49 protein-coding genes and 1 other RNA gene (1 of these 50 cut by a window edge) are annotated in these 56,713 nt (G+C 69.6%); 21 read left to right on the forward strand and 29 right to left on the reverse strand.

All coding sequences use genetic code 11. The features are described from left to right. Nucleotides 1-1,520: DNA polymerase III subunit gamma/tau (gene dnaX / locus CKO43_RS02755; protein ID WP_200377767.1), on the reverse strand; the 1,520-nt coding region annotated here is incomplete at its 3' end. Between the two features lie 41 nt (nt 1,521-1,561). On the opposite strand from dnaX, the gene CKO43_RS02760 reads away from it, so the two are divergent. The 6 genes from CKO43_RS02760 to CKO43_RS02785 all read left to right on the forward strand — a co-directional run bounded on the left by CKO43_RS02760 (nt 1,562) and on the right by CKO43_RS02785 (nt 7,318). Continuing rightward, nucleotides 1,562-2,677: an AIR synthase-related protein gene (locus CKO43_RS02760; RefSeq protein WP_200377768.1), complete on the forward strand. Its 1,116-nt coding sequence runs from the start codon at nt 1,562-1,564 to the stop codon at nt 2,675-2,677. Between the two features lie 51 nt (nt 2,678-2,728). Next, an RNA gene (gene ffs / locus CKO43_RS02765) (signal recognition particle sRNA small type) lies at nt 2,729-2,826 on the forward strand. 228 nt (nt 2,827-3,054) lie between these two features. Beyond that, complete coding sequence (locus CKO43_RS02770; RefSeq protein WP_242477795.1) at nt 3,055-3,573, forward strand: porin family protein; 519 nt, start codon at nt 3,055-3,057, stop codon at nt 3,571-3,573. 140 nt (nt 3,574-3,713) lie between these two features. Next, a complete protein-coding gene (locus CKO43_RS02775) occupies nt 3,714-4,442 on the forward strand; it encodes a LytR/AlgR family response regulator transcription factor (RefSeq protein ID WP_200377769.1) in 729 nt (242 codons plus the stop codon). After that, nucleotides 4,439-5,725 carry a GHKL domain-containing protein gene (locus CKO43_RS02780; protein WP_200377770.1) on the forward strand — a complete coding sequence of 429 codons (1,287 nt, stop codon included), beginning with the start codon at nt 4,439-4,441 and terminating at the stop codon, nt 5,723-5,725. Before CKO43_RS02775 ends, CKO43_RS02780 begins: the two co-directional genes overlap by 4 nt. A gap of 270 nt (nt 5,726-5,995) precedes the next feature. Then, entirely contained in the window at nt 5,996-7,318 is a 1,323-nt protein-coding gene (locus tag CKO43_RS02785) for a metallophosphoesterase (protein ID WP_207184837.1), read from the forward strand. A gap of 49 nt (nt 7,319-7,367) precedes the next feature. Here the strand turns inward: CKO43_RS02785 and CKO43_RS02790 are convergent, their stop codons facing one another. After that, entirely contained in the window at nt 7,368-9,743 is a 2,376-nt protein-coding gene (locus CKO43_RS02790) for a protein kinase domain-containing protein (protein ID WP_200226518.1), read from the reverse strand. Beyond that, nucleotides 9,740-11,485, reverse strand: a complete 1,746-nt coding sequence (locus tag CKO43_RS02795; RefSeq protein ID WP_207184838.1) for an HDOD domain-containing protein — start codon at nt 11,483-11,485, stop codon at nt 9,740-9,742. Before CKO43_RS02795 ends, CKO43_RS02790 begins: the two co-directional genes overlap by 4 nt. A 231-nt stretch (nt 11,486-11,716) precedes the next feature. Here CKO43_RS02795 and trxA point away from each other — a divergent pair, with 231 nt between their 5' ends. The 4 genes from trxA (at nt 11,717) to CKO43_RS02815 (ending at nt 15,726) form a co-directional block, all read left to right on the forward strand. Further along, the gene (gene trxA, locus CKO43_RS02800) at nt 11,717-12,046 is read left to right on the forward strand and encodes a thioredoxin TrxA (protein WP_200226517.1); all 330 of its coding nucleotides are present in this window, start codon (nt 11,717-11,719) and stop codon (nt 12,044-12,046) included. A 204-nt stretch (nt 12,047-12,250) separates the two neighbouring features. Further along, nucleotides 12,251-13,516 carry a transcription termination factor Rho gene (gene rho, locus CKO43_RS02805; RefSeq protein ID WP_200226516.1) on the forward strand — a complete coding sequence of 422 codons (1,266 nt, stop codon included), beginning with the start codon at nt 12,251-12,253 and terminating at the stop codon, nt 13,514-13,516. A 152-nt stretch (nt 13,517-13,668) separates the two neighbouring features. Continuing rightward, entirely contained in the window at nt 13,669-13,929 is a 261-nt protein-coding gene (locus tag CKO43_RS02810; protein ID WP_200226515.1) for a type B 50S ribosomal protein L31, read from the forward strand. Between the two features lie 99 nt (nt 13,930-14,028). Then, the gene (locus CKO43_RS02815; RefSeq protein ID WP_200377771.1) at nt 14,029-15,726 is read left to right on the forward strand and encodes a hypothetical protein; all 1,698 of its coding nucleotides are present in this window, start codon (nt 14,029-14,031) and stop codon (nt 15,724-15,726) included. On the opposite strand, the gene phoR is transcribed toward CKO43_RS02815, so the two are convergent. From phoR to pstS, 7 genes are all read right to left on the reverse strand, one after another. Further along, nucleotides 15,684-17,027, reverse strand: a complete 1,344-nt coding sequence (phoR, locus tag CKO43_RS02820) for a phosphate regulon sensor histidine kinase PhoR (RefSeq protein WP_200226513.1) — start codon at nt 17,025-17,027, stop codon at nt 15,684-15,686. The two genes, CKO43_RS02815 and phoR, sit on opposite strands and share 43 nt — an antisense overlap. Nucleotides 17,028-17,040: 13 nt before the next feature. After that, nucleotides 17,041-17,754 (reverse strand): phosphate regulon transcriptional regulator PhoB, encoded by a 714-nt coding sequence (gene phoB, locus CKO43_RS02825; protein ID WP_200226512.1) that lies wholly within the window; start codon nt 17,752-17,754, stop codon nt 17,041-17,043. Nucleotides 17,755-17,773: 19 nt separating this feature from the next. After that, a complete protein-coding gene (phoU, locus tag CKO43_RS02830) occupies nt 17,774-18,481 on the reverse strand; it encodes a phosphate signaling complex protein PhoU (protein ID WP_200226511.1) in 708 nt (235 codons plus the stop codon). A gap of 24 nt (nt 18,482-18,505) precedes the next feature. Further along, a complete protein-coding gene (gene pstB, locus CKO43_RS02835; RefSeq protein WP_200226510.1) occupies nt 18,506-19,291 on the reverse strand; it encodes a phosphate ABC transporter ATP-binding protein PstB in 786 nt (261 codons plus the stop codon). 14 nt (nt 19,292-19,305) lie between these two features. Then, nucleotides 19,306-20,175 (reverse strand): phosphate ABC transporter permease PstA, encoded by an 870-nt coding sequence (gene pstA / locus CKO43_RS02840; protein WP_200226509.1) that lies wholly within the window; start codon nt 20,173-20,175, stop codon nt 19,306-19,308. Further along, nucleotides 20,172-21,149, reverse strand: a complete 978-nt coding sequence (gene pstC, locus CKO43_RS02845; protein WP_200226508.1) for a phosphate ABC transporter permease PstC — start codon at nt 21,147-21,149, stop codon at nt 20,172-20,174. The genes pstA and pstC overlap by 4 nt, the downstream gene beginning before the upstream one ends. 88 nt (nt 21,150-21,237) lie before the next feature. Then, nucleotides 21,238-22,278, reverse strand: coding sequence for a phosphate ABC transporter substrate-binding protein PstS (pstS, locus tag CKO43_RS02850; protein WP_200226506.1), 1,041 nt, complete (start codon nt 22,276-22,278; stop codon nt 21,238-21,240). Between the two features lie 196 nt (nt 22,279-22,474). Between pstS and CKO43_RS02855 the strand changes: the two genes are divergently transcribed. Further along, complete coding sequence (locus tag CKO43_RS02855) at nt 22,475-22,966, forward strand: fasciclin domain-containing protein (RefSeq protein WP_200226505.1); 492 nt, start codon at nt 22,475-22,477, stop codon at nt 22,964-22,966. A gap of 97 nt (nt 22,967-23,063) precedes the next feature. Here the strand turns inward: CKO43_RS02855 and glmM are convergent, their stop codons facing one another. The 4 genes from glmM to CKO43_RS02875 form a co-directional block, all read right to left on the reverse strand. Then, entirely contained in the window at nt 23,064-24,398 is a 1,335-nt protein-coding gene (gene glmM / locus CKO43_RS02860; RefSeq protein ID WP_200226504.1) for a phosphoglucosamine mutase, read from the reverse strand. A gap of 63 nt (nt 24,399-24,461) precedes the next feature. Then, nucleotides 24,462-25,310 carry a dihydropteroate synthase gene (gene folP / locus CKO43_RS02865; RefSeq protein ID WP_200377772.1) on the reverse strand — a complete coding sequence of 283 codons (849 nt, stop codon included), beginning with the start codon at nt 25,308-25,310 and terminating at the stop codon, nt 24,462-24,464. Nucleotides 25,311-25,377: 67 nt separating this feature from the next. Further along, nucleotides 25,378-27,285 (reverse strand): ATP-dependent zinc metalloprotease FtsH, encoded by a 1,908-nt coding sequence (gene ftsH, locus CKO43_RS02870; RefSeq protein ID WP_200377773.1) that lies wholly within the window; start codon nt 27,283-27,285, stop codon nt 25,378-25,380. Between the two features lie 139 nt (nt 27,286-27,424). After that, nucleotides 27,425-28,102 carry an RlmE family RNA methyltransferase gene (locus CKO43_RS02875; protein WP_200226499.1) on the reverse strand — a complete coding sequence of 226 codons (678 nt, stop codon included), beginning with the start codon at nt 28,100-28,102 and terminating at the stop codon, nt 27,425-27,427. A gap of 21 nt (nt 28,103-28,123) precedes the next feature. Here CKO43_RS02875 and CKO43_RS02880 point away from each other — a divergent pair, with 21 nt between their 5' ends. Next, entirely contained in the window at nt 28,124-28,597 is a 474-nt protein-coding gene (locus tag CKO43_RS02880; protein ID WP_200226497.1) for a YhbY family RNA-binding protein, read from the forward strand. Nucleotides 28,598-28,643: 46 nt separating this feature from the next. Here the strand turns inward: CKO43_RS02880 and CKO43_RS02885 are convergent, their stop codons facing one another. The 4 genes from CKO43_RS02885 to carA form a co-directional block, all read right to left on the reverse strand. Next, the gene (locus CKO43_RS02885) at nt 28,644-29,078 is read right to left on the reverse strand and encodes a DUF4149 domain-containing protein (RefSeq protein WP_200226495.1); all 435 of its coding nucleotides are present in this window, start codon (nt 29,076-29,078) and stop codon (nt 28,644-28,646) included. Nucleotides 29,079-29,080: 2 nt separating this feature from the next. Then, nucleotides 29,081-29,557, reverse strand: a complete 477-nt coding sequence (gene greA / locus CKO43_RS02890) for a transcription elongation factor GreA (RefSeq protein WP_200226493.1) — start codon at nt 29,555-29,557, stop codon at nt 29,081-29,083. 84 nt (nt 29,558-29,641) lie between these two features. Then, nucleotides 29,642-32,887, reverse strand: coding sequence for a carbamoyl-phosphate synthase large subunit (gene carB / locus CKO43_RS02895; RefSeq protein ID WP_200377774.1), 3,246 nt, complete (start codon nt 32,885-32,887; stop codon nt 29,642-29,644). A 3-nt stretch (nt 32,888-32,890) separates the two neighbouring features. Next, complete coding sequence (gene carA / locus CKO43_RS02900) at nt 32,891-34,045, reverse strand: glutamine-hydrolyzing carbamoyl-phosphate synthase small subunit (protein WP_200377775.1); 1,155 nt, start codon at nt 34,043-34,045, stop codon at nt 32,891-32,893. A gap of 306 nt (nt 34,046-34,351) precedes the next feature. Here carA and CKO43_RS02905 point away from each other — a divergent pair, with 306 nt between their 5' ends. Then, entirely contained in the window at nt 34,352-35,047 is a 696-nt protein-coding gene (locus tag CKO43_RS02905) for a Bax inhibitor-1/YccA family protein (RefSeq protein WP_200226486.1), read from the forward strand. 78 nt (nt 35,048-35,125) lie between these two features. Here the strand turns inward: CKO43_RS02905 and rlmD are convergent, their stop codons facing one another. Genes rlmD through surE form a run of 5 tightly spaced genes read right to left on the reverse strand, consistent with a single transcriptional unit; the run spans nt 35,126 to nt 40,117 of the window. After that, entirely contained in the window at nt 35,126-36,553 is a 1,428-nt protein-coding gene (gene rlmD, locus CKO43_RS02910; RefSeq protein ID WP_200377776.1) for a 23S rRNA (uracil(1939)-C(5))-methyltransferase RlmD, read from the reverse strand. A gap of 45 nt (nt 36,554-36,598) precedes the next feature. Further along, the gene (gene rpoS / locus CKO43_RS02915; RefSeq protein WP_200226482.1) at nt 36,599-37,570 is read right to left on the reverse strand and encodes an RNA polymerase sigma factor RpoS; all 972 of its coding nucleotides are present in this window, start codon (nt 37,568-37,570) and stop codon (nt 36,599-36,601) included. 20 nt (nt 37,571-37,590) lie between these two features. Then, nucleotides 37,591-38,541 carry a peptidoglycan DD-metalloendopeptidase family protein gene (locus CKO43_RS02920; protein WP_200377777.1) on the reverse strand — a complete coding sequence of 317 codons (951 nt, stop codon included), beginning with the start codon at nt 38,539-38,541 and terminating at the stop codon, nt 37,591-37,593. Continuing rightward, nucleotides 38,538-39,353, reverse strand: coding sequence for a protein-L-isoaspartate(D-aspartate) O-methyltransferase (locus CKO43_RS02925; protein WP_200377778.1), 816 nt, complete (start codon nt 39,351-39,353; stop codon nt 38,538-38,540). The genes CKO43_RS02920 and CKO43_RS02925 overlap by 4 nt, the downstream gene beginning before the upstream one ends. Next, on the reverse strand, nt 39,350-40,117 hold the full coding sequence (surE, locus tag CKO43_RS02930; RefSeq protein WP_200377779.1) for a 5'/3'-nucleotidase SurE: 768 nt from the start codon (nt 40,115-40,117) through the stop codon (nt 39,350-39,352). The genes CKO43_RS02925 and surE overlap by 4 nt, the downstream gene beginning before the upstream one ends. A gap of 109 nt (nt 40,118-40,226) precedes the next feature. Here surE and CKO43_RS02935 point away from each other — a divergent pair, with 109 nt between their 5' ends. The 3 genes from CKO43_RS02935 (at nt 40,227) to CKO43_RS02945 (ending at nt 44,294) form a co-directional block, all read left to right on the forward strand. Continuing rightward, entirely contained in the window at nt 40,227-41,207 is a 981-nt protein-coding gene (locus tag CKO43_RS02935; RefSeq protein ID WP_200377780.1) for an NADPH:quinone oxidoreductase family protein, read from the forward strand. A 74-nt stretch (nt 41,208-41,281) separates the two neighbouring features. Beyond that, the gene (locus tag CKO43_RS02940; protein ID WP_200226471.1) at nt 41,282-42,019 is read left to right on the forward strand and encodes a LuxR C-terminal-related transcriptional regulator; all 738 of its coding nucleotides are present in this window, start codon (nt 41,282-41,284) and stop codon (nt 42,017-42,019) included. A 37-nt stretch (nt 42,020-42,056) separates the two neighbouring features. Then, complete coding sequence (locus CKO43_RS02945) at nt 42,057-44,294, forward strand: sensor histidine kinase (RefSeq protein ID WP_200377781.1); 2,238 nt, start codon at nt 42,057-42,059, stop codon at nt 44,292-44,294. Between the two features lie 60 nt (nt 44,295-44,354). Here the strand turns inward: CKO43_RS02945 and CKO43_RS02950 are convergent, their stop codons facing one another. From CKO43_RS02950 to chlG, 4 genes are read right to left on the reverse strand one after another with little or no spacing between them, the layout of a single operon-like run. Next, nucleotides 44,355-44,600 (reverse strand): hypothetical protein, encoded by a 246-nt coding sequence (locus CKO43_RS02950; RefSeq protein ID WP_200226469.1) that lies wholly within the window; start codon nt 44,598-44,600, stop codon nt 44,355-44,357. 9 nt (nt 44,601-44,609) lie between these two features. Then, nucleotides 44,610-45,812, reverse strand: coding sequence for a geranylgeranyl diphosphate reductase (locus CKO43_RS02955; RefSeq protein WP_200377782.1), 1,203 nt, complete (start codon nt 45,810-45,812; stop codon nt 44,610-44,612). A 1-nt stretch (nt 45,813) separates the two neighbouring features. Continuing rightward, complete coding sequence (locus CKO43_RS02960) at nt 45,814-47,133, reverse strand: MFS transporter (protein ID WP_200226464.1); 1,320 nt, start codon at nt 47,131-47,133, stop codon at nt 45,814-45,816. Continuing rightward, complete coding sequence (gene chlG, locus CKO43_RS02965) at nt 47,130-48,014, reverse strand: chlorophyll synthase ChlG (protein WP_200226462.1); 885 nt, start codon at nt 48,012-48,014, stop codon at nt 47,130-47,132. The genes CKO43_RS02960 and chlG overlap by 4 nt, the downstream gene beginning before the upstream one ends. 153 nt (nt 48,015-48,167) lie before the next feature. Between chlG and CKO43_RS02970 the strand changes: the two genes are divergently transcribed. After that, nucleotides 48,168-49,637, forward strand: a complete 1,470-nt coding sequence (locus CKO43_RS02970) for a phytoene desaturase (protein ID WP_346728201.1) — start codon at nt 48,168-48,170, stop codon at nt 49,635-49,637. A gap of 42 nt (nt 49,638-49,679) precedes the next feature. Here CKO43_RS02970 and ppsR read toward each other — a convergent pair whose 3' ends face one another. Next, nucleotides 49,680-51,095 carry a transcriptional regulator PpsR gene (ppsR, locus tag CKO43_RS02975; protein WP_346014387.1) on the reverse strand — a complete coding sequence of 472 codons (1,416 nt, stop codon included), beginning with the start codon at nt 51,093-51,095 and terminating at the stop codon, nt 49,680-49,682. 139 nt (nt 51,096-51,234) lie between these two features. Next, nucleotides 51,235-52,074 (reverse strand): cobalamin-dependent protein, encoded by an 840-nt coding sequence (locus tag CKO43_RS02980; RefSeq protein WP_200377784.1) that lies wholly within the window; start codon nt 52,072-52,074, stop codon nt 51,235-51,237. A 237-nt stretch (nt 52,075-52,311) separates the two neighbouring features. On the opposite strand from CKO43_RS02980, the gene bchF reads away from it, so the two are divergent. The 4 genes in view from bchF to CKO43_RS03000 are tightly spaced (at most 1 nt apart) and all read left to right on the forward strand, a layout consistent with a single transcriptional unit that may run on beyond the window. Next, nucleotides 52,312-52,821 carry a 2-vinyl bacteriochlorophyllide hydratase gene (gene bchF, locus CKO43_RS02985; protein ID WP_200226453.1) on the forward strand — a complete coding sequence of 170 codons (510 nt, stop codon included), beginning with the start codon at nt 52,312-52,314 and terminating at the stop codon, nt 52,819-52,821. Then, complete coding sequence (locus CKO43_RS02990; RefSeq protein WP_200226451.1) at nt 52,818-54,101, forward strand: ferredoxin:protochlorophyllide reductase (ATP-dependent) subunit N; 1,284 nt, start codon at nt 52,818-52,820, stop codon at nt 54,099-54,101. Before bchF ends, CKO43_RS02990 begins: the two co-directional genes overlap by 4 nt. 1 nt (nt 54,102) lies before the next feature. After that, a complete protein-coding gene (gene bchB, locus CKO43_RS02995) occupies nt 54,103-55,722 on the forward strand; it encodes a ferredoxin:protochlorophyllide reductase (ATP-dependent) subunit B (RefSeq protein ID WP_200377785.1) in 1,620 nt (539 codons plus the stop codon). Further along, nucleotides 55,694-56,713, forward strand: partial view of a magnesium chelatase subunit H gene (locus CKO43_RS03000; RefSeq protein WP_200377786.1) — the beginning only. 2,691 nt of this gene lie beyond the right edge of the window; only the first 1,020 of its 3,711 coding nucleotides appear in the window; the start codon lies at nt 55,694-55,696; its stop codon lies off the right edge, out of view. The genes bchB and CKO43_RS03000 overlap by 29 nt, the downstream gene beginning before the upstream one ends.

Below are 56,713 nucleotides of genomic sequence, written 5' to 3' on the forward strand. Positions count from 1 at the left end.
GGATCGCGCTCGACCGGCGCCGCCGCGCGCGGCGCGGCAGGCACCGAGGCGGCGAACTCGGCCTCCGGCGGCGGTTCGTCGTCCATCCACGGCGGCGGGCCGTCGTCCCAGGGAGCCGGGGCGGGCGTCGCAGGGGCAGGCGTCGCCGGCGCGGGTTCGGCGGCCGGTGCGGCAGCAGGCGTCGGCCGTGCAGCCGGACGTTCGGCAACCGGGGCCGATGGCGGGCGGACGGCAGGCTGGGGCGGCCGGGCTGCTTTCGGCGTTTCCACCGGCGCCGGGCGCGGCGCGGCGGCGGCGGACGCTGCCGGGGCAGCAACCGGCACCGCCTTCGGCGTCACCGGCAAGCTCATCGCCGGCGGCGAAGGCGCCCGCAGCGGAGCCGAACGCGGCGCCTCGCGCGCCGGGCCACCACGCGGCCCGCCTTCGGGCGGGAAGGCCAGCAGGCGCAGCAGCACCATCGTCAGCGCGCCGTACTCGTCGCTCATCAGCGAGAGCTCGGCGCGGCCCTGCAGCACGATGCTGTAGAGCAGCTGGGTCTCGTCGGCCGGCAGCACGCCGGCGATCGTGCGCGCGTCCTCGGTGTCCGGGTCCTGGGTGTCGAGCGCCCCCGGCACCGCCTGCTCGACGGCCATCTGCTGCAGCAGCATCGCCATCTCCTCGAGCGTGGCGCTCGCCGACAGGCCCGCCGCACGCAGCGCGTCGACGCTGGCCAGCACCGAGGCGCCGTCGCGCTGCGCCAGCGCCTCGATCAGGCGGCGTGCATGGCCGCGGTCGACGGTGCCCAGCATGCCGCGCACCACGGCTTCGTCGACGCGGCCGCCGCCGTAGGCGATGGCCTGGTCGGTGAGCGAGAGCGCGTCGCGCATCGAGCCGCGCGCGGCGCGCGACAACAGCCGCAGCGAGGGCTCGTCGTGCGCCACGTGTTCGGCCGCGAGCACGTGCTGCAGGTGTTCGTACACCGTCTGCGGCGCCATCGGCCGCAGGTTGAACTGCAGGCAGCGCGACAGCACCGTCGGCAGCATCTTGTCGGGGTCGGTCGTCGCGAGCACGAACTTCAGGTACTCGGGCGGCTCCTCCAGCGTCTTCAGCAGCGCGTTGAAGGCGTCCTTGGTGAGCTGGTGCGCCTCGTCGATCATGAAGACCTTGAAGCGGCCGATGCCGGGCTTGTAGGCGGCGCGCTCGATCAGGTCGCGGATCTCGTCGATGCTGCGGTTGCTGGCGGCGTCGAGCTCGATGTAGTCGATGTAGCGGTCGCCGTCGATCTCGGTGCAGGCGCTGCAGACGCCGCAGGGATGCGCGGTGATGCCGCCCTGGCCGTCGGGCCCGGTGCAGTTCAGGCTCTTGGCGAGGATGCGCGAGACCGTGGTCTTGCCGATGCCGCGTGTGCCGGTGAACAGGTAGGCGTGGTGCAGGCGCTGCTGCTCGAGCGCGTTGCTCAGCGCGCGCACGACGTGCTCCTGGCCGACCATCTGGTCGAAGCTGCGGGGGCGGTACTTGCGCGCGAGGACGACGTAGCTCATGTGCGGGGCATTCTACGGGCGGGGGGCGATAATCCCGGCCCATGCAAGCACCCGCCTCCACCCCGCTGAGCTATGAACAGTCGGGCGTCGTCTACGACCTCATCGACCCCCTGAAGGTGGCCGCGCAGCGCGCCGCCGCCGCCACCGCCGGGCATCTGGCCGGACATGGCTTCACCGAAGTGAAGGCCTCGCGCGGGGAATCCGCCTACGTCGTCGACGTCGGCCCGTTCTACCTCGCCAGCATCGTCGAATGCCTGGGCAGCAAGGCCCTCGTCGCCGACGAGATGCAGCGCCTGACCGGGCGCAGCTTCTACGCCTCGATCGCCCAGGACACGATCGCGATGGCGGTCAACGACCTGATCACCGTCGGCGCCACGCCGCTGGTGGTGCAGGCCTACTGGGCCGCCGGTGGCAGCGACTGGTTCGCCGACGCCGAACGCGCCCAGGCCCTGGTGGCGGGCTGGAAGGCGGCCTGCGACACCTGCCGCGTCGCCTGGGGCGGCGGCGAGACGCCGGCGCTGGCCGGCATCGTCGAGAGCGGCCGCATCGACCTCGCAGCGTCGTGCACCGGCATCGTCAGCCCGAAGACGCGGCTGTCGCTGGGCGACGAACTGGAGCCGGGCAACGCCATCGTGCTGCTGGCTTCCAGCGGCATCCACGCCAACGGCCTGAGCCTGGCGCGCAAGCTGGTCGAGCGCCTGCCGCAGGGCTACCTCACCGAGGTCGAACCGGGCCTGACTTACGGCGAGGCGCTGCTGGCGCCGACGACGCTGTATTCGCCGGTGACCGAAGCGCTGGCCGCCGCCGGCGTGCGCGTGCGCTACGCCGCCAACATCACCGGCCACGGCTGGCGCAAGCTGCTGCGCCACCCGGGCACCTTCACCTACCGCATCGTCGCGGTGCCACCGGTGACGCCGGTGCTGGGCTTCATCCAGCAGCACGCCGGCCAGGACGACGCCGAGGCCTACGGCACGCTGAACATGGGCGCGGGTTTCGCGCTCTACGTCGCCGCCGAGGACGCCGAGCGCACCGTCGAGATCGCCCGCGCCCAGGGCGTCGAGGCCCTCGTCGCCGGCCGCGTCGAAGCCGGCCCCAAGCGCCTGATCGTCGAGCCGCTGGGCATCGAATGGGGCGACGACGCGCTGCAGCTGCGCTGAGCGCCCCGGCCGGCGCCGGGGACACCCGGCGCTGCGGCTAGAATCGTCGGCGACGGGCCTCCCCGCATGGGAGCGCGCCCAACCGGGTCAGGTGGGGAACCAAGCAGCCCTAAGCGTTGCAACCAGTGCCGGGGGTAAGGCTCGTCACCCTCCCGTCTTCATCTCTTGCTCCTGCACGCGCCGCCCGGCGCCTTCGTGCTGCGTCGGCGGAGACTCGAACCCTTTCTGATCCCGCGCAAACGGCCAACGGCGTTGCGTTGCAAATCGCCCATGGCGCATTGACGCTGGCTGTTTCGCTATGTAGCTTTGCTCTCCTGCTCGGCATTCCTAGACCGCGCAGATAGCAAAACCACAGGGAAACAATGAAGAAGATCGCAATGATCGCCGCCGCCGTTCTGGCCTGCGGCGCCGCGCAAGCCCAAACGAATGCGTCGCCCATTTACGGCGAAATCGGCTACTCGCTGCTGACTGCCGACGTCGCCGGCACGGACTTCGACCTCGGCGCCGTTCGCGCCATCCTCGGCTACGACGTGCATCCGAACGTCGCCATCGAAGCGATGTTCGCCGTTGGCACCAGCGACGACTCGCTGAGCTCGGGCGGCGACACGTTCAAGATCAAGCTGCAGCACAGCTATGGCCTGTACCTCAAGCCGAAGGTCGAAGTCGCCGACGGCCTGGAGCTGTTCGGGCGTATCGGCTATGTGGAGAGCAAGCTGAAGGCGACGCTGGTCGGCTACGGCAGCGCCACCAACAGCGACAACGACGTCTCGTTCGGCGTCGGCGCCAAGTACGCCTTCTCGAAGAGCATGTACGGCGTCATCGATTACATGCGCTATTACAACAAGGACGACATCAAGGTCGACGGCTTCACGCTGGGCTTCGGCTACAGGTTCTGAAGCATCGCCACGTCCCCGACGTGAAAAGGCCCGCCCTGGCGGGCCTTTTTGTTTCCAGCGCCGCAAGGCGTCTCGGTCGGGCACCGGCGCAATAATCCGCGGCATCACCCTTGCCTCCTGATGCACGACGCAACCCACCGATGATTCGCATCGCCATTTGCGACGACTTGCCGGATGAACTCCAGAGACTCGCCTCGCTGACCGCCCAGTACCTGAGCAAGCAAGGGGTCGACGCCGAGGTCACGGCATTCGCCGACGCCGATGCGCTGCTCGGCGCGACCCGGACGAGGAACTTCCACCTCTACCTGCTGGACATCGTCATGCCGATGATCAGCGGCCTGGAACTCGGCCAGGAGATCCGCCGCGTCGACCGCGAGGCGCAGATCGTCTACACGACGAGCGAACCGCAGTTCGCGCTGCGCGCCTATGCCGTGAACCCGCTGGGCTATCTCGTCAAACCGATAGCCGAGGCGCAGTTCTTCGAAACCCTGGCACTGGCCGTCGCCAAGGCCGACGTCGACGACGACAGGACCTTCGCGGTCAAGACCGCCGACGGCCTGCGCGTGCTCCGGCTGGCCGACATCGCCTGCTGCGAGTACCACAACCATGCCGCCGTCTTCGGCCTCAAGGGCGGCGAGAAGGTGGCGAGCCGGAGCTTCCGCGAGAGTTTTTCCGAGTACTGCGCGCCGGCCTTCAACGACCGCCGCTTCGTGCAGTGCCACGCCGCCTTCGTCGTCAACATACGGCACGTCGAGCGTTTCTCGAAGGACAGCTTCACGCTGCCCGGCGGCAAGCTCGTGCCGATCGCCGAGAAACGCTACCCGGCGGTGCGCGACGCCTACCTGGACTATCTGGCGGGCCGCCCGTGAGCGAGCATTTCCCCGACCTGCTGCGGGCACTCGTCACCGACCTGATGCTGATACTGCTGCTGTGCACGATGGCGATGCCGAAGTATCGCGCCAAGATAATCTATGTCGCAGCGACCGCGGTGATCCTCGTCGCCAACCTCGGCGCGAACTACTATTTCTATCGTGCCGGCGACTACACCGCGGTCTTCTACGTCGACCTGGCGATGCTGCTCGTGATCGGCATCGCGCTGAAACCGCTGTTCGCCGACGGCATCATGCAGTGGTGTTTCAGCTACATCACGATGATCAACATCTATGCCGCCATCGTCTTCCTCAGTTATTACTTCCGGGCAGCATTTCCCGATCCGGCATACGGCAACACCTTTCTCCGCCTGATTCTTTTCGCGGCGGTCATCCTGGCATTCCGCCGCTGGGTTTCGAAGCTGTACCGCCAGGTCCTGGACTACTGGCACATCTACATCCTGCCGGCGTCCGCGCTGCTGCTGTGTTTCCTCGGGCACTTCTTCGGCGGTGACATCCAGCAGATGCTGACGGCCAACGACTCGCCGCTGCTCTATCTGACGCTGCTCGGCCTGTCGATCTACGTCGCCATCGTCCACTCGTTGCAGACGCTCACCCGGCAGTATCGGCTGCGCGAGCAGAACCTCGCCGTCGAGGCCCAGCGCGAGTACCTGCAACTCGCGACGACGGGGATGGCGGCGCGGCTGCAGCTGATGGAAGCGGCGTCGACGCAGAACAGCCGCGCGGCCCACGACCGCCGGCACTTCAACCGCGTCCTGTCGGGGCTGCTGGAACGCGGGCAGACCGCCGAGGCGGAGGCCCTGCTGCAGCGCGACGACCGGGCCGGCCCCGAGCTCGCCCAGGTGTTCTGCGAGAACCCGGTGGTGAATGCCGCGGTGGCGCACTACGCCGGCCTCGCCGAGCAGGCAGGCATCCGCACGCGGATCGAACTGGACATCCCGGCCGAACTGAAGGTCGACGCGCTGGAACTGTCCATGGTGGTAGCCAACCTGCTGGAGAACGCCGTGCACGCCTGCACGCGCCTGTCCCGGGAGAGCCAGCCCGCCATCCGCTTCATCTGCCGCAACGCCGGGCGGCTGCTGCTGGAGATGGAGAACAGCTGCGGCGCCGACGCGAAGCTCGACGCGGTCGGCCAGCCGGCCGCGCGCGCCCAGGGCCGCGGCATCGGCAGCAGGAGCGTCGCAGCGTTCGCCCGGAAGTACGACGCGGAATTGCTGTACCGGATCGAAGCCGGCTCCTTCCGGGTGCGCCTGCTGGTCTAGCGGGCGCACCCGGGATTTGCCCCAGCGCAAATCGCGCAGACCTCCGGCAAAGATAGCCGTAGAACCCGAGAAATATTACCGGAGAGACACTCCCAGGGCCTGCCGAGGCGGCTTGCGAAATACCGCCAGCGATTCTCACCGGCGCCTCCCGCGAAACGCTTTCACGTGCAAAAGTGCGCCGCTTGAGTGCAACAAAGAAATCGTTGAAACCGAGCGCTACGATTTGGACCAGAAATTTACAAGACAACATCCGGTTGTCGGAGGTCCAAAATGTCTGTCTCGCGCAGAAACTTCATCAAGACGCTGGGCGCTGGTGCCGGCACGTGTATTACGACGCTGAACCTTGCCGGCTGCTGGGACAGCGGCTCGGACCCGACGTCCGACGCCGCGCCGCTGTGGGCCGCCGGCGCCACCCGCAACAAGATCGTCGTCATCAGCGACCTGCACCTCGGCATCGAAGACCGTTATACCGAGAACCTGAACAACCGGCCGCTGCTGATCAAGTTCCTGCAAAGCCTGCAGAACACCACCGACGTGCGCGAACTGGTGATCGCGGGCGATTTCCTGGACGAGTGGTTCCTGCCCGTCGATTACCCCGCCCACAGCGACCAGACCCGGTTCTACAAGGACGTGATCGCGAACAACCAGAGCGTGATCCGGGAGCTGAACTACGTGATCGCCAGCGGCATCAAGCTGGTCTACGTGCCGGGCAACCACGACCTGACGCTGGAAGCGAAGGTGCTGCAGGACGCGATTCCCCTGCTCGTCCAGGTGCGCGATGTCAAAGGGCTGGGCGCCTACTACACCGGCGACCGCAACGAGATCGTCATCGAGCACGGCCACCGCTACGACTTGTTCTCGGCGCCGGACACGGTGTCGAACGCCGCGCTGTGCGGCAACGACGACACGATCCTGCCCGCCGGCTACTTCTACGCGCGTTATGCCGCGACCTGGGTGCTCGAAGGCCGCCCGAGCGTGCCCAAGAACCTGCCGACGGTCACGACCATCCCCGACCCGTCCGACGTCGACCAGTACGGCGCCTACCTCTATCACTCGGTGCTGAGGGGCATCTCGATGCGGATGACGCCCTACGAGAGCGTGGACGCGAAGATCTTCGACATGCGCATCTGCGGGTTCAACGACCGCTACAGCTACCTGGATTTCTATCCGGCGCAGCAGGCGGACGGGACCATCACCGCGCCAATGCTCTTCCGCAACATCCAGCGCACCTGGGCCGAGCGCCAGGCGCTCAATCAGGTCAAGGTTCCGACCAGCTTCATCACGGCGATCGCCGGTGCCAGCGACTTCGAGGTCTTCTTCACCCAGGCCAAAGCGCAGTACCTGGAGAACCCCGCCGAGAACGTCGACGTGGTCGTCTTCGGCCACACCCACGTGCCGTCCTATCGGGCGCTGGCCAACGGCAAGGTCTACCTCAACTCCGGCACCTGGATCGACGACAACGTCGACTATCCGGACGCCGAGCGCACCTTTGCCGTCGTCACCACCGGCGCCAGCGCCAAGACCGCCGTCTTCAGCTTCGTGGCGGAAGGCACGGTGACCGACATCAGCGACAGCCTCGGTCGCGACGCCTAGCCGAAGGCCGCCAGGCGCGGTGCCGCAGCCGCGGGCCGCGCCGGCCGCTTCAGCCGCGCTGGCGGAACGCCATCACCGCCTGGTTGCGCAGCGTGCGCAGCAGCGACAGCTCCTTCTCGCCCAGCGCCGGGTTGCCGGCCAGCTGCTTGTCGGCGTAGATCAGCGCGAAGGTCGAGTTCTTGAGCGTCATCGGCAGCAGCAGGAACGACGGCGCGGCCACCTGCTCACGGTACCAGGCCGGCAGCCGCGCCGCGATGTTGGGCGCGGCGGCGTCGGCGATCAGCGTGTCCATGCCCTTGGCGCAGACGGCGGCGAACAGGTCGGGCGTCGCGCCGGGCCGCAGCGGCACACGGAAGGCGCGACTCACGGCCTCGACACCCTCGCCCAGGCCGAAGCGCCCGGTCAGCATCTCGGTCTTGGGGTCGCGCAGGCAGAAAACGACGCGGCGGAACTCGAGCGCACGGTACATGGTCTCGAGCACCATGCGCAGCACCTCGTTCAGGCGGAAGTCGTCGGCGACCATCGTGTTCGTGATGTCCTGGATGCCGGCGGCCAGCATGTCGGCCATCGCCCGCGGTTCGGCGGCGATGCGGCCGTTGGTGTCGACGGCGAGCGCGACGGTCTGGGCCTCCAGCTGCAGACCGCCCAGCGTGTCGGCCGCCGGCGCCTGCGCCTGCGCCTGGAGCAGGCGGCGCACGCGGGCGCCGCGTGCGGTCTGCAGGCCCATCGCCGGCACCAGCTCGGCCAGGCGCCCACGCGCCGTCTCGGCGGCCTTGACGATGTCGCGCGGCGCCACCGCCAGCGCCGCGGCGTAGCGGGCGCCGAGTTCGGCCAGGCGTTCGGCCAGCGCCTCGGGCTCGAGGAACAGCATCGCGTCGGCCATCTCGTTGCTCAAGCGCCCGAGCCAGCGCTGGCGTTCGACGCCGCGCTCGACGCTGCGCGCCGGGGCCTCGCCGACCGGCGCTCGCATCGTGCGCAGCAGCGTCTCGGGCAGGCCCCAGGAGCGCGCGATGCCGACACCGAGCTCCTCGAAGCCGATGCCCAGCACCCGCACCGACGCCGCCTCGTGCGCCGACGGCGACGCGTCGGGGCCGGCGAGCAGCGCCCGGATCTGCTCGGCCTCTTCGGGAAAGTAGTACTCGGTCAGCAGCCGGCCGAGGTTCTGGAACATCGAGCCGAGGAAGGTCTCCTCGCCCTCGCGTGCATTCGACGTCAGTTCGTCGGCCAGCGTGCCCGCCATCAGCGCGCGCAGGAACTCCTCCTTGAGCTGGCCGGCGTGCGCCTTGTCGCGCATGTGCTCGAGCAGCACCAGCGACATCGCCAGGTCGCGAACGGTGGCAAAGCCAACCAGCGCGACCGCACGCGACACCGTGTTGACGCTGCCGCCGGCGGCGCTGAAGTGCGCGGTGTTGACGACACGCAGCAGCTTGTTGGTGAGCGCGACGTCCTTCAGGATCTCCGAGGACAGCCGCGCCAGGCTCTCGGTCTCGGAGGCGGCGACCCGCTGGATGCGCACGACCGACTCCGACAGCGTCGGGAAGTCGCCCTTGTGGCGCATGCGCCGCAGCAGGAAGTCGAGCGTGCCGTGGCCGGCGGCCGCGGCGGGTTCGGCCTCGACCTCGGGGTCGAGCCAGCGCGTCAGCGCGGCGTGCAGTTCGGGCGCGCCCGCCGGGCGCAGCGCGGCGTCGCGTTCGAGCGCGCGCCGCACGATGCCGCGCAGCGTGTCCTCGACCGCCGCCGCCTCGGGGATGTCCAGGTCCTCGCGCTGCACGCGCTCGATCGCGCGGCGCGGGTCGCGCTCGGGCAGCAGCCGGGTGCCGCCCAGCATCTCGCCGAGCACGATGCCGGCGGAGAACACGTCCATCGCCGGCGTCGGCCGTTCGCCGCGCGCGGCCTCGGGCGACAGATAACCGGGCGTGCCGACGATGACGCCGCCGGCGTTGCCGGCATCGACGCGCGCGGCGATGCCGAAGTCCATCACGCGCGCTCGGCCGTCCTCGCCGAGCAGCACGTTCGAGGGCTTGAGGTCGCGGTGCACGATGCCCTGGGCGTGCGCGGCCGCGAGAGCGTCGAGGATGCCCAGCATCAGCGTCACCGCCTCGCGCGCCGGCAGCGCGCCGCGGGTGCGCAGGGTCTCGGCCAGCGTGCGGCCGGGCACGTACTCGAAGACGAAATACGGCTGCTGCCCATGGCGGTCGGCCTCGAACACCGGCACGACGTTGGGGTGCGTCAGGCGGCTGACGGCACGCGCCTCGTCCAGCCAGGCGTCGATGGCGGCGCCGTCGGTGCCGTCGTTGAGCAGCTTGAGCGCGACCTCACGGTCCAGCCGCGGGTCGTGCGCCAGCCAGACGCTGGCCTGGGCGCCGCGGCCGAGCTCGCGCCGCAGTTCGAAGCGGCCGACGTGGCCGCCGGGGGCGAGTTTCACGAAGCGGCTCCGGCGGTATTGCGGCTGGCGTCACCACGCGGCGCGGCCGCACGCCCGGCCGGGCGCTGCGACTCGTCGATGGCCTCCTGCAGCGACTTGGCCGAGAGCCCGAGCGCACGCCCGTAGCGCTGGGCGACGCGCTGCAGCACCGGCAGCGGCAGCGGGGCGCCGGCGTCGAGCAGGTCGACGACCTCGTTGCCGGCGCTGGCCACCTGGCGCAGCAGTTCGTTGTCGCCGTCGGCATGGCGCACCGGGGTTTCCAGCGGCACGCGCCGGATCATGTGCAACACCGTGTCGTCCAGCCCCCAGTGGCGTGCGACCGCGTGGCCCAGCGACTCGACGTCGATGCCGAGCACCGCGAACGACGCCGCCTGCTCGTTCATGCCCGGGTCGTCGCGCTCGGCGCCAGGGGCGGGCTGCATCAGGCGGCGGACCTGCTGCGCCTCCTCGGGAAAGTGGTAGTGCAGCACCAGGCGGCCCAGGTTCTGCAGCATCGCGATCAGCATCACGACCTCGGCGTCGTAACCCGCTGGCCGCAACGCCGCGGCGACGCGGCCGGCGCGTTTGACGCGCGCGATGAGCTGCAGCAGGTCGGTCGCGGCGTCGTCCGCCAGCGGACCGGGCCAGGGGCGCAGCGCGGTCGCGGCACGGCGTACGCCGTCGATGCCCAGCATCGCGATCGCCCGGCGCAGCGTCAGCACCGGCCCGCTGCCCGAGACCTGCACGCCGCGCACATGAGCGGTGTTGACGGCGCGCAGCAGCTCGAACGCGAGCGCCAGATCCTGCAGCGCGACCTCGGCGATCTCGTTGGTGCGCTGGCGCTCCATCGCGCCCAGCCGGTTCAGACGGCCGGCCGCGCCGGGCTGGGCCGGCAGCACGCCGGCCGCACGCAGGCGGTCGGACAGCAGCGCGAGCGCGCCGCCGCCGCCGGACTCGGCCTCGATCCAGCCTTCGAGTGCACGCGACAGCGTGCGCGCGGTGCGGTAGCGCTGGCGCTCCTGGCGGTCGGTGGCGCGGTTGACGATCGCGCGCAGCGGCTCCGGAATCAGGTTGGCCGTCGACCAGGGCAGGCGCACGAAATCGCGGCCCAGCGGCGGCAGGCGCTCGATGACGCGGCCGGTGTCGGCCTCGTCCAGCGCCGCCTGGCCCGACAGCGCCTGGTGCAGCAGCAGGCCGGCGGCGAGCACGTCGCGCTGCGCGGCGGCGCGCTGCGTGGCGAGCGTCGGCGCCTCGGCATCGAACGCGGACGCGACCTCCAGCCCGGCCAGGCGCACGCGGCCGTGGTCGTCGACGAGCGCCACGAAGCCCTGCGGGTCCTGGTGCGCGACCCCGGACTGGTGCGCGAACGCCAGGCCGCAGAGCAACTGCACCAAGACCGAGGCGCACTCGGAAGGCGGCAGCCCCTGGCTGCCCAGGCGTTCGGAGAGCGGCGCCGAGTCGGCGAGTTCGTAGGCGACGTAGGGCCAGCCGTCCTGCACGCCGATGTCGACCGCGACCGCGAGGTTGGGATGCTGCAGACGCGACGCACGCTGCACCGTCTCGGTCCAGCGTTCGAGCGCGAGCAGGCCGGCCGGCTGCGTGCGCGGCAGCACCAGCAGCAGGTCGCGCCCTTCGCGCGGCGCGACGAGCCAGGCCATCGAGCGTTCGCTCTTGCCGGCCAGCCGCAGCAATTGATAGGTGCCGAAGTAGCGCACCGCGCCAGCGCGCGGCAACGCCTCCGTGACCGGGACGGGGTTGGTCATGTGGCCGATTGGAACCTGAGGAAGGGTGTGACGAAATCCGGATCTGCCGCTGGAATCGGGCACAGTTCCCATTCGCGACAGCCGGCCTGTCGGCTATCGCGGCCATAGCCCGGCCCCGGGGCGGCAAAACAGGTGTTTGTGCCAGAATCCGGCGCCCGCCCACGCACATTTCGGTCCAGTGCCACGCCTGCGTCCGCTCGCGTGGCCCCGCGCGGCGCCCGGAGATCCCCCATGAGCAGCGAACTGATCAAGCACGTCACCGACGCGTCGTTTCCCAGCGACGTTCTCGAATCCGACAAGCCCGTCCTCGTCGATTACTGGGCCGAATGGTGCGGCCCTTGCAAGATGATCGCCCCGATTCTGGACGAACTCGCGCCGGCCTATGACGGACGGCTTCAGATCGCGAAGATGAACGTCGACGAAAACCGCGAAGTGCCGGCCAAGTTCGGCATCCGCGGCATCCCGACGCTGATGATTTTCAAGGGTGGCGCGCTCGCGGCGACCAAGGTCGGCGCTCTTTCCAAGGCGCAACTGTCGGCCTTCATCGACAGCCATCTATAATGCGGCCGATCGGCGCCTGAGCCACACGCTCGAAGGCGCCGACGGCACGCCCCCCGCCCCGCTGCTGGTCGGAAGGCCGGCCAGGGGGCCGGCCTTCCGACCAGCAGCGGCACGCGGGCCAGGCTCCCCCCCTTCAGCCTCTCGACGCCTCGGCGCCCTGCCCCGTATCCGGGCACGCGCCACGCGTGACCAGGGTCTCGACCCATGCATCTGTCCGAACTGAAAGCGCAGCACGTCTCCGAGCTCATCAAGATGGGCGAGGCGCTGGAAATCGAGAACGTCAGCCGCCTGCGCAAGCAGGAACTGATGTTCGCGATCATGAAAAAGCGCGCCAAGGCCGGTGAACAGGTCTTCGGCGACGGCGTGCTCGAAGTCCTGCCCGACGGCTTCGGCTTCCTGCGTTCGATCGAAGCCAGCTACATGGCCTCGACCGACGACATCTACCTGTCGCCGAGCCAGATCCGCCGCTTCAACCTGCACACCGGCGACATGGTCGAAGGCGAAGTGCGGGTGCCCAAAGACGGCGAGCGCTACTTCGCCCTCGTGAAGGTCGACCGTGTCAACGGCGTGACCCCGGAGGAGAGCAAGCACAAGATCATGTTCGAGAACTTGACGCCGCTCTTCCCGAAAGAGCAGTTCAAGCTCGAGCGTGACGGCCTCAAGGCCGAAGAGAACATCACCGGCCGCATCGTCGACCTGATCGCCCCGATCGGCAAAGGCCAGCGCGCGCTGCTCGTCGCCCAGCCGAAGACCGGCAAGACGGTGATGATGCAGCACCTGGCGCACGCGATGGTCGCCAACCATCCCGAGGTCCACCTGATCGTGCTGCTCGTCGACGAGCGGCCCGAAGAAGTGACCGAGATGCTGCGCACCGTGCGCGGCGAGGTCATCAGCTCGACCTTCGACGAACCCGCCGCGCGCCACGTGCAGGTCGCCGAGATGGTGATCGAGCGCGCCAAGCGCCTGGTGGAGCTGAAGAAGGACGTCGTGATCCTGCTGGACTCGATCACGCGCCTGGCCCGCGCCTACAACAACGTCCTGCCCTCGTCGGGCAAGGTGCTGACCGGCGGTGTCGACGCCAACGCGCTGCAGCGCCCGAAGCGCTTCTTCGGCGCCGCGCGCAACGTCGAGGAAGGCGGCTCGCTGACGATCATCGGCACCGCGCTGATCGACACCGGCAGCCGCATGGACGAGGTGATCTACGAAGAGTTCAAGGGCACCGGCAACTGCGAGATCCACCTGGATCGCCGCATGGCCGAAAAGCGTGTCTACCCGTCGATCCTGATCAACAAGTCGGGCACCCGCCGCGAAGAGCTGCTGCTGAAGCCGGAGATCCTGCAAAAGACCTGGATCCTGCGCAAGCTGCTCTATCCGATGGACGAGATCGAGGCAATGGAGTTCATCCTCGACAAGATGAAGGCGACGAAGAACAACCTCGACTTCTTCGACATGATGCGGCGCGGCGGCTGAAGCCCCGTCCATCACGCCTTGCGCGCTTCGTGCGCGCACCCGGGGCCCTGCGGGGCCCCGTTTCACGCTAGAATCAACGGTTTTTCCGCCACCGGGCAAGTGCGCTGGACGTTTTTCCGGCGTGGCTGCCACAGCTGCACCCAAGAGGCACCATGAAAGAAGGCATTCACCCGAACTACCGCGAGGTCTGCTTCCAGGACCTGTCCAACGGCTTCAAGTTCGTCACGCGCTCGTGCGTGCAGACGAAAGAGATGATCAAGCTGGACGACGGCCGTGAGCTGCCGCTGGTGAAGCTCGAAACGACGAGCGAGACCCATCCGTTCTACACCGGCACGCAAAAGAGCGTGGACAGCCTGGGCGGTCGCGTCGAGAAGTTCCGCAACAAGTTCGCCCGGGTCGGCCTCAAGAAGTGAGGCTCGGGCCCGCCGGGGTCGGTACGCCGGCCCCCGCTGGACAAGGCAGCCTCGGCTGCCTTTTCTTTTTTCCGCCTTCACGTTTTTAAGCGCGAACCGGTGAGCAGTCCCAACCCCGCCCTCGTCACGCAGCGTGGAGCCCGGCCTCTGCCGCGGCTGGCGCTGTTGATCTTCTGCGCCGCCTACGTGCTGCCCGGCGTGTTCCACCGCGACCCGTGGCGCAACGCGGACCTGGTGGCCTACGGGCTGATGGCGTCGATGGCCGAAGGCCGCACGCCCTGGCTCGCGCCGGCGCTCGGCGGCGTGCCGGCGGACGCCGCGCTGCTGCCGCACTGGCTGGGCGCGCTCGCGATCCAGTGGCTGGGGCCGCTGTTCGGCGACGGCGCCTTCGCCGCGCGCATTCCGTTCGCGCTGCTGCTGGGGCTGACGCTGGCGCTGGTCTGGTACACCACCTACTACCTCGCCCGCACGCAGGCAGCGCAGCCGGTGGCCTTCGCCTTCGGCGGCGAGGCCGACCCGGTGGACTACGCCCGCGCGATCGCCGACGGCGCGCTGCTGGCGCTGATCGCGACGCTGGGCCTGCTGCAGCTCGGCCACGAGACCACGCCCGAGCTCGGCCAGCTGGTCGGCGTGGGCCTGTTCATGCTGGCACTGGCGATCGCACCGTTCAGGCGCTGGCAGCCGCGCGTGGCCATCGTCGCAGCGCTGCTGATCCTGGCCGGCAGCGGCGCGCCCGCCACTGCGCTCGGCATCGGCCTGGGCGGCGTGCTCGTTTGTCAGCGTTCGGCCTACGAACGCGTGCGCGCCTTCGTGCCCTGGGTGGCCGCGGCGACGCTGGGCTCGGCAGCGCTGGCCGCCTGGCTGGGTGCCTGGCACTGGCGCGCCTCGTGGCCCGACGCCGAAGACGCGATCACGCTGGCGCGGCAATGGGCCTGGTTCCTGTGGCCGGCCTGGCCGCTGGGCCTGTGGACGCTGTGGCAGTGGCGGCGCCACCTGACGCACCGCCACATCTCGGTGCCGCTGGTGACCGTGGCCGTGGCGATGGCCGGCTGCATCGCGACCAACCTGAACGAACGCCTGCTGATGCTCGCGGTGCCGGGTTTGGCGGTGCTGGCGGCCTTCGCGCTGCCGACGCTCAAACGCGCCAGCTCGGCGGCAATCGACTGGTTCTCGATGTTCTTCTTCAGCATCTGCGCGATCACCATCTGGGTGGTCTACGTCGCGATGCAGACCGGCACGCCGGCCAAGCCGGCGGCCAACGTCGCGCGCCTGGTGCCGGGTTTCGTCGTCCAGTTCGAGCCGCTGGAGCTGGTGTTCGCGGCCGTGGGCACGCTGGCCTGGCTGTGGCTGCTGCGCTGGCGCACCGGCCGCCACCGCGAGGCGCTGTGGAAGAGCATGGTGATCCCGGCCGGCGGCGTCGCGCTGTGCTGGCTGCTGCTGATGACGCTGTGCCGGCCGCCGCTGGACTACGCCCGCAGCTCGCGCCCCGAGGTCGAACGCCTGCGCGCCTATGTCGCGCCGGGCAGCTGCATCGCAGCGCCTTCGGCGCCAGCCGTTGCGGTCGCGGCGCTGGAGGTCTTCGGGCCCTACCGCGTCGACGCCCGCACCGAACTCGCCGCCACCGGCTGCGAGAACCTGCTCTACCGCGTGCGCGGCAGCAAGCCGCCGCCGGCGCCGCCGGGCTGGGTGCATGTCGCGACGCTGCAGCGCATGCAGGACCGCGACCGCGGCGAGCGGCTGGCGCTGTACCGGCGTCAGGCAGCGCCGGCGGGCGCGGTCGACGCCGGGGCGCGCTGACGCAACCGCGCCGCCGGGAAGCCCAGCTTGAAACGCGAGCCTTTGCCGGGCTCGCTGGCGACGTCGATCTCGCCACCGTGGCGCTGCACCACGTGCTTGACGATGGACAGCCCCAGGCCGGTGCCGCCGGTGTCGCGCGAGCGGCTGCTGTCGACGCGGTAGAAACGTTCGGTCAGCCGCGAGAGGTGCTCGCGGGCGATGCCGACTCCGGTGTCGGAGACCTCGATGTCGGCGCCGCCGTCGTCGCGTTGGCGAAAGCGCAGCTCGATGCGCCCGCCTTCGGGCGTGTAGCGCACGGCGTTGCCGACGAGGTTGCCGATCGCACTCAGCAGCTCGGTCTCGCTGCCGGCGATCTCGGCGTCTTCGCCGCCGCTGGCCGTGATCTCGTGCCGGCCCGCCGACAGCGAACGGCCATCGGCCTGGGCACGCAGCAGCAGCGATGCCACCGGCCACCAGCGGTCGGGCGGTGGCCGCGGGCTGCCTTCGAGCTGCGCCAGCGTCAGCAGGTCCGACACCAGCGCCTGCATGCGGTCGGTCTGCTGCTCCATCAGCTTGAGCACACGCTCGCGTTCGACCGGGGTCAGCGGCAGCGAGGCCATGGTCTCGACGAAACCGGCCAGCACCGTCAGCGGCGTGCGGATCTCGTGCGAGACGTTGGCGACGAAGTCGCGCCGCATCGCGTCGGCACGCTCGCGCTCGGTGACGTCGAGCGACAGCACCAGGCGCAGGCCCTCGCCGTACTCGCGCACGATGACCGAGAAGCTGCGCCGGCCCAGCGGGTCGACCAGCGTCAGCGGCTCGTCGAAAGCGCCGGCCTGCAGGAAGGCGACGAAGGCCGGCTGGCGCACGAGGTTGGTGACGCGCTGGCGCCGGTCGCGCACCGGGTCCAGGCCGAAATGGTCGGCTGCCACCGAGTTGCACCACTCGATCTGGCCGCCGGCATCGAGCAGCATGACGCCATTGGGCGAGGCTTCGATCGCCGACAGGAACTGCTCCAGCCGCCCGCGCTCGCGTTCGATCTGGTGTTCGCGCTGGCGAAAACCGCGTTCGACGCGGTAACCGAGCTCGCCCCAGAAGCCGGTGTCGCGCGGCGCGGCGCCGGTCTGCTCGGTGCGCAGCCAGGCCAGCAGCCGCCGGCCACGCCAGCCGTCGACCGCGGCAGCCAGCGCCGCCAGCAGCGCGGCGCCGACGGGCGCGCCGGTCGTTGCATGACCCCAGGCGTGGCCGACCGCGTCGCCGAGCAGCGCGCCCAGGGCCGCGGCCAGCATCGCCCAGACGGCGCGCGACAGCAGTGCAGACATGAAAGAAGGCGGATCAGGCCGCCAGGCTGCCCAGTTGCTGCGTCATGCGGTAGCCGGCACCGCGCACGGTCTCGATCAGGGCCGAGCACTGCACCGGCCCCAGCGCCTCGCGCAGGCGCTTGACGTGCACGTCGACGGTGCGCTCCTCGATGAACACGTGGTCGCCCCAGACGCGGTCGAGCAGCTGGGCGCGGCTGTGCACGCGCTCCGGGTGCGTCATCAGGAAGTGCAGCAGGCGGAACTCGGTCGGCCCCATCTTCACTTCGCGCAGTTCGTCTTCGACGCGGCGCGTGACGCGGCGTGTCGCCGGGTCGAGCTTGAGCCCCGCGACCTCGACCGGGCTGTCCAGCGCCTCGGGCGCCTTGCGCCGCAGCACCGCGCGCATGCGCGCCAGCAGTTCCTTGGTCGAGAACGGCTTGGTGAGGTAGTCGTCGGCGCCGGCGTCGAGGCCGGCGATCTTGTCGGCCTCCTCGTTGCGCGCCGTCAGCATGATGATCGGGATGTCGCGCGTGCGCGCCTCGCCGCGCCAGCGGCGCGCGAGCTGCAGGCCGCTCTGGCCCGGCAGCATCCAGTCGACCAGCACCAGATCGGGCAGCACGCGGTCGACGGCCGCCTGCGCCTGGTCGGCGGTGGCGGCGATCGTGACCTCGTAACCGGCGTGGCGCAGGTTGATCGAGATGAGTTCGGCGATCGCCGATTCGTCTTCGACGACGAGTACGCTGCTCATCGTGCCTCCTGTTGTAGCGTCAGCGCACGACGTTCTCGACCGCCTCGACCGAGGTGTGTCGAACGTCCGTGCCCTTGACGACGTAGATGATGGCCTCGGCCAGGTTCTTCGCGTGGTCGCCGACACGCTCGATGGCCTTGGCGACGAAGATCAGGTCGATGCTCGAGGAGATCGTGCGCGGGTCTTCCATCATGTAGGTGATGAGCTTGCGCAGCAGGCCGTCGAACTCCTGGTCGATCTGGTCGTCCTGCTTGAGCACCTCGAGCGCACGCGCGGTGTCCAGGCGGGCGAAGGCGTCGAGCGCCTTGCGCAGCTGGGCCAGCGCGAGGTTGGCCTCGAAGTCCAGGTCCGTGACCGGCAGCCGCATGCGGCTGGAGACGCCGGTGTTGATCAGGCGCTGCACGGTGCGGGCGATGCGCGCGGCCTCGTCGCCGACACGTTCGAGGTTGCCGATGGTGCGGCTGACCGCGATCAGCAGCCGCAGGTCGCGCGCGGTGGGCTGGCGCCGGGCGATGATGGCCGACAGGTCGCGGTCGATCTCGACCTCGAACTGGTTGACGCGTTCCTCCTGCTGCAGCACCTGCGAGGCGGTCTCGCCGCTGAACTGGGTCAGCGCGTACAGCGCCTGCGCGACCTGGGATTCGACCAGGCCGCCCATCTCCAGCACACGGCTGGAGATGCCGCTCAGCTCGGCGTCGAACTGCGTCGAAAGGTGTTTGTCGGTCATGGGTTCCTTCCTCGACGCTGGAGGTCAGCCGAAGCGGCCGGTGATGTAGTCCTCGGTGTCCTTCTTCTTCGGCTTCATGAAGATGTCGGTCGTGGCACCGAATTCGACCAGATCGCCCAGGTACATGTAGGCGGTGTAGTCGGAGCAGCGGGCCGCCTGCTGCATGTTGTGGGTGACGATCATCACCGTGTAGTCGGCCTTGAGCTCGTGGATCAGCTCCTCGATCTTGCCGGTGGAGATCGGGTCCAGCGCCGAGCAGGGTTCGTCGAGCAGCAGCACCTCGGGCTTGATCGCGATGCCGCGCGCGATGCACAGCCGCTGCTGCTGGCCGCCGGACAGGCCCGCGCCGCTCTGGCCCAGCTTGTCCTTGACCTCGTTCCACAGCGCCGCCTTCTTCAGCGCCCACTCGACCCGCTCGTCCATCTCGACGCGCGGCAGCGACTCGAACAAGCGTACGCCGAAAGCGATGTTGTCGTAGATCGACATCGGGAACGGCGTCGGCTTCTGGAAGACCATGCCGACCTTGGCCCGGATCAGCGAGACGTCGGTACGGCTGTTCAGGATGTTCTCGCCGTCGAGCAGGATCTCGCCTTCGGCGCGCTGCTCGGGGTAGAGCTCGAACATGCGGTTGAAGGTGCGCAGCAGCGTGCTCTTGCCGCAGCCCGACGGACCGATGAAGGCCGTGACCTTGCGCTCGGGGATGTCGAGGTTGATGCGCTTCAACGCATGGAAGCTGCCGTAATAGAAGTTCAGATCCCGAACCGAGACCTTGACCTTCTCGGTGGTCGGCAGGTCGACATGACGATCCATCGCGGGTTACCGCCTTATTGCTTGTTGCGGAACAGCACGCGGGCGAGGATGTTCAGCCCGAGTACGCCCAGCGTGATGAGGAAGACGCCGGCCCATGCGAGCTTCTGCCAGTTCTCGTAGGGGCTCATCGCGAACTTGAAGATCGTCACCGGCAGGCTGGCCATCGGCTTGCTGATGTCCAGCGTGAAGAACTGGTTGGACAGCGCCGTGAACAGCAGCGGCGCGGTCTCGCCGGCGATGCGCGCCAGCGCCAGCAGCACGCCGGTGACGACGCCGGCCAGCGAGGCCTTGAGCGTCACCGTCGAGATCACCTTCCACTTCGGCGTGCCGAGTGCGTAGGCGGCCTCGCGCAGCGAGTTCGGGATCAGCCCGAGCATCGTCGCCGTGGTGCGCACGACGACCGGGATCACGATCAACGCCAGCGCCAGCACGCCAGCGAAGGCCGAGAAGCTCTTGGTGTGCGCGACCACCGCCGAGTAGACGAACAGGCCGATGACGATGGACGGTGCCGACAGCAGGATGTCGTTGATGAACTGCGTGGTGTTTCCGAGCCAGGAGCGCTGACCGTATTCGGCCAGGTAGATGCCGGCGAGCACGCCGATCGGCGTGCCGACGAAGGTCGCCAGCCCGACCATCACGAGCGAGCCGACGATGGCGTTGGCCAGCCCGCCGACTTCGGCCTGCGGCGGCGGCGTCGATTCGGTGAAGACCTGCAGCGCCAGCCCCGCCCAGCCCAGGCGCACGGTCTCGAACAGGATCCAGACCAGCCAGAAGACGCCGAAGGCCATTGCGGCCAGCGCCAGCGTCAGCGCGACCAGATTGACACGTTTGCGGCGGCGGTGCATCGCCAGCCGGCCGGCGCCGAAAGAGTCGGCGAGGCTCATGAACGGCTCCCTTCACCCTTGCGCAGGCGCATCAGCAGCAGCCGCGACAGGCTCAGAACGACGAAGGTGATCAGGAACAGCACCAGCCCCAGGTAGATCAGCGAGGCCTGGTGCAGGCCGGCTTCGGCCTCGGCGAACTCGTTGGCCAGTGCCGAGGTGATGCTGTTGGCGGCCTCGAACAGCGAAAGTGAATTCAGCTGGTTGAAGTTGCCGATGACGAAGGTGACGGCCATGGTCTCGCCGAGCGCACGCCCGAGGCCGAGCATGATGCCGCCGACGACGCCCGTCTTGGTGTAGGGCAGCACGACCTTCCAGACGACCTCCCAGGTCGTCGCGCCCAGGCCGTAGGCCGATTCCTTCAGCATCGGCGGCGTGACGTCGAAGACGTCGCGCATCGTCGCGGCGACGAAGGGGATCACCATGATCGCCAGGATGATGCCGGCCGACAGGATGCCGATGCCCACCGGCGGGCCGCTGAACAGCGCGCCGAGCACCGGCACCTCGCTGAACACGGCCTGCAGCGGGCCCTGGACATAGGTGGCGAGGATGGGGCCGAAGACCAGCAGGCCCCACATGCCGTAGACGATGGAGGGCACCGCAGCGAGCAGCTCGATCGCGATGCCCAGCGGCCGCTTCAGCCACTTGGGCGCCAGCTCGGTCAGGAACAGCGCGATGCCGAAGCTCACCGGCACCGCGATCAGCAGCGCGATCAGCGAAGTCGCCACCGTGCCGTAGATCATCACCAGGCCGCCGAACTTCTGCTGCACCGGGTCCCATTCCTTGGACCACAGGAAGCCGAGGCCGAACTCGTGGATCGCCGGCGCGGCGCCGATCAGCAGCGAGATGATGATGCCGGCCAGCAACGCCAGCGTCAGCAGTGCGGCGCCGTGTGCCAGCGCAGAGAAGAGTGCGTCGGCCCAGGGACCGTCCCGCCGCTTGCGCGGCGGCTGGCCCTTCGGGGCCGCTCGTGCCATGTCGCGATCCTGCTCGTAGGAAGTCGCGGGGAGTGTAGCGGCCAAGAGGTGCTCCGGTTCCGGGGTCAGACGCGCTCGGTGTGGCGCTTTACTTGAAGGCGACCGGCTTGCCGGCGCCGTCCTTCAGCTCGGCCGACCACTGCTTGCGGATCAGGTCCTTGACGGCGCCCGGCAGCGGCACGTAGTCCAGTTCCTCGGCCATCTTGTCGCCGCTGGTGTAGGCCCACTCGAAGAACTTCAGCGCCGCCGAGCCGCTGACCGGCTTGTCCTGCGCCTTGTGCATCAGGATGAAGGTGGCGCCGGTGATCGGCCAGCTGTCCTTGCCGGGCTGTTCGGTCAGAACCTGGTAGAAGCTCTTGGCCCATTCGGCGCCGGCGGCGGCGGCCTTGAAGGCGCTGTCGTCCGGGGCGACGAAGCTGCCGGCCTGGTTCTTCAGCAGCACATAGGACATCTTGTTCTGCTTGGCGTAGGCGTACTCGACGTAGCCGATCGAGTTCGGCAGGCGCTGCACGAAGGCCGAAACGCCTTCGTTGCCCTTGCCGCCGGCGCCGGTCGGCCAGTTCACGGCCGTGCCTTCGCCGACCTTGGCCTTCCACTCGGCGTTCACCTTGGACAGGTAGTTGGTGAACAGGAAGCTGGTGCCCGAGCCGTCGGCGCGGCGCACCGGGGCGATCTTGGCGTCAGGCAGCGCGACGCCGGGGTTCAGCGCGGCGATCGCCGGGTCGTTCCACTTCTGGACCTTGCCCAGGTAGATGTCACCCAGGACCTGGCCGGTGAGCTTCAACTGGCCCGGCTTGATGCCCGGAACGTTGACCACCGGCACGACGCCGCCGATCACGGTCGGGAACTGGATCAGGCCGTCCTTGGCCAGTTCGGCGTCCGACAGCGGCGCGTCGCTGGCGCCGAAGTCGACCGTCTTGCCGCGGATCTGGCGCAGGCCGGCGCCGGAGCCGACCGACTGGTAGTTGATGCGCACGCCGCTGGCCTTGTTGTAGGCATCGGCCCACTTGGCGTAGACGGGGGCGGGGAAGGAGGCGCCGGCGCCGGTCACGTCCTGCGCCCAGGCGAAGCTGGTGCCGAGCGCCATCGTGGCGGCCAGCGCGATACCGCGGGTAAGGTTCAGAGTCATCGAATGCACCTTGGGGTGGATGAGGAGAAGAGTCCTTCTGCTTCAAACAGGACTCTAGGAAGCAACCGTGACGGTGATGTGACACCCCCAGGGTCCGCTGTCACGAAGTTGAAGTCGTCACAACGCCGTCACCGGACCGTCACGAAGCCTGCCTAGCCTTGCGCCCGACGATTTCCCTTCAGACCGGAGACCTTTGATGACCCGTTACACCCGCCCTCTTCTCGGCGCCCTGGCCGTCACCGCCGCGGCCTGGCTCGCCGGCTGCGCCACCACCCCGGCACCGACGACGATCGCCGACACGGCCGCGCGCACGCCGCAGCTGTCGACGCTGAACCGCCTCATCCAGGAAGCCGGGATGGCCGATACGCTGCGTGCCGCCGGCCCCTACACCGTGTTCGCGCCCAGCGACGAGGCCTTCAAGGCGGTGCCGGCCAAGACCATGGCCGAGCTGTCGACGAACAAGGAACTGCTGAAGTCGGTTCTCGGCTACCACGTGCTGCCCGCCAAGCTGGCGCTGGCCGACGTCAAGGACGGCCAGGCGACGACGCTGCAGGGCGCCAAGGTGGCGGTGGCGCACGCCGGTGACTTCGTCACCGTCGACGAAGCGCTGGTGCAGACCGGCGACGTGCAGGCGACCAATGGCGTCGTGCACGTGATCGACCGCGTGCTGATGCCGCCGAAGAAATAAACCGGCGCGCCGCCCGCGGGCGGCATGAAAACGACACGAGCCGCGGGGGCGTTCGCCCACGCGGCTCGTGTCGCTGGTCAAACCGGGACCAGCAGCCTCAGCCGCGCACGGCGGCGGCGGCCAGCCGCTCGGCGCTGCGGCGGCCGAGTTCGGCGTCGCGCGCCTCGACCATCACGCGCAGCACCGGCTCGGTGCCCGAAGCGCGGATCAGCACCCGGCCGGCATCGCCGAGTTCACGCTCGACGGTCTCGCGCGTGTCCTGCAGCGCGGCGTTGCGTGTCCAGTCGCTGCCGTCGGGCAGGCGCACGTTGAGCAGCGTCTGCGGGAACAGGCGCACGCCTTCCAGCAGCGTCGCGAGCGGCTTGCCGTGGCGGCGCACCGCCTGCAGCACCTGCAGCGCGCTGACGATGCCGTCGCCGGTGGTGTGGCGGTCCAGCGCCAGCAGGTGGCCCGAGCCTTCGCCGCCGAGCTGCCAGCCACGCGCCAGCAGTTCTTCGAGCACGTAGCGGTCGCCGACCTTGGCGCGCACCATGGCCACGCCGAGCTGGCGCAGCGCCACTTCGACCGCCATGTTCGTCATCAGCGTGCCGACGACACCCGGCACCGGCCGGCCCTGAACCAGACGGTCGTTGGCCAGCACGTAGAGCAGCTCGTCGCCGTTGTAGAGCCGGCCGGCGGCGTCGACCATCAGCAGGCGGTCGGCGTCGCCGTCGAGCGCGATGCCGTAGTCGGCCCGGTGTTCGGCCACGGCCGCCACCAGGGCCTGGGGCGCGGTCGCGCCGACGCCGGAGTTGATGTTCAGGCCGTCGGGCTGACAGCCGATCTTCACGACCGTCGCGCCGAGTTCGTGGAAGACGTCGGGCGCGACGTGGTAGGCAGCGCCGTGGGCGGCGTCTATGACCAGCTTCAGGCCGCGCAGCGACAGGTTGTGCGGCACCGTGCTCTTGCAGAACTCGATGTAGCGGCCGCTGGCGTCGGCCAGGCGCCGGGCCTTGCCCAGGCCGGCCGAGTCGACCCACTGCGGCGGCTCGGCGAGTGCGGCCTCGACGTCGCGCTCCCATTCGTCGGGCAGCTTCTCGCCGGCGGCGGAGAAGAACTTGACGCCGTTGTCGGCGAACGGGTTGTGCGAGGCGCTGATGACGACGCCCAGGTCCAGCCGCAGCGCGCGCGTCAGATAGGCGACGCCGGGCGTGGGCAGCGGCCCGCTCATCACGACATCGACGCCGGCCGACGCGAAGCCGGCTTCCAGCGCCGACTCGATCATGTAACCCGAGATGCGCGTGTCCTTGCCGACCAGCACCGTCGGCCGCGGCGTCTGGCGACGCAGCACGCGGCCGACCGCGTGGCCCAGGCGCAGCATGAAGTCGGGCGTGATCGGGGCGCGACCGACCGTGCCACGGATGCCGTCGGTGCCGAAGTAGTTTCTGCTCATGACTGGATTGTCGCGGCTGCCGGCGCTGCGCTCGGCCCCCGCATCGATGGATTTTGTGGCGCCTCAGACGCGGCGCAGCGCCGCCACGGCCGACCAGAGCTTGAGCGCGTCGACGGTGGCCGCGACGTCGTGCACTCGCACGATCGCCGCGCCGCGTTCGACCGCCATCAGCGCCGCGGCGACGCTGGCCGCCGTGCGTTCGGCCACCGGCCGGCCGGTCACGGTGCCCAGCGTGGACTTGCGCGACCAGCCCAGCAGCAGCGGCAGGCCGTCGGCCAGCAGTTCACGCTGGCGCGCCATCAGTTCCAGGTTGTGCTCGGGCGTTTTCGCGAAGCCGATGCCGGGGTCCAGCGTGATGCGTTCGCGCGCGACGCCGGCGGCCTCGAGCACGGCGACCCGCTCGCGCAGGAAGCCGGCGACCTCGGCAACGACGTCGTCATAAACCGCCTCGGCCTGCATCGTGCCGGGCTCGCCGCGCATGTGCATCAGGCAGACGCCGGCGCTGGGGTGCTCCGCGACCGCCTCGACCGCACCCGGTCGGCGCAGCGCGCGCACGTCGTTGACGATGTCGGCGCCGGCCTCAAGCGCAGCACGCATCAGCTCGGGCCGGCTGGTGTCCACCGACACCGGCACGCCCAGCGTCACCGCGTGCCGCACCAGCGGCAGCACGCGCTCGAGTTCTTCGTCGAGCCCGGGCGCGCGCGAGCCCGGCCGCGTGGATTCGCCGCCGATGTCCAGGATGTCCGCACCCTCCTGCAGCAACTGCTCGCAGCGCGCACGCGCTGCGTCCAGGTCGACATAGCGCCCGCCGTCGGAGAACGAGTCAGGCGTGACGTTGACGATGGCCATCACGCGCGGGCGCGACAGCTCGATGCGAAAACGTGCGGTCTGCCAGATCGGGGTGTGAGCCATCGTCGTGATCGAGAGGCGGAAAACAAAACGCGGGGCATAAGCCCCGCGTGTGATGGTAGACGGCCGCTCAGACCGTGGCCGGCGTGCCGTCGGGATGAGCCGGCGGCGTCGGGCCGCCGCTGCTCTTGTTGGCGGACGGCGTCCAGTCCTTGGGCGGCCGCGGCGGCTTGCCGCTCATGATGTCCTCGATCTGGTCGGCGTCGATGGTCTCCCATTCGAGCAGCGCCTGCGCCATCGAGTGCATCTTGTCCTTGTGGTCCTCGATCAGCCTGCGCGCGACGACGTAGCGTTCGTCGATGATGCGGCGGATGACCTCGTCGACCTTGCGCATGGTCTCCTCGGACATCGTCGTCGTCTTCGTCACCGAGCGGCCGAGGAAGACCTCGCCCTCGTTCTCGGCGTAGACCATCGGGCCCAGTTCGTCGGTCATGCCGTAGCGCGTGACCATGTCGCGTGCGATCTGCGTCGCGCGTTCGAAGTCGTTGCTGGCACCGGTGGTCATCTGGTTCATGAACACCTCTTCGGCGATGCGGCCACCGAACAGCACCGAGATCGTCGACAGCATGCGCTCCTTGTCCATGCTGTAGCGGTCGCCTTCTGGCAGCTGCATCGTCACGCCCAGCGCACGGCCGCGCGGGATGATCGTCACCTTGTGCACCGGGTCGGTCTTGGGCAGCAGGCGCGCGACCAGCGCGTGGCCGGCCTCGTGGTAGGCCGTGTTCTTGCGCTCCTCCTCGGGCATGACCATGGACTTGCGCTCGGGGCCCATCATGATCTTGTCCTTGGCCTTCTCGAAGTCGACCATCTCGACCACGCGCCCGTTGCGCCGCGCGGCGAACAGCGCGGCCTCGTTCACGAGGTTGGCGAGGTCGGCGCCCGAGAAGCCTGGCGTGCCGCGCGCCAGGATGTCGGCGCGGATGTCCTGCCCGACCGGCACCTTGCGCATGTGCACGTTGAGGATCTGCTCGCGGCCGCGCACGTCGGGCAGCGTGACGTAGACCTGGCGGTCGAAGCGGCCCGGGCGCAGCAGCGCCGGGTCGAGGATGTCGGGACGGTTCGTCGCCGCCATCACGATGACGCCGAGATTGGTCTCGAAGCCGTCCATCTCGACGAGCATCTGGTTGAGCGTCTGCTCGCGTTCGTCGTTGCCGCCGCCCAGGCCGGCACCGCGGTGGCGGCCGACGGCGTCGATTTCGTCGATGAAGATGATGCAGGGCGCGCTCTTCTTGGCCTGCTCGAACATGTCGCGCACACGCGCCGCGCCGACGCCGACGAACATCTCGACGAAGTCGGAGCCCGAGATGCTGAAGAACGGCACCTTGGCCTCGCCGGCGATGGCCTTGGCCAGCAGCGTCTTGCCGGTACCCGGAGGGCCGACCAGCAGCACGCCGCGCGGGATGCGCCCGCCCAGCTTCTGGAACTTCTGCGGGTCCTTCAGAAAGTCGACGAGCTCCTTCACCTCTTCCTTGGCCTCGTCGCAACCGGCGACGTCGGCGAAGGTGGTGGTGTTGTTGGCCTCGTCGAGCATGCGCGCCTTGCTCTTGCCGAAGCTGAAGGCGCCGCCCTTGCCGCCGCCCTGCATCTGGCGCATGAAGTAGACCCAGACGCCGATCAGCAGCAGCATCGGCCCCCAGCTGACGAGGATGCTCATCAGCACGGACGGCTCTTCACGCGGCTTGACGTCGAACTTGATGCCGTTGTTGATCAGGTCGCCGACGAGGCCACGATCAAGGTAGGTCGCCGTGCTGCGCAGGCGCTTGTCGTCCGTGGTCGTGGCGATGATCTCGGTGCCGCCGCCGGGGTTCTCCTGCAGCGTCACGGACTTGATGCGCTTGCTGCGGACCTCGTCGAGGAACTCGGAGTAACCGATCTGGTTGCCCGTCGTCGCACCTCTGTCGAACTGCTTGAAGACGGTGAAGAGCACGAGCGCGATCACCAGCCAGACAGCGACTTTGGAAAACCACTGATTGTTCACCGCGGCTCCTTTTCCTGTTCAACGGCGCGGCGGGCAACAACGCGGGCCCGCCGAATTCCACGGTAGATGGGGATCATTCTATTCGACACAAGAGAGCCGGCCGGGGGGCGGAAACGCCATTGAGACGGGTCTATTGCGTTCATTTTCCGTCGTTGCCGACGTCCTTGCCGGATTTGGGGCCGATGCCGAGCAAAAAGGTCTCGGCCGACTTGTCGCGCGAAGCCTTGGGCTTGACCGGCTTGACGATACGAAAACTCTCCTTGAAGAGCTTGACCAGCTGGCTGTAGCCGCTGCCGTGGAAGGCCTTGCACACCAGCGCGCCTTCGGGGCGCAGATGCTGGAGCGAGAACTCGACCGCGAGTTCCACCAGATGCGCCACGCGGGCGGCGTCCGACACCGGGATGCCCGACAGGTTGGGCGCCATGTCGGACACGACCAGGTCCACCGGCCTGCCGTCCAGCGCCTGCACCAGGCGCGCGGCGACCTCGTCCTCGCGGAAGTCGCCCTGCAGGAAGGTGACGCCTTCGATCGACTCGAAGTCCAGCAGGTCGAGCGCGATGATCGTGCCGTGCAGTTCACCGGCCGCGGCGCCCTCGGGGGCGAAGCGGCGGCGCAGGTATTGGCTCCAGGCGCCGGGGGCAGCCCCGAGGTCGACGACCACCTGGCCGGGCTTGATCAGCCCGAAGCTCTCGTCGATCTCCTTGAGCTTGTAGGCAGCGCGCGAACGGTAGCCTTCGCGCTGCGCGGCCTTGACGTAGGGATCGTTGAGGTGGTCGTGCAGCCACGCCCGGTTGACACGTTTGTTCTTCGGTTTCATTCGTCGGTCGATAATACGGCGATGCCCGCCATTCAACTCACGCCCGCCGAGCGCAAGCAACACCGCGCCGACGCCCACCACCTCGACCCGGTCGTCCAGATCGGTGCCGACGGGCTCACGCCCGCGGTGGTCAAGGAAGCCGACGCTGCGCTGAAGGCGCACGGGCTCATCAAGATCCGCGTCTTCTCGGACGACCGGGCCGCACGCGAAGCGCTGCTGGTCACGCTCGCCGAGCAGCTCGACGCCGCGCCGATCCAGCACATCGGCAAGCTGCTCGTGCTCTGGCGCCCGATCCCGCCCAAGGAGAAGGCCGAACGCGAGGACCGCAAGTCCGGTCCGCGTGTGGTCAAGCTCGTCAAATTCTCCAAGAGCGGCAACCACCGCGCGACGGTCACCAAGGTCAAGGTCTTCGGCAACCAGCGCGTCACCGCCGGCGGCCAGATCAAGCGCGTGAAGCCGCGCGCGACCAGCGTCAAGAAGAAGGTCGCCGAGTAAGGCCTGGCCTGCGGCGCCCGGCGGTGCCGCAGGTCAGCGTGCGACTTCAGGCCCGTGGGCCGAAGCTCGCGCGCCAGGCCAGCGTCAGCACCAGCGCGCACTTGAGCGCGTAAATCGTCGTACTGATGCCGTGCAGCGCGCCGAAACTCAGCGGCCCCTGCCCCAGGCGCGCCGCCGGCATCAGCGGCTGGATCACGAAGTAGCCGAGCACGGTGCAGAACACGGCACCGAGCGCGAGTCCGAAACCCCAGGAAAACTGCGAGCCGCCGCCGTAACGCGCGGCCGCTCGCTCCAGCAGCAGCATCACCACGCCGAGCGCGAGGCTGGTATAGGCCTCCTGCGCCAGCATGCGCGCGGCCAGCCGGCCGGCGTCGGCCTGCGGCAGCAGCGCGAAGCCCGCCGGTGTGGCCAGCAGCGCGACGCACAGCAGCCACCCGGCCCACAGGCCGGGCAGGAAGCGGCGCCAGCGCTCGACCGCCATCGTCAGAGGTACTTCACCTCGACGATCTCCCAATGCTTGACGCCGCCCGGCGCCTGCACTTCGGCAACGTCGCCGGCCTGCTTGCCGATCAGCGCGCGCGCGATCGGGCTGCTGATCGAGATCCGGCCCTGCTTCAGATCGGCTTCGTCGTCGCCGACGATCTGGTAGGTCACTTCGGCGCCGCTGTCCTCGTCGGCCAGGTCCACGGTCGCGCCGAAGACCACCTTGCCGCCGGCGTCCAGCGTCGCCGGGTCGATGATCTGCGCGGCCGAGAGCTTGGCCTCGAGTTCCATGATCCGGCCCTCGATGAAGCCCTGCTTGTCCTTGGCCGCGTCGTACTCGGCGTTTTCGGACAGGTCGCCTTGCGCGCGAGCCTCGGAGATCGCCTGGATCACCGCGTGGCGCTCGACGGTCTTCAGGCGTTGCAGTTCTTCCTTCAGCTTTTCGGCGCCGCGCCGGGTCAGGGGGATGGTGGCCATCGTGAGCGTCTTGTGTGCGGACAAAGTGAAGCCGCCGCAGGGGCCCCATCGGGCACCTGCGGCGGATCAGCGAAGGCTAGGAGTCTAATTCAGTTCGGCGTGCAGTTCCTGCAATGAAACCACGGCCAGATCATCCTGGTGCTTCAGCGCCTCGGTGGCGGCCTCGCTGCCGGCCATCGTCGTGTAGTAGGTGACACGATTGGCCAGAGCAGCGGTACGGATATAGCGCGAGTCCGCGATCGCGGTGCGCGTCTCGTCGACCGTCGTGAACACCAGCTGCACCTCGCCGGCCTTGACCTTGTCGGCGATGTGCGGGCGGCCGTCCTTGACCTTGTTGACGAGCTTGACCGGCACGCCGGCTTCGGCGATGGCCTGGGCCGTGCCCTTGGTCGCCAGCACCTCGTAGCCGAGCGCGACGAGGTCGGCGGCGACCTTGACCGCACGCGCCTTGTCGCCGTTCTTCACCGAGATGACGACGGTGCCCTTGGCCGGCAGGCGCGAACCCGCGCCGAGCTGGCTCTTCAACATCGCCTCGCCGAAGGTCCGGCCGACGCCCATGACCTCGCCGGTGGAGCGCATCTCCGGGCCCAGGATGGGGTCGACGCCGGGGAACTTGTTGAACGGGAACACCGCTTCCTTGACGCTGAAGTAAGGCGGCACGATCTCCGCGCCTATGCCCTGCTGCTTCAGCGACTGCCCGGCCATGCAGCGCGCCGCGATCTTGGCCAGCGGCCGGCCGGTGGCCTTGCTGACGAAGGGCACGGTGCGCGACGCACGCGGGTTCACCTCGAGCACGTAGACGACGGCGTTCTCGCCCTCGCCCTGCACGGCGAACTGGGTGTTCATCAGGCCGACGACGCCCAGCGCTTTTGCCATCGCCGCGGCCTGGCGGCGCATCTCGTCCTGCAACGCGGCCGACAGCGTGTACGGCGGCAGCGAGCAGGCCGAGTCGCCGCTGTGGATGCCGGCGGCTTCGACGTGTTCCATGATGCCGCCGATCAGCACGTCGCCAGCGGCGTCGGCGATGCAGTCGACGTCGACCTCGATGGCGTCGTCGAGGAAGCGGTCGAGCAGCACCGGGCTTTTTTCGCTGACCTTGACCGCCTCGCGCATGTAGCGCTCGAGGTCCTTGTCGCCGTGCACGATCTCCATCGCGCGGCCGCCGAGCACGTAGCTCGGACGCACGACCAGCGGATAGCCGATCTCCTGCGCCAGGACGAGCGCCTGCTCCTCGGTGCGCGCGGTGCGGTTGGGCGGCTGCTTCAGGCCGAGCTCGTGCAGCAGCTTCTGGAAGCGCTCGCGGTCCTCGGCGATGTCGATCGAGTCGGGCGAGGTGCCGATGATCGGCACGCCGGCGCGCTCGAGGTCCAGCGCCAGCTTCAGCGGCGTCTGGCCGCCGTACTGGACGATGACGCCGACGGGCTTCTCCTTGTCGACGATCTCGAGCACGTCCTCCAGCGTCACCGGCTCGAAGTACAGGCGGTCGCTGGTGTCGTAGTCGGTGGAGACAGTTTCCGGGTTGCAGTTGACCATGATGGTCTCGTACCCGTCCTCGCGCATCGCCAGCGCCGCGTGCACGCAGCAGTAGTCGAACTCGATGCCCTGGCCGATGCGGTTCGGGCCGCCGCCGAGCACCATGATCTTCTTGCGCTGGGTCGGCTCGGCCTCGCACTCCTCGTCGTAGGTCGAGTACATGTAGGCCGTCTGCGTCGCGAACTCGGCGGCGCAGGTGTCCACGCGCTTGTAGACCGGGCGCACGCCCAGCTCGTGGCGGCGCGCACGCAGCGCGTGCTGGTGGGTGCCCAGCAGCTTGGCCAGGCGCTTGTCGGAGAAGCCCTTGCTCTTCAACCAGCGCAGCTCGGCCGCGCTCAGGCTCGCCAGGTCGGCACGTTCTGCGACCTGCTTCTCGATCGCCACCAGTTCCTCGATCTGCGCCAGGAACCACGGGTCGACCGCGGTCTCCTCGAAGATCTCGTCCAGCGTCATGCCGATGCGGAAGGCGTCGGCCAGGAACAGGATGCGCTCGGGGCCGACGTTGCCGATCTCGTCGACGATCTCGTCGCGGTCGGTGCTGCGTTCGGTGAGGCCGTCGATGCCGGTTTCAAGCCCGCGCAGTGCCTTCTGGAAGCTCTCCTGGAAAGTGCGGCCGATCGCCATCACCTCGCCGACCGACTTCATCTGCGTCGTCAGGTGCGGGTCGGCGGCGGGGAACTTCTCGAACGCGAAGCGCGGGATCTTGGTGACGACGTAGTCGATCGAGGGCTCGAAGCTCGCCGGCGTCGCGCCGCCGGTGATGTCGTTGCGCAGTTCGTCCAGCGTGTAGCCGACGGCCAGCTTGGCCGCGACCTTGGCGATCGGGAAGCCCGTGGCCTTGGACGCCAGCGCCGACGAACGCGACACGCGCGGGTTCATCTCGATGACGATCAGCCGGCCGTTCTCGGGGTTGACCGAGAACTGCACGTTGGAGCCGCCGGTGTCGACGCCGATCTCGCGCAGGATCGCGATCGAGGCGTTGCGCAGCAGTTGGTATTCCTTGTCGCTGAGCGTCTGCGCCGGCGCGACGGTGATCGAGTCGCCGGTGTGGATGCCCATCGGGTCGAGGTTCTCGATCGAGCAGACGATGATGCAGTTGTCCGCCTTGTCGCGGACGACCTCCATCTCGTACTCCTTCCAGCCGATCAGCGACTCCTCGATCAGCAGTTCCTTGGTCGGCGAGAGGTCCAGGCCGCGCTTGCAGATCTCCTCGAACTCTTCCGGGTTGTAGGCGATGCCGCCGCCGGTGCCGCCCATCGTGAAGCTCGGGCGGATGACCATCGGGAAGCCCGTGCCGCCGATCTCGGCCTGGATGCGCCGCTGCACCGCCAGCGCTTCTTCCATGCTGTGGGCGATGCCGCTCTTGGCCGAGTCCAGGCCGATGGACGTCATCGCGTCCTTGAACTTCATGCGGTCTTCGGCCTTCTCGATCGCATGCTCGTTGGCGCCGATCATCTCGACGCCGTACTTGGCGAGCACGCCGTTCTTGTGCAGGTCGAGCGCGCAGTTCAGCGCCGTCTGGCCGCCCATCGTCGGCAGGATCGCGTCCGGGCGCTCCTTGGCGATGATCTTCTCGACGACCTGCCAGGTGATGGGCTCGATGTAGGTGACATCGGCCATCTCCGGGTCGGTCATGATGGTCGCCGGGTTGCTGTTGACGAGGATGACCTTGTAGCCCTCCTCGCGCAGCGCCTTGCAGGCCTGGGCGCCCGAGTAGTCGAACTCGCAGGCCTGGCCGATGATGATCGGACCGGCGCCGATGATCAGGATCTTGTGGATGTCGGTGCGCTTGGGCATGGGTCAGGCTCTCTCTTGCATCAGCGCAACGAAGCGGTCGAACAGGTAGCCGATGTCGTGCGGGCCGGGGCTGGCCTCGGGGTGTCCCTGGAAGCAGAAGGCGGGGCGGTCGGTGCGCGCCAGGCCCTGCAGCGTGCCGTCGAACAGGCTGACGTGGGTCGGGCGCAGGTTCTCGCCCAGCGTCTTTTCGTCGACCGCGAAGCCGTGGTTCTGGCTGGTGATGCTGACGCGGCCGCTGTCCAGGTCCTTCACCGGGTGGTTGGCGCCGTGGTGGCCGAACTTCATCTTGAAGGTCTTCGCGCCCGAAGCCAGCGCCAGGATCTGGTGGCCCAGGCAGATGCCGAAGGTCGGCACGCCGGTCTCGACGATCTCGCGCGTGGCCTCGATGGCGTAGTCGCAGGGCTCGGGGTCGCCGGGGCCGTTGCTGAGGAAGACGCCGTCGGGCTTCATGCGCAGCACGTCGGCGGCCGGGGTCTTGGCCGGCACGACGGTGACGCGGCAGCCGCGGTCGGCCAGCAGGCGCAGGATGTTGCGCTTGACGCCGAAGTCGTAGGCGACGACGTGGAAGCTCTCTTCGTCGAGTTGGCCGTGGCCGCGCCCGAGCTGCCAGGAGGTCTCGGTCCACTCGTAGGGCGCGTCGGCCGAGACGACCTGAGCCAGGTCCAGGCCCGCCATCGAGGGCGCGGCCTTCGCGGCGGCGACGGCCGCGGCGATCTCGGCATCGCCGACGACGCTGCCGGGCTCGAAGCTGACGATGCAGCCGTTCTGCGCGCCGGTCGTGCGCAGCACGCGCGTCAGGCGGCGCGTGTCGATGCCGGCGATCGCGACCGTGCCCTCGCGCTCGAGGTACTGCGCCAGCGGCATCGCGGCGCGGAAGTTGGAGACACGGATCGGCAGGTCCTTGATGACCAGGCCGGCGGCGTGGATCTGGGCGGCTTCGACGTCTTCCTCGTTGACCCCGTAGTTGCCGATGTGCGGATACGTCAGCGTGACGATCTGGCGGCAGTAGCTGGGGTCGGTGAGGATTTCCTGGTAGCCGGTGAGCGAGGTGTTGAACACCACCTCACCGACGGTCCGACCGGGCGCGCCGATCGAGTGACCGAGGAAGGTCGTGCCGTCTGCAAGTGCGAGGAGTGCGGGGGGCAGGACGGGCAGCAAGAGAAAAGCTCCGGGATTCGCGCGCCCAGCGCCACCCGGCAACGGGTGGGTCCGAGGGGAAACCTACGACGGAGTTTCGCTTGGGGCTGCGGTGATGGCGGGTAAACCGATCAATTATAGCGGCACTCGCCCCTGCTCCCGGCCTGGCCGGACCGCCGGGCTCGCCGCAGCCCGTGGCAGCCGCCCGCGAGAGGGTTCGCGGCGAGCCGCTCCCCGCGCGCCGAGGGGCTTTGCGACCCGGCACGGAACCTACAATGCGCCATCGGCTCAAATGGAGTCGTTACACCTGTTCCACACGGAGGTCGAATGAATCGCAACTCGCCTACCTACGGCGTTCTCGCAGGCGGCGGTGCTGTTTCAGCGCAGCGCAACCGCGTTCTGCGCAATACCTATGCGCTGCTCGCGCTGTCCCTGGTGCCGACCGTGCTCGGCGCCTGGATCGGCGTGGCCACCGGCATCACCACCAGCCTCGGCATGGGGATGAGCGCGATGGTGTTCCTGGGCGGCGCGTTCGCCTTCATGTTCGCGATCGAGAAGACGAAGGACTCGGCCGCCGGCGTCGGCGTGCTGCTGGGCTTCACGTTCTTCATGGGCCTGATGCTGTCGCGCATGCTGGCGGCGGTGCTGGGCTTCTCCAACGGCGCGTCGCTGATCATGACCGCCTTCGGCGGCACGGCCGCGGTCTTCTTCTCGATGGCGACGCTGGCGACGGTGGTCAAGCGCGACCTGTCGAACCTGTCGAAGTTCCTGTTCATCGGCGCGATCCTGCTGCTGGTGGCCGGGGTCATCAACATCTTCGTGCAGTCGAGCGCGCTGATGCTGACGCTGTCGGTGGCCGCGATCGGCATCTTCTCGGCCTTCATGCTGGTCGACGTCAAGCGTGTCATCGACGGTGGCGAGACCAACTACATCAGCGCCACGCTGGCGATCTACCTGGACATCTACAACGTGTTCCAGAGCCTGCTGATGCTGCTGGGCGTGTTCGGCGGCGAGCGCGACTGAACACCGGCCGCCCCGACGGCGGCCGACAGAAGCGAAAACGGGGCCCTCGGGCCCCGTTTTTCATGGTCACGCGCCGGCTCAGGCGCTCTCGTCCGTGACGATGGCCTCGCTGGCGACGATCTCCGGTGCCGGCTCGCTGGCCGGACGCGGCAGCAGCGCCGCCTCGCTGCGTTCGAAGACCGCGACGCTCTCGACGTGCGCGGTGTGCGGAAACATGTTGACCACACCCGCCGCGGTGCAGCGGTAGCCCGCCAGGTGCACGATCAAGCCGGCGTCGCGCGCCAGCGTCGACGGGTTGCAGCTGACGTAGACGATGCGCCGCGGCGGCGTCCAGCCTTCGCGCCCGCGCAGCTCCGCCAGCGCCTTGGCGAGCGCGAACGCGCCTTCACGCGGCGGGTCGACGAGCCAGGCGTCGGCGGCGCCGCTCGTTGCCAGCTCGTCGGGCGTCATCTCGAACAGGTTGCGCGCGGCGAAGCTGGTGCGCGCCGTCAGTCCGTTGGCGGCGGCGTTCTCGCGTGCACGCTGTACCAGCGTCTCGCTGCCTTCGATGCCGTGCACCGCGCCCGCACGCCGCGCCAGCGGCAGCGTGAAGTTGCCCAGGCCGCAGAACCAGTCGACGATGCGCTCGTGCGGCTGGGGGTCCAGCATGCGCACCGCGCGGTCGACGAGCACGCGGTTGATCTGCGGATTCACCTGGGTGAAGTCGGTGGGCTTGAACGGCATCGTGACGCCGTACTCGGGCAACGAATACGCGAGCTGCGGGCCGCCTTCGTCGAGCCGGTGCACCGTGTCCGGCCCCTTGGGCTGCAGCCACCACTGAACCTCGTGTTCGACGCCGAAGGCGCGCAGCTTCGCAGCGTCGCCGGCCGACAGCGGCTCCAGGTGGCGCAGCACCAGCGCCACGACCTCGTCGCCGGCGGCCAGTTCGATCTGCGGCAGGCGGTCACGCTGCTCCATCGCGCCGATCAGCGCGCGCAGCGCCGGCAGCATCGCGCTGACGCGCGCCGGCAGCACCGGGCATTCGCCCATGTCGGCGACGTAGCGCGACTTGCGCTCGTGGAAACCGACCAGCACCGTGCCTTTCTTCGGCACGTAGCGCACCGACAGCCGCGCGCGCCAGCGGTAGCCCCAGGCCGGCCCGTGGACGGGCCGCAGCAGCCGCTCGGGTTTGACCTTGCCGAGGTGCCAGAGGTTGTCCTCCAGCACGCGCTGCTTGACCGCGACCTGCGCCGCCGGATGCAGGTGCTGCATCTTGCAGCCGCCGCAGGCGCCGGCATGCAGCCCGAAGTGCGGGCAGCCCGGGCGCACGCGCTGCGAGCTCTCGCGCGCCAGCGCCGACATCGGCCCCTGCTCCCACTGGTTCTTGCGCCGCGAGACCTGCACCTGCACCGTCTCGCCGGGCAAGGCGCCCTCGATGAACACCACCTTGCCGTCGGCGCGATGCGCGACGCCCTGGGCCTCGAGGTCGAGCGACTCGACCTGCAGCCATTCCATACCTGAACTCATCCGCGGATTATCCCGGGCCGCGGCGTGCCGCGGCAGCGGCCGTGCTCAGAACAGCGCGTCGCGGTCCACGCCCTGGCGCACCATGCGGCGCTTGAGCTTGAGCAGCGCCTCCTGCTGGATCTGGCGGATGCGCTCGCGCGTGAGGCCCACACGCACCGCGAGCTCCTCCAGCGTCTCGGGCTCGCGGTCGTGCAGGCCGAAGCGGCCGGCCAGCACCTCGCGCTCGCGCTCGTTCAACTCGGCCAGGCCGTTCTCCAGCAGCAGCGCAGCCTCGCGGCTGAGCGTCAGGCCGAGCGGGTCGACCGCCTGCTCGTCGGCCACGGTGTCGACCATGGCCTCGCCGCCCTCGCGCTCGATCGGCATGTCCAGCGAGGTCGGCTGCTCGGCGAGCTTCAGCAGTTCGGCGACCTCGTCGACCGGACGGCCGAGCGCGGAGGCGACCTCGTCGACGGAGACCGGACGTTCGGTGTCGCCGTGGCGCGCCGACTCCAGCGCCCGCCGCGCCTTGAGCACCTGGTTGAGCTCGCGCACGACGTGCACCGGCAGCCGGATCAGCCGCGCCTGATGCATGATCGCGCGCTCGATGCTCTGGCGTATCCACCACGAGGCGTAGGTCGAGAAGCGAAAACCCCGCTCGGGCTCGAACTTGCCCGTCGCGTGCATCAGCCCGAGGTTGCCTTCCTCGATCAGGTCGATCATCGGCATGCCGCGACCGACGTAGTGTTTGGCGATGCTGACGACCAGGCGCAGGTTGCGCTCGATCATCATCTGCCGCGCCGGGAAGTCGCCGGCGCGCGCGCGCAGCGCGGTCGCATGCTCTTCCTCGGCGCTCATCAGCGGCGCCCGGCGGATGTCGCGCAGATAACTCTGCAGCGTGTTGCCGTGGTCGGCGTCGCCTTCGGCCGGCAACGGGGCGGCGGCGCTCTCGGGCGGGGCGCCGGCAGCCGGCCCCTCGCCCGCGTCGAACGTGTCGGGGCCTTCGGCGGGGCCGTCGTGCGCTTCGCGCCGCGTGACCATCCGCCCGGCCCTCCTGGCCGCTACCGCGGCGGCAGCAGTTTCGCCGGATCGACCGGCTTGCCCTGACGCCGGATCTCGAAGTGCAGCTGCACCCGGTCGGCGTCGCTCGCCCCCATCTCGGCGATCTTCTGGCCACGCCGCACGACCTGGTCCTCCTTGACCAGCAGCGCCTGGTTGTGCGCGTAGGCCGAGAGGTAGGTGGCGTTGTGCTTGACGATGATGAGGTTGCCGTAGCCGCGCAGGCCCGAGCCGGCGTAGACCACGCGGCCGTCAGCGGCGGCGTAGACCGGATCACCGGCCTTGCCGACGATGGCCAGGCCCTTGCTGCGCACGTCGTCGAAACCGGCTGCGACCGAGCCGGCGGCCGGCCAGGTCCAGTTCAGGTCGTCGTCGCCGTCACGCGCGGCGGAAGACGTCGACGACGGTGCCGTCGGCGTCGGCGTCGGCGCCGCGCTCGCCGGCGCGGTGGCGGATGCGGCCGGGGCGGCAGCCGCCGACGGCGCACTCGAGGCGCCGGAAGCCGAGCCGTTGGCCGCACGCGTCTCGCCACGGCTGGCCGGCAGCACCGGACGCACGACGACACCGTTGGTGTCGGCTGCCGGGGGTTGCACACGCACCACCTGGCCGACTTCGATGCGGTCGGGGTTCTCGAGGTTGTTCCAGCGCGCGATGTCGCGCCAGTTCTGGCCGTTCTCCAGGCCGATGCGGATCAGTGTGTCGCCGGGCTTGACCGCGTAATACCCCGGTTTGCCCAGGTTCTCCTGGCCCGGCGGGGGCTTGGGCGCCACCTCCGGCGCCGCGGTGGCGGTGGGGCCGGCCTGGCGGCTGCCACGGTCCTCGACCGGCGCGCGGTGCGAGGGGTTGGCGCAGCCGGCCAGCACGGCGGCTGCCAGTGCCAGAGGCAGGAAAGCGGACGCGGGGCGGGCCCCGGTCACGCGGCGGTTCAGCTCGATCGTTGCGTCGTATGTCATGCCGTGCCGGATTTTAGGGGCACGAAATGCACGGCATCGTGAACCTGGCGCCGCAAGCCCTCCGGCCGGCGGTCGACGACGACCAGCACCTGGCCGCCGGCAGCCGGGTCGTGCATCGGCGCGACGAGCCTGCCGCCTTCGGCGAGCTGGTCGAGCCAGGCGGCCGGGATGTCCTCGCCACCGGCGGCGGCGACGATGCTGTCGTAGGGCGCCAGCGGGGCGTGGCCGAGGCGGCCGTCGCCGTAGATCAAGCGCACGTCGCCCGGGGGACGCCAGCCGCCGAGGTTCTCGCGCGCCTTGTCGTGCAGCGGCTTCAGGCGTTCGATCGACAGCACGTGGCGCGAGATCAGCGCCAGCAGCGCGGTCTGGTAGCCGCAGCCGGTGCCGATCTCGAGCACACGGCCTAGGTGGCCACCGGCAGCGGCACGTTCACCTTCGAACAGCAGCCCGAGCATGCGTGCGACAACCGACGGCTTGGAGATCGTCTGGCCGAGTCCGATCGGCAGGCTGGTGTCCTCGTAGGCCTGGGTCGCGAGCGCGCTGTCGACGAAACGGTGGCGCGGCACGCTGGCGAAGGCCTGCAGCACCGGATCGCAGCGCAGGCCGTCGGCACGCAAGCGCGCCACCATGCGCTCGCGCACCGCGGGCGAGTCCAGCCCCAGGCCGCTGGGTGCGCTGCGGCGCGCGGCGTCGCGCGCGGCTTCCTGCAGCGGGCGCTGCGGCCGCAGCAGCTCGCTCGTCGGCCGCGCCACCGCGGCCTTGGGCTGAAGCTTGTTCAGGCCGACCGGAAAGCGCGGGCTCTTGCTCGTCATGCGAGCGCCACGCCGAGCCGCGACGCCCAGGCGCCACGCATCGCATGGTCGGTCAGGTCGACCTGCAACGGCGTGATCGAGACCGCTCCGGCGGCGACCGCATGGAAGTCGGTGCCCTCGGCGGCATCGCGCGCGTCGCCGGACGGGCCGATCCAGTAGATCGGCTCGCCGCGCGGGTTGGTCTGGTGGATCACCGGCTGGCTCGCGTGGCGCCGGCCCAGGCGCGTGATCAGCCGCGGCAGCGTCAGCGCATCGGCGCGGTTCGGGATGTTGACGTTGAGCAGCCAGGGTCCGGCCGGCGGGCCGCTGGCCAGCACTTCCTCGACGATCGCCCGCGCGGTGGCGGCGGCGGCGTCCAGGTGCGCCCAGCCCTTCTCGGCCTGCGAGAACGCGATCGCCGGCACGCCGAACAAGTAGCCCTCCATCGCCGCGGCGACAGTGCCCGAGTACAGCGTGTCGTCGCCCATGTTGGCGCCCTGGTTGATGCCCGAGAGCACCAGGTCCGGACGGTGCGGCAGCAGCCCGGTGAGCGCGACGTGGACCGAGTCCGACGGCGTGCCGTTGATGACCCGAAAGCCATTCACCGGCTCGCCGCGGGCTTCGAAGACCGACAGCGGCCGGTTCAGCGTCAGCGCGTTCGAGGTGCCGCTGGCGTTCTGCTCGGGGGCGATGACGTCGATCGTGCCCAGCCCCTCGCAGGCCTTGACGAGGGCGGCGATGCCGGGAGCGAGGTAGCCGTCGTCGTTGGCGATGAGGATGCGCATCGCGGCATTGTAGGGAGTCGTTACGTGGCGTCCGTCGCCTCGGCGACGGAGCCGGCGCGGCGACGCTGCCTAAGATCGCCGCCACCGGCACGAAGACGAGGAGACGACGATGCAAGCCTGGCTCTGCGAGACCCTGGAGGGCGTCGGCGCCCTGCGCTGGCGCGAACTGCCGACGCCCGAGCCGGCTGCCGGCGAGCTGCGCGTCGCCATCCGCGCCGCGAGCCTGAACTTCCCCGACCTGCTGATCGTCGAGGGCAAGTACCAGGCCAAACCCGCCCTGCCCTTCGTGCCGGGCGCCGAGTTCGCCGGCATCGTCGACGCGGTCGGCGCCGGCGTCACCACCTTCGCCGTCGGCCAGCCGGTCGCGGTGGTCGGCACCCACGGCGGCTTTGCCAGCCACGCCTGCGTCGACGCCAGCCGCGTGATCCCGCTGCCCGCCGGCTTCGCGCTCGAGGACGCGGCCGCATTCGCCTTCACCTACGGCACCTCGCAGCACGCGCTGATCGACCGCGGCGCGCTGCGTGCCGGCGAGACGGTGCTGGTGCTGGGTGCGGCCGGCGGCGTCGGCAGCGCCGCGGTGCAGATCGCCAAGGCAGCCGGGGCGCGTGTCATCGCGGCCGCGTCGAGCGCGGCCAAGTGCCGCCTGTGCCGCGAGATCGGCGCCGACGCGACCATCGACTACTCGCAGGAGGACCTGCGCCAGGCGCTGAAGACGCTGACCGACGGACGCGGCCCCGACATCGTCTACGACCCCGTCGGCGGCGCCTTCGCCGAACCCGCGCTGCGTTCGATCGCCTGGCGCGGGCGTTACCTGGTCGTCGGCTTCGCCGCGGGCAGCATCCCGGCGCTGCCCTGGAACCTGGCGCTGCTCAAGGGCGCGGCCATCGTCGGCGTGTTCTGGGGCGAGTTCGTGCGCCGCGAGCCGCAGGCCAGTGCAGCAGCCATCGCCGAACTGGCGCACTGGTACACGCAAGGCCGCATCAAGCCGGTGATCGACCGCCGCTACCCGCTGCAGGAACTGCCGGAGGCATTCGAACGCATGGCGTCGCGGCAAGCTCTGGGCAAGCTGCTGGTGGTACAAGGGAACTGAGGCAGGGGGTGGCACCGTTCCGGCAGCGTGGGTAAAGCGCTAGGATGGCGCCGACAAAGACGGGGAGGTCGGCTATGGCCGTCAAGGTGCTGATCCTGGAAGACAACCCGGTGGCGCGGAGTTTTCTCTGCCGGGTCGTGCGCGAGAGTTTCAGCGACGCGAACCACATCACCGAGGCCGGCGATCTGGAGAGTGCACGACGCCACATCACGCTGGCCGGTGGCGCCACCGGGCTGCACGGCGTCGACCCGTTCAAGCTCATATTGATCGACCTCGAGCTGCCCGACGGCAACGGGATGGAGCTGCTGGCCGAGCTGGCGCACTACCCGGCGACGAAGATCGTCACGACGCTGTACTCGGACGACGAGCACCTCTTCCCCGCCCTGCAGCACGGCGCCGACGGCTACCTGCTGAAGGAGGACCGTTTCGAGGTCCTGGTCGAGGAGCTGCAGAAGATCGTGCGCGGCCAGCCACCGCTGTCGCCGGCGATCGCGCGCCGCCTGCTGACCCACTTCCGCCACGGCGCCGGCCCCGACGTCGCACCCGACAGCGGCTTCGTCAACACCACCGGCTTCACGACCAGCCGGCCGGTGCCGATGGAAAAAGCCCTGCCCGAGCACGAGCGCCTGACGCCGCGCGAGAGCGAAGTCCTGACCTACCTGAGCAAGGGCTTCACGATCAAGGAGATCGCGAGCCTGATGGGCATCAAGTGGTTCACCGTGAACGACCACATCAAGTCCATCTACAAGAAGCTCAACGTCTCCAGCCGCGCCGAAGCCGCCGTGCTGGCGAGCAAGCAGGGATTGGTCTGAAGCCAGCGGCGGTCATCGAACCGCCGCTTCCCTCGCCATGACGGAACGTCCCGCCGTCCCCGGCGACTCCAGTTTCGGCAACTCGGCGCTCGAGCCCACGCTCGAGGCGCGCAGTGCCGCGCGCTGGGTCGGCTGGCGGCGCCAGCTGTTGCTGCTGCTGGCCGTCGCCGCCAGCCTGGGGCTCTTCGGCCTGATGCGCTGGGTGGCGGCGAGCCCGTCGCTGGACATCGTGCTGCTGGCCGGCCCGAGCGGCCCGCCCAGCATCCTCGCGACCTCGATCGCGGCGCTCGAGCCGATGACCGGGCGTGCGCCGATCGCGCTGCGCAATGCCGACGGCCAAGAGGTGCTGGTCGACGCGCAGCTGCTCGAGCGCTCGCCACGCTGGCAGGTCGACGACGCCGCGCGGCTGCGGCTGACGGCGCAGCAGGAGGCCCTGGCCACGGTGCTGGCGGGACACGAGGTCTTCATCGAGTTTCGCAACGGCGTCGAGATTCCGGTCCTGGCCCGGCCTCGCGGCATCGGCGGGCTGGGGCTGTTGTTCTGGCCGCTGGCGGCACTGGCGCTGACGCTGTACCTCGTCGGCGCTGCCGTACTGCTGGCACGACCGCAGGCGCGCAACCTGCTCTACCTGACGGTCTCGCTGAGCCAGGCGGCGACGCTGCTGTTCGTCGCCGTCGGATCGATGCGAGGCCTGGGCCTGCCGAGCGGCTTCGCGACCGTCGAGCCGATCGTGCGCATGGCGCTGGACCTGGCCACCGGCGCGGCGGTGGTGCACGCGTTCACGCTCCACCCCCGGCCGCTGCCATACCGGCTGGCGATCGCCGCCGCGGCCTGGCTGCCGGTGCTGCTGCTGCCGGCGCTGGCCCATGCCGGCACGCTGGTGCACGCCTGGTGGTGGACGCAGGCGGCGATGCTGGCGCAGGGGCTGGCGGCGCTGGCGACCATCCGCTGGTCCTACCGCATCGAAGCCAACCCGTTCGCTGCGGTGCTGCTGCGGCTGGGCACGATCAGCGTCGTCACCTTCGCGCTCGTCACGCTGGGCATGGGCGCGGCCGCCGGCAGCCCCGGCACGCCCGGTGCGATCGCAGCCGCGGGGCCGGTGATCTGGCACCTGTTCTTCGCCTCGCTGCTGCTGCTGGTGCCGTTCCTGTCGCGTTCGCGCATCGCGCTGCGCGAGCTGGCGATGCTGGCCGGCATCAGCACCATCGCCGTCTCGCTGGACCTGCTGTTCGTCGCCATCTTCTCGCTCGGCCCGTTCACCTCGCTGACGCTGGCCGTGTTCCTGGCGCTGGGCGCCTACGCCGGCGCGCGCCAGTGGATCCTGAACCAGACCATCGGCACCGAGGTGCTGACGACCGAACGCACCTTCGAGCAGCTCTACCGCGTCGCGCGCGAGCTGCAGAAGCGGCCGACGCGCTACTCGACGCTGGTCTCGGATCTGCTGCGCGACATCTTCGAGCCGCTGGAGGTGCTGCGCCTGGAGCGCGAGTCGGCGCGTTCGTCGGTCGTCGGCGGCGGCGCGGCGTTGGTGGTGCCGGTGAGGAGCGGGCGCAGCGGCGGCCGGCCGCTGTCGCTGGTGCTGCGCTTCGCGCGCCGCGGCCAGCGCCTGTTCTCGCGCGAGGACGCACGCCTGGCCGACCGCGTCGTCGACCAGTTGAAACGCGCCGTGGCCTACGACCAGGCGGTCGAACGCGGCCGCCACGAAGAACGGCTGCGCATCGCCCAGGATCTGCACGACGACATCGGCGCACGCCTGCTGACGCTGATGTACCAGGCGCAGACGCCGGAGATGGAGGACTACATCCGTCACACGCTGCTCGACCTGAAGACGCTGACGCGCGGGCTCGCCGCTTCGGAACACCGGCTCTCGCACGCCGCCGCCGAATGGAAGGCCGACCTGACGCAGCGCCTGAACGCGGCCCAGGTGCAGCTGGGCTGGTCGGTCGAGTACGACCGCGACGTGCGCCTGACGGTGGTGCAGTGGTCGGCGCTGACGCGCGTGATCCGCGAGCTGGTGACGAACTCGCTCTACCACGGCCACGCGACGCGGGTCGACGTGCAGCTGGTGCTGGCCGGCGCCCGCCTGAGCCTGCTGGTAGCCGACGACGGCGAAGGCCACGACCCGCAAGGCTGGGCCCACGGCCTGGGCCTGGGCGGCGTCAGGAAACGCGTGAAGCTGCTCGGCGGCGAGGTGCGCTGGCGCGAGAACGAGCCCTCGGGCATCGCCTGCGAGGTGCAACTGCCCGACTTCCAGACGCCCGACGAGGACGGCTGACCACAGCGGAGCCCCCCAAGGCGTCGCTCGCCAGGCGCAGGTCCTAACGGGGAGTCGGGCTCAGCGCTTCCAGCGCCGCCGCAGGTCCAGCAGGTGGGCGACGCCGGCGGCGGCCAGCCCCGCGGCAACCCAGGTCCAGGCGGCGCCCGCGAGCGCCGCGCGCACCGCCAGCATCAGCGCCAGCCCGGCGCACAGGTTGGCGGCGAAGTCGCGCGGCGCCAGGCCGCGGCCGGTGCGGGCGTGGAAGACCGCGAGCACCGCGGCTTCCAGCAGCGTGACGGCGATGACGAGGTCGACGAGCGCCACGCGCGGCCGTCAGACCCGCGCCAGCCCGAGCAGGTGCGCGATGTCCTTGAAGAAGATGCGCACGTGGGCCATCGGCTTGCGCCGCGTCAGGCGCTTGTTCATGTACGAGTCGAAGGTCAGCTGCTGCACGTCCTTGTCCTTGCAGATGCTGACGAAACGCTCGCGCCGCTTGTCGCTGGAATACCAGAAACGCTGCAGCATGCCCAGGATCCAGAAGACGCGGCCATGTTCGCGCATGAAGTTGCGGCGCGCGCTGGCCAGCGCCTTGGCGTCGCCGGTGCGCAGCATCTCCAGTACCGCCTCGCCGGCGAAGCGGCCGCCGGCCAGGGCGTAGTAGATGCCTTCGCCCGAGGCCGGCGCGACCACGCCCGAGGCGTCGCCGGCGAGCACGACGTCGCGGCCGTTGTCCCAGCAGCGCAGCGGCTTGAGCGGAATCGGCGCACCTTCGCGGCGGATCGTCTTGCACTCGGCCAGGCCGGCGTCCGCGCGCAGCTTGGCGGTGGCGTTGCGCAGCGAGAAGCCCTTGTCGGCGCTGCCGGTGCCCACGCTCATCGTCTTGCCGTGCGGGAACACCCAGCCGTAGAAGTCGGGCGAGATCGTGCCGCGGTAGTAGACGTCGCAGCGCGAAGGGTCGTAGTCGGGGTGGCCGGGCTCGGGCGCCTCGATGATCTCGTGGTAGGCGAACACGTACTCGACCTCGTGCGCGCAGGCGATCTGCTGGCGCGCAACCTCGGAGCGGGCGCCGTCGGCGCCGATGATCGCGCGGGCGCGCACCGCGGCCTCCTGGCCTTCGCCGCGCTCGCCCTTCTCGTGCGGGCGGTAGCGCACGATGGCGCAGCCGTCGGCATCGCGGTCGATGCGTTCGAAGGTGCCGGTGCGCCGCACAGCGCCGCACTGGCGCGCACGTTCGCGCAGCCACTCGTCGAACTGCTCGCGGTCGACCAGGCCGACGTAGCCGTTCTCGATGTGGATGTCGACCTTGACGTCGGTGGGCGAGATCATGCGCGCGCACAGCGCCTTGGCGACGATCATCTCGTCGGGGATGCCGAAGTCGCGGATCGCACGCGGCGGGATCGCGCCGCCGCAGGGTTTGATGCGGCCGGCGCGGTCCAGCAGCAGCACGCTGCGGCCCTGCCGCGCGATCTCGGTGGCCGCCGTGGCGCCGGCCGGGCCGCCGCCGACGACGACGACGTCGAAGGTCTCCAGTTGCATCTCAATCCACCTTTGCCACCGCGGGTTCGACATACAGGCGCGGCGTCGCGGTGGCACGCGGCCGGGCATCGATCTTGGCCGCCAGGAAAGCGGACAGCACGAACAGCAGCGCCTCGAAGGCGAAGACGCTGGAATAGGCGACGGAAGCTTCGCCCAGAAGCCAGTGCGCGAGGTCGCTGGCGCCGGTGCCGACGACTCCGCCCAGGCCGAAGGCCACGGCCTGAGCCGCGCCCCAGAGCCCCATGCGCACGCCTTCGCGGCCCTGCTTGCCCTCGCCGGCCAGGCGCATCATCGAACCGACGGCGGCGATCGAGAACGCGCCGTTGGCCACGCCGAGCAGGAACACCGTCGGCGTGAACGGCCAGCCGGGGCCGACGATGCCGGCCGCGACCAGCGACCCCAGGCAGAGCGCCGACGCGATGCAGCCGCCGACGGACCAGGCGCGCAGCGTGCCGAAACGCTGGCCGGCGAGCGCGACCAGGATCATCCCGGCGAGCACACCGCCGTGCTGCATGCCCGACAGCGAAGTCGACTCGCCCGGCGTGAACCCGAAGACGGTGCCGGCAAAGGGCTCCAGGATCAGGTCCTGGGCGCTGAAGGCCAGCATCGAGACGAAGATGAAGATCGTGAAGCGGCGCGCGTCGGTCTCCGACCAGACCTCGGCCAGCACCTGGCGGAAGTCGGGCTTGGCCTCGGCATCGGCCACCGGTGCCCGGCCTTCGCCTTCGACGCCGTAGAGCGCGATCGTCGCCAGCACGAAGGCCAGCACGGCGACGCCGGTCACGACAGCCATCAGGCGTGCCGACGAATAAGGGTCCAGCAGCTTGCCGGCGACGCCGGCGGTCACGGCCAGGCCGACGATCATCATCATCCAGACGATGGTCGCGGCCGGCGCCCGCCGGCTCTCGTGCACACGCTGCGCCAGCAGCACCAGCAGCGAGGTGCCGGCCGCGCCGACGCCCAGGCCGATGACGACGAAGGAGACGAAGGCGGCGACGATGCCCGGCACACGCGCCACCGGCATCAACGCCACCGAAGCCGCGGCGCCGATGCCGCCGACGGCCAGCACCGCCAGCCCGCCGATGATCCAGGGCGTGCGCCGGCCGCCGACGTCGGAGCCGAAGCCCATGCGCGGGCGCAGCATCTGCACCATGTAGTGCACCGCGACCAGCAGCCCCGGCAGCAGCGCCGGCAGCGCCAGCTCGACGACCATGATGCGGTTGAGCGTCGAAGTCGTCAGCACCACCATCGCGCCGATGCAGGCCTGCACCAGCCCGAGGCGGACGACGGAGACCCAGCCGAAGTCCGGGCCCCGGCTCACGCGCCGCCCCCGGTGACGCGCAGCGCGAACGCGCTGACCATCATGCCGCTGACGAACAGCGGCACACCGAAGCCGCTGTAGAACAGCGCGCGCTTGACCGGGTCCTTCAGGAACCAGGCCATCAGCACGCCCTGGGCGACGAGCAGCGCGCCGATCGCGGTGGCATGCCAGGGCGCACCCCACTGCACCAGCATCGCGATGACGACGACCTGCGGCACCGCCATCACGAAGCAGGCGGTGCGCGCGGCGCCGTCGACGCCCAGGCGCACCGGCAGCGAGCCGACGCCCATCTTCTTGTCGCCTTCGATCGCCTTGAAGTCGTTGAGCGTCATGATGCCGTGCGCACCCAGGCTGTAGAGCAGCGCCAGCGCCAGCGAATGCGAGGCCGGCATCGCGCCGCCGGCCATCACCGCAGCACCGGTGACCCAGGCCAGGCCTTCGTACGAGATGCCGCAGGCGGCGTTGCCCCACCAGCCGTTCTGCTTGAGCCGCAGCGGCGGCGCGCTATAGGCCCAGGCGAGGATCAGGCCGAGCACCGCAGCACCGAAGCCCCAGGGTCCGAGCTGCGTGGCCACGACCAGCGACAGCACGGTCCAGCCGATGGCGATGTACAAGCCCCAGCGGCCGGGTATGCGGCCGCTGGGGATCGGGCGGTTGGGCTCGTTGATCGCGTCGACGTGGCGGTCGAACCAGTCGTTGACGGCCTGGCTGGTCGCGCAGACCAGCGGCCCCGCGAGCAGCACGCCGAGGAAGACGAGGATCCAGTTCGCCGTGATCGGCTGTCCCGATGCGACCACGCCGCACGAGAAAGCCCACATCGGGGGGAACCAGGTAATCGGTTTGAGCAACTCCGCTACAGCGGACAACGCGGGCCTTGCCATGGGGCTGAATCTTGCGCTTGACAAAACAGAGCGTCAATTGTCGTTGACACAATCCCTGCCTTAGGACAAGCTCAGCGGATGCTGATGAAGTCGGATGCCGCAGCCACAGGCGCGGCCGGAAAGCAGGATCGGGTTGCGCCGGTGGCGCTGGTGGTGGGAAGCGGGTTCGGCGGCATGGCCGCGGCGATCCGCCTGGCCGCCAAGGGCTACCGCGTCACCATTCTGGAAAAGCTCGACGCCCCGGGCGGGCGCGCCTACGTGCACCGGCGCGAGGGCCACGTCTTCGACGCCGGCCCGACCATCGTCACCGTGCCCTATCTCTTCGACGAGCTGTGGGCGCTGGCCGGGCGCAAGTTCAGCGACGACATCGAGCTGAAGTCGCTGGACCCGTTCTACCGCATCCGCTTCGACGACGGCGACCACTTCGACTACAGCGGCGACCCGGCGCGCATGCGCGCCGAAGTGCGCCGCATCTGCCCGTCCGACGCCGAAGGTTTCGAGCGCTTCATGCGCGAGGCCGACCAGTGCTACGAGCTGGGTTTCCGCACGCTGGGCGACAAGGCCTTCGACACCATCGGCGACCTGATCAAGGCGGCGCCGCTGATCGTCAAGCTGCGCGGCTGGCGCAGCCTGCACCAGATGGTTTCGAGCCATCTGAAGCACCCCAAGCTGCGCATCGCGATGAGCCTGCAGTCGCTGCTGATCGGCGGCAACCCGTTCTCGGTGACGAGCATGTACGCGCTCGTCAACGCGCTCGAGCGCCAATGGGGCGTGCACTGGGCGATGGGCGGCACCGGCGAGCTGATCCGCGGCCTGGTCGACGTCTTCGAAGGCATGGGTGGCACGCTGCGGCTGAAGTCCGAGGTCAGCCGCATCGAGATCGACAACGGCGTCGCCACCGGCGTGACGCTGGCCGACGGCGAGCGCATCGCCGCCGACATCGTCGTCTGCAACGGCGACACCGGCCACGTCTACAAGCACCTGGTCGACGCCCGCTGGCGCAAGCACTGGACCGACCAGCGCATCGAGCGCGGCCACTACTCGATGGGCCTGTTCGTCTGGTACTTCGGCACCGACCGACGCTACGAGGACGTGCCGCACCACATGATGGTGCTGGGCCCGCGCTACCGCGAACTGCTGCAGGACATCTTCAAACGCAAGAAGCTGGCCGGCGACTTCAGCATCTACCTGCACCGCCCGACCGCCACCGACCCGTCGATGGCGCCTGAGGGCTGCGACACCTTCTACGCGCTGATGCCGGTGCCGCACCTGGACAGCGGCACCGACTGGGAGACCCAGGCCGAGCCCTATCGCCAGTCGGTCCAGGAGGCACTGGAGCGCACCGTGCTGCCGGGCCTGGGCCAGCACCTGCGGGTGTCGTTCTGCACCACGCCGCTGGACTTCAAGCACCGGCTGCTGTCGTACAAGGGCGCCGGCTTCGGCCTGGAGCCGCTGCTGTTGCAGAGCGCCTACTTCCGCCCGCACAACCGCAGCGAGGACGTGAAGAACCTGTTCATGGTCGGCGCCAGCACCCACCCGGGCGCCGGCGTGCCGGGCGTGATCATGTCGGCCAAGGCGCTGGAGTCGGTGCTGCCCGACCCGGCGACGTTCGGGCGGCGCTGAAGCTGCAGGCCGGCCTGGCGCCGGCCTCGGCCCGGGGCCGGCCTATTTCTCGGCTTCGGCCGGCGTGCCGCTGCCCAGGTCGCCCAGGCCGTAGCGGCGCAGCTTGACGTACAGGCTCTGGCGCGACAGGCCCAGCATTTCCGCCGCCGACGCGCGGTTGTCGCGCGTGAGTTCGAGCGCGGCCTCGATGCACAGCTGCTCGATCAGGTCGGTGGTCTCGCCGACGATGTCCTTCAGCGGCACCCGGCCGACGAGTTCGGTCAGTTGCCCAACCGAACGCGGCAGCTCGCGCGTCGTGCGTGCGTCGTGGCCCGCCAGGCGGCGGCCGACGTCGCGGATCGTGAAGCCCAGGAAGGGCCGGTCGCCCGGCGCCACCATCGTCGCCGAGATCTCGACGTCGGTGACGGCGCCGTATTCGCCACGCAGCGTGGTCGCGAACAGGCGCACCTGGCCGCGCTGGCGCAGGTTGGAGATCATCACGCTCAGGTCGACACCGGTGCGGCCGAGCCAGCGGTCCAGCGTCTCGCCGCGCACCTGCTCCTCGGTCGTCAGCTGAGCCAGCTCGACGAAAGCCGGGTTGGCCGAGATCACCCGGCCTTCGAGATCGGTGACGACCAGGCAGTCGGGTGCGCTCTGCACCAGCTTGAGCAGCATCGAGCCGGTCGACGGCGCCACCTCGGTGCTGACCTGCGACTGCACGCGCGACAGGCGCACGAGGAAGTGCGAAACCAGGTCCTGGCGGTAGGTCGAGACTGCCACCGTGACCTCGCCGCGGGCGTCCGACAGCTCGGCCCGACCCTCGTCGGCACGGCCGGTGGCACGCACGCCGGCCAGCAGCAGGTTGAGCTGCTCGGCGCCGTGCGCATCGACGCCGGTCGGGAAGGCCAGCCCGACCAGGCTGCCGGTGCCGCCTTCGGCGAGCAGCCGGGTCGCGGCCGGGTTGGCTTCAAGGATCTTCTGCGTCGTCGCGTCGACGACGAGCACGGCTTCGGACGCCACCTGGAACAGGTGGCGGTAACGGGTCTCGGCGTGGCGGAACTTCCAGTAGTCGCGCTCCATCGCCTGCTGCGCCTCGACCAGGCGCTGCTGCAACGCAGCCACCGCGCGCAGGTCGCGGCCGAAGCCGAGCACGGTGCCGCCACGGCCTTCACTGCCTCCGAGGCGCACGGCGACGAAGAGCAAGGGCACTTCGCGCTCGCCGGAGAGCACGAAATTCAGGTGGCGCCAGCGGATCGGGCCGACCGCATCGGGCGCGGCCTCGCGCAGCAGGGCCTCGACCTTGTCGCGGCTTTCCGGCGTGACGACGTCGATCCAGCGCTTGTCGATCCACTCCGCACCCGCCTCGCGCGCGAAGTCATCGCTGCTGCAGGCGAGATCGCGCACGACGCCATGGGCGTCGACCACCAGCGTAATGTCGTTCGCAACCGACAACAGCGCCCCGGCCGTCTCGGCGTTCACGCCGCCGAACGTCTTCTCCGGTGCTCCAAACGGTCTCATTCGGAGACCCGCCTTTCAGCTCTTAAATACTGCGTTGATCGAAACAGCGGCACTTGGTTCATGCAGCCGCTTCCGAATACCGACTCCTGCAGCCGCCTATTCATCGTCGGCCCACTCTTGCGGCGACGAGCCGCGAGGCCAGCGCCGGCGCATCGCGTGCGTCGTTCGCGGTGCCGTCGGCACCGACTTCCGCCGCCCGCTCGGGGTCGGCAGCAAACACCGGGCCACCGACCAACACCGCGAGGGCGCGGTTGCGGGAAGCGCGGCGCATCGTCGTGATGCCTTCGCGCAGCCGGTCCAGCCGCGCCTCGACACCGACGGAGATGCCGACGACGTCGAACCACTCGCGCCGCAGGCGGCGCACCGGGTCGATCGAACGGCTGTCCAGTTCGCAGACCACTTCCCAGCCGGCCTGGCGAAAGAACTCCGCCACCATCGACAGGCCGAAGGTGTGCTGCTCGCCGGCAGCCGGCAGCAACAGCGCCCGGTGGCCGTCGACCGGCAGCTGGTGGTCGTGTCCGAGCGAGGGGCTCAGCCCACGCATGATGCGGTGCAGGCGCCCGAGCGCGACGGTGACGTCGCTGAACATCACCAGGTCCTGCTCCCACATCTGGCCGAGCTGGCGCGCAGCCGGGGCGAGCAGATCAAGATAGATGGACTCGACCGGCACGCCGCGCTCGCGCAACTGGACGATGGTCGCGGTCCAGCCGGCGTCACCCGATGCGAGCACGCACTCGACGAATGCCGGCAGCTCCTCCGGCGCGAGCGAGTCCTCACGTCCGGCCTGGGCAGCGCGCGCGACCAGGGGCGCGAACTCGCTCTCGATGCTGCGCACGATGCGCGCGAAAGGCTCGGGCAGGCGACGGACGCCGGCGTCCGTCTGCTCGCCTTCGACGACCGAAGCCCGCTCGGCCCTCGCGGCGCAGACGGCCGGGCTCACGGTCGGGCTCCGCGCGACTGCGGGGCCTCGGCCGTATCCGGCGACGACGCACAGACGAGCACGCCCGCCGGGCGGCGCGCACGGCGCGTCAGCGGTACCGGTACTCCGGCGTCGATCATGGCGAGCATTTCCCCTCAGCGCAGGTGACTGGAACCCACACAAGTCAAGGGTAGTGTCAGGTTCGCATGACGTCAACCCCTGTTGACATCAGGGGTGTCCCCGCATAGATTCTGAGTCATGGGTCACAGGACCAACATCGATCGCGGCCCCACGGCGCCGCGCGTTCCCCCGCTGTACACGCCCGAAGAGCGCCTGCGGCGCGACCGTTCGCCCTGGACGATCGTGCAAGGCGTGCTCGCGCCGCTGCAGTTCCTCGTCTTCCTGATCAGCCTCGTGCTGGTGCTGCGCTTCCTGATCACAGGTCAAGGCCACGACGCGGCGACGATCTCGATCGTCGTCAAGACGCTGGTGCTCTACACCATCATGATCACCGGCGCGATCTGGGAGAAGGACGTCTTCGGCGTCTACCTCTTCCACCCCTCTTTCTATTGGGAAGACGTGTTCAGCATGCTGGTGCTGGCGCTGCACACCGCCTACCTCGTGGCGCTGGTGACCGGCTCGCTTGATGCCCATCAACAAATGTGGCTGGCACTCGCAGCGTACGCGACCTACGTCATTAACGCCGGCCAGTTCATCCTTAAGCTGCGGGCCGCGCGTTTGAGCGCACAGCCGGAAGCCTACGCATGAATGCCGTCATCGACATCGTCCCTGCACCGCTGCAGCAGGGCTGTGGCGACGCCCCTGTCCTGCGCGAGCGTGGACAGCGGGAGGTATTTTGCGGGCTCGCCGGCATCGTCTGGCTGCACCGCAAGATCCAGGACGCCTTCTTCCTCGTCGTCGGGTCGCGCACCTGCGCCCATCTGCTGCAGTCGGCCGCTGGCGTGATGATCTTCGCCGAGCCGCGTTTCGCGACCGCGATCATCGACGACCGTGATCTCGCCGGCCTGGCCGACGCCAACGACGAACTCGACCGCGTCGTCACGCGGCTGCTCGAGCGCCGTCCCGACATCAAGATGCTCTTCCTCGTCGGCTCGTGCCCGTCGGAAGTCATCAAGCTCGACCTGAGCCGCGCCGCCGAGCGCCTGTCGCGCAGCTTCACGCCGCGCGTGCGCATCCTGTCCTATACCGGCAGCGGCATCGACACCACCTTCACCCAGGGCGAAGACACCTGCCTGACGGCGCTGGTGCCCGAGCTGCCGGCGAGCGAGCAGCGTTCGCTGATGGTCGTCGGCTCGATCGCCGACATCGTCGAAGACCAGTTCCGCCGCGTCTTCGACGGCCTGGGCATCGGTCCGGTGCATTTCTTCCCGGCGCACCATGCCGCCGAGATGCCGCCGGTGGGCCCCGAGACACGCTTCGTGCTCGCCCAGCCCTTCCTCGCCGACACCGCGCGCGCGCTCGAACTGCGCGGCGCCAAGCGCCTGCCCGCGCCCTTCCCCTTCGGCGCCGAAGGCACGACGCTGTGGCTGCAGGCGATCGCCCGCGAGTTCAACGTCGAAGCGACCAAGTTCGTCTCGGTCGTCGGCCCGCGCCGCGAGCGCGCCGCACGCGCGCTGGCGCGCCACCGCATGCAGCTCGAAGGCCGCAAGGTCTTCTTCTTCCCCGACTCGCAGCTCGAGGTGCCGCTGGCCCGGTTTCTCGCGCGCGAAATGGGCATGGTGCCGGTCGAAGTCGGCACGCCTTATCTGCACCGCCAGCTGCTCGCGCCCGAACTGGCGCTGCTGCCGGCCGGTACCCAAATCTCCGAGGGCCAGGACCTGGAGCGACAACTCGACCGCTGCCGCGCCGCACGCCCGGACATCGTCGTCTGCGGCTTGGGGCTGGCCAATCCGCTGGAAAGCGAGGGGCTCACGACCAAGTGGTCGATCGAGCTCGTGTTCACGCCCGTGCACGGCTTCGACCAGGCCGCCGACCTGGCCGAACTGTTCACGCGCCCGCTCGCGCGGCGGATGAAACTGGTCGCCTGACATGCAGTTGACGCTCTGGACCTATGAAGGCCCGCCGCACGTCGGTGCGATGCGGGTCGCCACCGCGATGGAGGACGTGCACTACGTTCTGCACGCACCGCAAGGCGACACCTACGCCGACCTGCTGTTCACGATGATCGAGCGGCTGCCGCGGCGCCCGCCGGTCACCTACACGACCTTCCAGGCGCGCGACCTGGGCAGCGACACCGCGGACCTGTTCAAGACCGCCTGCTCGCAGGCCTACGAACGTTTCCGCCCGAACGCGATGCTGGTCGGTGCCTCGTGCACCGCCGAACTGATCCAGGACGACCCGGGCGGCCTGGCGCGTGCGCTCAACCTGCCGGTGCCCATCGTGCCGCTGGAGCTGCCGTCCTACCAGCGCAAGGAAAACTGGGGCGCCTCGGAAACCTTCTACCAGATCGTGCGCACGCTCGCCGGCCCGCACGCTCCGGCTCCCGGCAGCAAGCGCGCCCCGCGCGACGCCGGCGTCGCGCCGAGCTGCAACCTGCTGGGCGCGACGGCGCTGGGTTTCCGCCACCGCGACGACGTGCGCGAGATCACCGGCCTGCTGAACGAACTCGGCGTCGAGGTGCGCACGGTCGCGCCGCTGGGCGCCTCGGCCGACGACATCGCCCACCTGGGCGACGCCGACTTCAACGTCGTGCTCTACCCCGAGACCGGCGCGCAGGCCGCGAGCTGGCTGCAGCGCTTCTTCGGCCAGCCCTTCACGAAGACGATCCCGATCGGCGTCGGCGCGACCAAGGCCTTCATCGCCGAGGTGCTGCAACTCGCCGGGCTGCCGGCAGACACGCCGCTGCCCGACTCGCTGTCGCGTTCGCCCTGGTACTCGCGTTCGGTCGACTCGACCTACCTCACCGGCAAACGTGTCTTCATCTTCGGCGACGCCACCCACGTCATCGCCGCGGCGCGTGTTGCGCACCAGGAGATGGGCTTCACCGTCGTCGGCCTGGGCACCTACAGCCGCGAGTTCGCACGCGACGTGCGCGATGCCGCCAAGCTCTACGGCGTCGAGGCGCTGATCACCGACGACTACCTCGAGGTCGAGGCCAAGGTCGCCGAGCTGCAGCCCGAGCTGGTGCTGGGCACGCAGATGGAGCGCCACATCGCCAAGCGCCTGGGCGTGCCGTGCGCGGTGATCTCGTCACCGGTGCACGTGCAGGACTTCCCGGCGCGCTATTCGCCGCAGATGGGTTTCGAAGGTGCCAACGTCATCTTCGACACCTGGGTCCACCCGCTGATGATGGGGCTGGAAGAACACCTGCTGACGATGTTCCGCGGCGACTTCGAGTTCCACGACGGTGCCGCCGCCTCGCATCTGGGGCGGGCAACGGCCGCGTCCGCACCGGCCCGAAGCGAAGAAGTCGCCGCCGACACCACCCCCGAGACCACGCCGGCAGCGGCGCTGGCCCCTCCCGCAGCTTCTTCCGCGGCTATCGCCGTCGCCCAATGGGCGGCCGATGCGCAGAAGGAACTGCAGAAGATCCCGTTCTTCGTGCGCGGCAAGGCACGTCGCAACACCGAACGCTTCGCCGCCGAGCGCGGCCTCGCCACCATCACCGTGGAAACGCTGTATGACGCCAAGGCGCACTTCGGGCGTTGACGCGACGCCCATCCGGGTCGTCATCGTCACGATGGACACCCACCTGGCGAGCGCTGCCGAGCGCGCGCGGGCGAACCTGCGGCGCGTGCTGCCGGGGCTGGAACTGACGCTGCACGCCGCCTCCGACTGGGCCAACGAGCCCGAAGGGCTGCAGCGCTGCATCGCGGACATCCAGCGCGGCGACATCGTCATCGTGACGATGCTCTTCCTCGAGGACCACTTCCTGCCGCTGATGCCGGTGCTGCAGCAGCGCCGCATGGAGTGCGACGCGCTGGTCTGCGCGATGTCCGCGGCCGAGGTCGTCAAGCTGACGCGCCTGGGCGGCTTCGACATGGACAAGCCGGCCTCCGGCCCGCTGGCCCTGCTCAAGCGCCTGCGCGGCAACAAGGACAAGGCCGCCACCGGCGGCGCCGCGCAGATGAAGATGCTGCGCCGCGTGCCGCAGTTGCTGCGTTTCATCCCGGGCACCGCCCAGGACGTGCGCGCCTACTTCCTGACGCTGCAGTACTGGCTGGGCGGCTCGGAAGAGAACGTCTTCAACATGGTGCGTTTCCTCGTCGACCGCTACGCGGCCGGCGAACGCGCCGCGCTGCGTGGCCGCGCCAAGCCGGCGGCGCCGGTCGAATACCCGGACGTCGGCATCTACCACCCGCGCATGAAGGGCCGCATCGGCGAAGACGCCGCGGCGCTGCCCAAGGTCGTCAAGGACGGCGAGAGCAAGGGCCGCGTCGGCCTGCTGCTGCTGCGTTCGTACCTGCTGGCCGGCAACTCGGCGCACTACGACGGCGTCATCGCCGCGCTCGAGGTCCAGGGCCTGCAGGTCGTGCCGGCCTTCGCCTCGGGCCTAGATTCGCGCCCGGCGATCGAACGTTTCTTCATGAAGGACGGCAAGCCGACGGTGGATGCCGTCGTCTCGCTGTCGGGCTTCTCGCTCGTCGGCGGCCCGGCCTACAACGACGCTCGTGCCGCCGAGGAGATCCTCGCCCAGCTC

The sequence above is a fragment of the Rubrivivax gelatinosus genome (genome assembly GCF_016583785.1).
In the GTDB taxonomy this organism is placed as follows: domain Bacteria; phylum Pseudomonadota; class Gammaproteobacteria; order Burkholderiales; family Burkholderiaceae_C; genus Rubrivivax; species Rubrivivax gelatinosus_B.

What these genes read in the sequence shown, in the direction of transcription:
- CKO43_RS02905 (WP_200226486.1), top strand. Translation starts at nt 34,352, where the DNA reads ATGAATCGCAACTCGCCTACCTACGGCGTTCTCGCAGGCGGCGGTGCT.
- CKO43_RS02880 (WP_200226497.1), top strand. Translation starts at nt 28,124, where the DNA reads ATGCCCGCCATTCAACTCACGCCCGCCGAGCGCAAGCAACACCGCGCC.
- CKO43_RS02955 (WP_200377782.1), bottom strand. Translation starts at nt 45,812, where the DNA reads ATGCAACTGGAGACCTTCGACGTCGTCGTCGTCGGCGGCGGCCCGGCC.
- CKO43_RS02990 (WP_200226451.1), top strand. Translation starts at nt 52,818, where the DNA reads ATGAATGCCGTCATCGACATCGTCCCTGCACCGCTGCAGCAGGGCTGT.
- rlmD (WP_200377776.1), bottom strand. Translation starts at nt 36,553, where the DNA reads ATGAGTTCAGGTATGGAATGGCTGCAGGTCGAGTCGCTCGACCTCGAG.
- pstB (WP_200226510.1), bottom strand. Translation starts at nt 19,291, where the DNA reads ATGGATCGTCATGTCGACCTGCCGACCACCGAGAAGGTCAAGGTCTCG.
- glmM (WP_200226504.1), bottom strand. Translation starts at nt 24,398, where the DNA reads ATGAGCAGAAACTACTTCGGCACCGACGGCATCCGTGGCACGGTCGGT.
- pstC (WP_200226508.1), bottom strand. Translation starts at nt 21,149, where the DNA reads ATGGCACGAGCGGCCCCGAAGGGCCAGCCGCCGCGCAAGCGGCGGGAC.
- rho (WP_200226516.1), top strand. Translation starts at nt 12,251, where the DNA reads ATGCATCTGTCCGAACTGAAAGCGCAGCACGTCTCCGAGCTCATCAAG.
- CKO43_RS02875 (WP_200226499.1), bottom strand. Translation starts at nt 28,102, where the DNA reads ATGAAACCGAAGAACAAACGTGTCAACCGGGCGTGGCTGCACGACCAC.
- phoB (WP_200226512.1), bottom strand. Translation starts at nt 17,754, where the DNA reads ATGAGCAGCGTACTCGTCGTCGAAGACGAATCGGCGATCGCCGAACTC.
- folP (WP_200377772.1), bottom strand. Translation starts at nt 25,310, where the DNA reads ATGGCTCACACCCCGATCTGGCAGACCGCACGTTTTCGCATCGAGCTG.
- surE (WP_200377779.1), bottom strand. Translation starts at nt 40,117, where the DNA reads ATGCGCATCCTCATCGCCAACGACGACGGCTACCTCGCTCCCGGCATC.
- CKO43_RS02785 (WP_207184837.1), top strand. Translation starts at nt 5,996, where the DNA reads ATGTCTGTCTCGCGCAGAAACTTCATCAAGACGCTGGGCGCTGGTGCC.
- CKO43_RS02885 (WP_200226495.1), bottom strand. Translation starts at nt 29,078, where the DNA reads ATGGCGGTCGAGCGCTGGCGCCGCTTCCTGCCCGGCCTGTGGGCCGGG.
- phoU (WP_200226511.1), bottom strand. Translation starts at nt 18,481, where the DNA reads ATGACCGACAAACACCTTTCGACGCAGTTCGACGCCGAGCTGAGCGGC.
- CKO43_RS02760 (WP_200377768.1), top strand. Translation starts at nt 1,562, where the DNA reads ATGCAAGCACCCGCCTCCACCCCGCTGAGCTATGAACAGTCGGGCGTC.
- CKO43_RS02770 (WP_242477795.1), top strand. Translation starts at nt 3,055, where the DNA reads ATGATCGCCGCCGCCGTTCTGGCCTGCGGCGCCGCGCAAGCCCAAACG.
- phoR (WP_200226513.1), bottom strand. Translation starts at nt 17,027, where the DNA reads ATGTCTGCACTGCTGTCGCGCGCCGTCTGGGCGATGCTGGCCGCGGCC.
- chlG (WP_200226462.1), bottom strand. Translation starts at nt 48,014, where the DNA reads ATGGCAAGGCCCGCGTTGTCCGCTGTAGCGGAGTTGCTCAAACCGATT.
- bchB (WP_200377785.1), top strand. Translation starts at nt 54,103, where the DNA reads ATGCAGTTGACGCTCTGGACCTATGAAGGCCCGCCGCACGTCGGTGCG.
- pstA (WP_200226509.1), bottom strand. Translation starts at nt 20,175, where the DNA reads ATGAGCCTCGCCGACTCTTTCGGCGCCGGCCGGCTGGCGATGCACCGC.
- CKO43_RS02925 (WP_200377778.1), bottom strand. Translation starts at nt 39,353, where the DNA reads ATGACGAGCAAGAGCCCGCGCTTTCCGGTCGGCCTGAACAAGCTTCAG.
- CKO43_RS02945 (WP_200377781.1), top strand. Translation starts at nt 42,057, where the DNA reads ATGACGGAACGTCCCGCCGTCCCCGGCGACTCCAGTTTCGGCAACTCG.
- CKO43_RS02935 (WP_200377780.1), top strand. Translation starts at nt 40,227, where the DNA reads ATGCAAGCCTGGCTCTGCGAGACCCTGGAGGGCGTCGGCGCCCTGCGC.
- CKO43_RS02810 (WP_200226515.1), top strand. Translation starts at nt 13,669, where the DNA reads ATGAAAGAAGGCATTCACCCGAACTACCGCGAGGTCTGCTTCCAGGAC.
- pstS (WP_200226506.1), bottom strand. Translation starts at nt 22,278, where the DNA reads ATGACTCTGAACCTTACCCGCGGTATCGCGCTGGCCGCCACGATGGCG.
- CKO43_RS02920 (WP_200377777.1), bottom strand. Translation starts at nt 38,541, where the DNA reads ATGACATACGACGCAACGATCGAGCTGAACCGCCGCGTGACCGGGGCC.
- trxA (WP_200226517.1), top strand. Translation starts at nt 11,717, where the DNA reads ATGAGCAGCGAACTGATCAAGCACGTCACCGACGCGTCGTTTCCCAGC.
- bchF (WP_200226453.1), top strand. Translation starts at nt 52,312, where the DNA reads ATGGGTCACAGGACCAACATCGATCGCGGCCCCACGGCGCCGCGCGTT.
- rpoS (WP_200226482.1), bottom strand. Translation starts at nt 37,570, where the DNA reads ATGGTCACGCGGCGCGAAGCGCACGACGGCCCCGCCGAAGGCCCCGAC.
- CKO43_RS02855 (WP_200226505.1), top strand. Translation starts at nt 22,475, where the DNA reads ATGACCCGTTACACCCGCCCTCTTCTCGGCGCCCTGGCCGTCACCGCC.
- CKO43_RS02940 (WP_200226471.1), top strand. Translation starts at nt 41,282, where the DNA reads ATGGCCGTCAAGGTGCTGATCCTGGAAGACAACCCGGTGGCGCGGAGT.
- CKO43_RS02775 (WP_200377769.1), top strand. Translation starts at nt 3,714, where the DNA reads ATGATTCGCATCGCCATTTGCGACGACTTGCCGGATGAACTCCAGAGA.
- CKO43_RS02795 (WP_207184838.1), bottom strand. Translation starts at nt 11,485, where the DNA reads ATGACCAACCCCGTCCCGGTCACGGAGGCGTTGCCGCGCGCTGGCGCG.
- greA (WP_200226493.1), bottom strand. Translation starts at nt 29,557, where the DNA reads ATGGCCACCATCCCCCTGACCCGGCGCGGCGCCGAAAAGCTGAAGGAA.
- carB (WP_200377774.1), bottom strand. Translation starts at nt 32,887, where the DNA reads ATGCCCAAGCGCACCGACATCCACAAGATCCTGATCATCGGCGCCGGT.